Origin of the sequence: Novipirellula caenicola (genome assembly GCF_039545035.1) — a bacterium.
Classification (GTDB): domain Bacteria; phylum Planctomycetota; class Planctomycetia; order Pirellulales; family Pirellulaceae; genus Novipirellula; species Novipirellula caenicola.
The window spans coordinates 1-57,671 of the sequence record NZ_BAABRO010000021.1 but is presented as its reverse complement, the minus strand read 5'-3'; the positions used below and the strand labels follow the sequence as shown (position 1 = coordinate 57,671).

Genomic DNA, 57,671 nt, shown 5'->3' with positions numbered 1-57,671 from the left:
TCAAGTGCGACGCACCGCTGCCGAAGCGATCGGTCGCCTGGGGTTGCCCAAAAGTGTCAACGCGTTGCTTGGCGGAATTGATTCTGTCAAAGACGATCGCCATCTCGAACATTCGTTGATTTTCGCGATCATCGAAATCGCTCGCAGTAACGACGTCGACCTGCTAACCATTGCACAATCCGACGCTCAGCGTCGCGCTGTGTTGATGGTACTGGATCGCGTTGATCGCTGCGACGACATTCCGCTGTCGGTTTGGTCCACTGCATTTTGCAGCAATGCCCCTGGTCTTCGGCAAACCGCTGCGGAAATCATGGCCAAACATCCTCGGTGGGCACCGCAGGCAACCGAGTGGCTCGAGCAATCGTTCGCGAACATCGGCAGAGAGGCGCTTACACCGGAGCTGCTCGCCCGCGTGGTCGCAGGATGGAAACATCAGCAGGTCGTTCAAGATCAAATCACCCATTGGATCCGTGACGCAGCGGCATCCACCGTCGCACAGCAAACCTTTCTCGCCTCCCACTTGCACGAATTTACCTCGGCTGACATGCCGCACGCGTGGGTCGCCCCGCTGGCGGCTTGGCTCGCCGAGGCCTCTCCGGACGTGCAGCTCACTCTGGCCGATAGCCTGCGACAGACCAAGATTGATGCGGAGGATGCCGATGCACTTGCGAATGTTTTGCGAACAATTGCAGTTGCATCCCCAATGCCTCGGCATCGCTTCGACCTGCTTGCATCGCTACCGGTCAACAGCGTCTTAGACAACCCCGTGTTGGGACACGAGGTGGTCACGGCATTTCTGAGTGACAATGAAACGATTTCGCCAATTGCATCCAGGGTGCTACAGCGAGTAAAGCTTTCCGATCCAACTGCACTGGTCGATTCGCTTCCGGACGTTCCTGCTCAAAGATTGACGACCGCGATCGAAGCGGTGCACCGGTCTGGCATCGTGTCCGCCGAGTCGGCGATGTTAACACAGCTAGCGTCGCTTCGCGTCTCACGCACGTTACCCGCAGGATTTCTAACGAACCTGTATCGTCAATCATCCAAAGAGCTAAGAGCGTTGGCGATCGAAACCGAGGCGAAATTGCAGCATCCCACTGCAGAAATCCAAACTCAAATTGAAGCACGTCTATCGCAACTGAAACCCGGCGATCCCGTGCGAGGGCTGCAAGTGTTTCGCAGCAGCAAAGCGGCCTGCAGTGGTTGTCATCGCATCGGCTATGTCGGCGCGACGATCGGGCCCGAATTGACACGGATCGGATCGAGTCGCACGCCTGCCGCATTGATGGAAGCGGTGCTGTTTCCCAGCGCACGACAAGAGCAGAGCTACCAGGGGACTCGGGTGTTGACGGTCGATGGTCAAGTCTACAACGGTTTGGTGCGAGCCGAGACGGGCGAGGGTTTTGAGCTTCAACTTACCGCCGACCGAACCGTCAAACTCGAACATCGCGACGTCGAACTGAGCGAACCGAGTGACGTCTCGATCATGCCAGCGGGGCTGGCCGACCAGCTTACGAATCAAGAGCTGTCAGATTTGATGGCATTGCTTCGCTCTGCGAAATAGGTCCGATCAAGCGGCGTTGAAGACCGTAAAACACAGCGTTCCGTTAGATATCTGGCTTAAGCAGCTGCAACGACGCCACTGTTAATGTAGGAAAGCTGGGCTGTAGGTCCGGCTATGTCGATTATTCCCACAAGTCGGGTGGTACTAGCTCCGATACCTCTACCAGCGAGGGGAGTGTTAACCCGCTTGGCGGCAAATGCTGTTTCTCCCCCCCTCACCGGAAACTCATCCGGCTGGATTATGAAACACAGGAACTAGCGAAATGAAACGAAACTGGATTGGCACTCAAGCCGTACGTGCGTTGACAACTTTGGTCGCTGCACTTCCTCTCACTGCTGCGAACGCTCTTGATGGGGTCAGTCCCAGCTTTGCCAATCAGCTTGAGCGGGGGGCTGAGAGCCAATGGCAGGGACAATATGCAGGTGATCCCGATTACCTGCCACCCGAATACGAGGCTCCCGTGTACAACGGCCCTGCGTATGAAGGAGCTGATTTTGAGCCGCCGATTTACAACGAATCGAGCCATTCGCCGCACATGATGCCACGACAATCCGGGCACTGTGATTCCTGCGACGCGCCATCGGGTCACTGCGGATGCGAAAAGGACCACGGTGGGGGAATTCTTGAGAAACTTCACAAGATGAAACAAAAAAGCGATTGCAATGTCGCACCGTGGTGGGCACATCGCACCAGCTTGTTTGGCGAGTTCCTTTGGCTGCGACCGGGCAGCACCGATTTGATTTATGCGACCGAGCAAACCGATCCCGATCCCTCCGTCGCTTCGCCGACCGGCCCACTTGGGATCGTTGGTCTGGATGCCGAAGCGGGGTTTCGCGTCGGAGGCAGCATTGGGTTGTCACAGTGCAGCAGCATCCAATTGTCGTATGCACGTTGGGACGGCAGTTCACAAAGTGCAATCGAAGCCCAACAAAACTATGTACTCGCATCCAACGTGACTCACCCGAGCGTTGCAACATCGGGCAGCAGCAGTCTTGAAGCCTTTGCTTCGCAGGACATGAACTTTCAAACGCTTGATTTGAACTACCGTCATCTCTGGAAACAAACCAACTCGATCGCCGTGAATTGGTTGGCGGGTGTTCGCTATGGCAACATCGAACAACAACTCAGTGCCGACCAAACCGTCTCGGTAGCGACCGGTCTTACCAACGTCTCCACCGACATCGATTTCGATGGCTTTGGTATCAGCGGCGGATTGGACTTCGAAACCTACAGCTGCAACACCGGATTGATGCTGTATGGCAAGACGATGGCTAGCTTGATGGCTGGCGAATGGAATGCAACCTATGACCAACGCAATCAATTCGGTGGCGGTGTGATCTCGAACCGCTACGAAGACTTCCATGCCACGCCAACGCTTGACGCCGAACTTGGCGTTCGCTGGATGGGGCACAAGCGTCACTTGGTCCTCTCAAGTGGTTTCTTGATGAGTGCTTGGTACGAAGCGGTCACGACCCGCAGCTACATCGATTCGGTCCGCGACGGTCGCCTGACCGACGCCGGAGAAACAATGACCTTCAGCGGCCTGACCGCCCGCGCCGAATGGCGATTCTAATCACGCAAACACAGGGGGCTTATCTCCCCTGCCGATTCTCCAATGCCACGAGAGCCTTGGCGTCAAAATTTGACGTCAAGGTTTTTTTGCGTCCACTCCCACTGCTGCCGCACCTTTCACGACTTCAACGCCGACACGTTTTGCCCCTATCTCTGGTGGGCGAGCACAAAACTCCATTCCACCCGGGGGGGCATGGAAGTGGGTTCTGGGCGGCTCACTTTTTCGCCTAAAAAAATTGGCAAGACCGCACGCGAATCCGCGTCAATTTAGCGAAAAACAGCTGCATTCACATCGAAGCAGCCGAGTTCCATCAAATATGTGAAAAATTCGATTTTTTGCTGTCATCCTACCGACTTTTCCTATTTTGACGGTTACGGAAACGCTATGTTGAGTTCGTGCTAGGCTACAGCCACCCTTGGGAGGGGCCGCAATTTCTGAGTGGGTGTAGGCGGACAAGATTTACATCTCGGACTGGAGCTCATCATGTTTTTCAGAAATCGCGAAGCAAGAAAAAGTCGGCAATCCACCCACCAACGCGATTCAAAGCGTCATCGACTGACCTCGTTGTTGTCACGCAAACCACGCGTCGAGTCACTTGAAGATCGTCGGTTGCTTGCGCTGGACGTCATGAATCCAACGGCCTTCTTGCCCGTTGATACGGTGCTGACGACAAATCTCGGCAAAGATTTTTCGCATTCAAAACCGGTGAGTGAAAGTCAGGGATTCAATCAATTGATTGTCCAGTCGGAAGCCGAGCCTGCGAATGCGAACGGCCTCAATGATACCCAGGCAACCGCGGAGTTTATCTTCGGCTTTGGAACAGGCGACAGCGATGATTTCGAAGCCGACCTTGTTGGCAACTTCGAAAGCACGACGCAGATTCCATTCGTTCCGAACGCAGAAGATGACGGCAGTATTACGCTAGCGAGCGTCACGGGACTTACGTTGGGAACTTCGATCACAAGTAGCGGTGTGATCGGTGACGGACCGCATGGAAGCAGCGGAACGGGTTCGGGTGACTTTGATTTCTTCAGCGTTACGGCAGCGGCCGGTCAGCACATCATTGTTGACACCGATACCCCGGCTTCGTTCTTGGACTCGTTCGTCACGATTTACGACAGTGCAGGAAACGTCGTTGGATTTAACGACGACGATGGAACGTCATTTGATAGCCTACTAGATTTCACCGTTCTCAGTACCGACACCTACTACGTCTCGGTACATGCACTTGCAGGGATTCAGATTGATCCCTTTGACTCGTCCTCAGGACTTGGATCGACCAGCGAAGGCGCCTACGATGTGACGATCTCTTTGACGGCCGGTGATGTCGACTTTTACAGCTTCGACTTGATGCCCGGTGACATTATTGGATTTGCCGGTGATGCAACTGTATCGGAGGTCCAAATTTTGGATCCCTCAGGAATGCTCGTCCAAGGTTCGCAGGGAGATGCGAGCTTCATTCACCCTGCCATATCACCGTTGCCGGGAGGTTTAGGCGGGCCATCGGCATCTCATGTTGCAAGCACCGAGGGCACCTATGCGATTCGGCTTGCCGGATTCCCTGGACCTTACTTCGGACAACTACGAGTCTTTCGTCCAGCGATCCAAGCAGAACCTGTTCAGACACGCCAGGTCCTCTTTCTTGATTTCGATGGAGCGGACGTCGATCCCGCAGCATTCGGTGGACCATCAGGAATCACCTCACTATCGCCTCTGTCCACGTTTTTACCGGGCTGGGGGCTCAGCGGCGCCGATGAGGACGCTGTGATCGATGCAATTTTGGACACGGTGACGGAAAATCTAGCCGACGACCTCGGAGGAACTTCTGGTACTGGACTCAATGGCGAGTTCTTCGTCTCGGACATCCCGGGCGAATTTGCCGTCGAGATCTTGAACAGCCGTGACCACTCGGATCCGTTCGGTGTGTTTGACAATGTCAGCCGCCTGGTCATTGGCGGTTCGATCGGCGAATTGGGAATCGGCACGATTGGCATTGCATCCGCGATTGACGTTGGCAACTTCTCGCTAAACGATGATGCGATCATTTTATTGGATTTGTTGAGCGGTCCCGTTACGGATCCTAATTCGCTAAACCAGTTTCCACTTGCTCCTGGGGCATCGATGATCGATTTGATCGGCGTAGGCGTCGGCAATATTGCTGTCCACGAAGCCGGCCACTACCTGGGAAGTTGGCATCAGGACCAATTCAATGCAGTCGCCAGCATCATGGACCAGGGTGGCAATTTGAATAACACGGTCGGTGTAGGCCCCAATGGGGTTTTCGGCGACAGTGATGATGTTGATGTCGACTTTGCCAGCGACTTCTTTGTGTCAAACGAAGGTTTCACCGGTTTTGAAGACACGTTGAATACAACTGCGTTTGGGTTGTCCACCGGAATCGCAGCCGGAACCTACTTAGATTTCGTTAGCGGCACATTGTTTGTCGCAGGTACTACCGACGACGGCGTCGACGATAACATCCGCTTGGTGCGTAACGGCGCGGACTTGGAAGTCTTGGTCAATGGTGTCTCGCAGGGGGTCACCCCGTTTGCGTTGATCAACGATATCGAGGTGCGTGGTTCCGGCGACGATGATTCGTTGTCAGTCGACTACAGCGGTGGCAACCCAATCCCAGCCGGCGGCATCCGCTTCGATGGTCGAGGTCAGATTTCCGCTAACGGCGATTCGCTGAGCATCGAAGGGGCGACGTTTACCAATCAAACGCTCAATTACACCACAACCAGCGTCGACGGAAACGATGGCGACATTGATCTAGACGGTTCGATCATCACCTACACCGGGCTCGAACCGATCAATGCTGGGAACGCCGCCGACACGATTCTCAACCTGCCGATTGCATTTGCTAACAGTGCAACGTTGCAAGACAATGCCGCGGCAGGCTTCATTGAGATCATCGACAATGGTGCCACCTTCGAAGACACGATCATCCCCAATCCGACAAACTCGCTGACCGTCAACCTTGGCGACCAGGGTGACATACTGACGGTCACGACGCTCGACGCGAATTATTCCGCTTCCTTGATCATCAATGGGGGAACCGATCCGAATCTCATTGACGCAGTCCAGCTTGATAACGTGAACCTAGACACCGCAAATAACGGCCGCGGATTGTGGGTAACCGAAACTGAACTTTTGAACGTGACGGGCGGAACGATTTCGAACAACACCGCCCTGATTGGCGGCGGAGTCTTGATTGATAACGCCACCAGTTTTTCCGGAACCGTTGCAACCTTCGATGGTGTGACCATCACCGCCAACACCGCGAACGGCGGTTTCGCGCCGATTGAAGGGGGTGGCGGTATCTACAACCGTGGCGGTGCTCTCTTGCAAATCATCAACGGTTCGATGATCAGCAACAACGTTGCCACGACTGGCGATGGAAGTGGTGGGGGGATCTTTAACAGTGGTTTTCTGGTCGTGGATGACTCGATGATCAGCGGAAATAGTGCCAATCGCGCAGGTGGTGGCATCTACAACAACAGCGGCAGTGTTGCGAACATTCAGAACGGCTCAGTCATTGATGACAATACCGTTCTCGGATTCGCAGGCGGCGGAGTCTTCAATGATTTTGGTGCGACCTTAGACATCACCGGCGCCACCATCAGCAACAATAACAACATGGGCTTCTTTGCAGGCGGCGGAATTACAAACTTCGGCAGCCTCACCGTTCAAGGGGGTTCGCAAGTGGTTGGAAATACATCGCTCGGATCCGGAGGTGGCATTTTCCACGACGGCGGTTCCACTTTACTGGTCGATGACTCCTCGATCAGTGGCAACAGCGCCGCAGCGGAAGGTGGCGGCATCTTCAGTTTCAGCGAGACGATCATTCAGGGCGGGTCAACCATTGATGGAAACATCGCCACGCTCGGGGGAGGGATTTTCAGCCAAGCACCAGCCTCACTCACCGTTCAAGACGCATCCAGCGTGAGTGGCAATACCGCGACCTCGCAAGGCGGCGGAATCTGGACGGGTGGCGCTGCGACGATTCAAGGTGGAGCGGTGATCGATGGCAACAGTGCGACGGTTGAAGGGGGTGGGATCTTCAACGTCAACAATCTGACGCTACTTGACGCAACGCTTAGCAACAACACAGCGGGAGTCATCGGAGGTGGAGTCTCGAATCAATTTGCCACGGCCATCATTGACGGAGCAACGATCACAGGCAATACCGCAAGCGGTAACGATGCAGATCAAGGTGGCGGCGGCATTTTCAACTTAGGCAACATCACGATTGCGAACTCGCAAATCAACAGCAATTTGGCCAACGGTACTGCGGGTAGCGGCGGGGGAATCCTTACCGGAGGCTTTTTCTTTGCCTCGGCTAATATTAGCAACACGACCATCAGCAACAACATTGCCAATCGAGCAGGGGGCGGGATCGAAGCCGGAACGAATTCGTTTACGACGCTGAATAACGTCAACCTCGACAATAATAATGCTGGAGCCGCGCCGGCAGCCGCTGCTCCCGGTAACGGGGGCGGAATGCATATCACCGGCGATGGTTTCGTGGACATCATCGGCGGCACCGTCAATGGCAATCAAGCCGCCGCCGAGGGAGGCGGTTTGTGGAATGGAACCGGAACGATGACAATCGATGGCACCACCATTTCGGACAATACCGCAAGCGGTGATGCATCAGACCAAGGAGGAGGCGGGATCTTCAATAGCAGTGGCAACATCGGAATCACGAATGCACAAATCAGCAACAACAATGCCAGTGGCATTTTAGGTAGCGGAGGCGGCATCCTGAACGACGGCGCCGGTTCGATCACGATCGTGGACTCCGCTGTCATCGGCAATCAAGCCAATCGTGCCGGGGGAGGCATTGAAGCAACCTCCTTTACCAATACATCCTTGACAAACGTCACCTTGGATAACAACAACGCCGGCCTCGCCCCGGCCGTTGCGGCACCCGGTAACGGAGGCGGGTTGCATATCACCGGCTTTGGTAACGCAGTAATCTCGGGTGGATCGGTAAGCGGCAACCAAGCCGCTGCCGAGGGTGGCGGTTTATGGAATGGAACCGGTTCGCTCACCGTCTTCAGTGGCACCACGATCGCAAACAATACCGCTGGCGGCGGTTTATTTGATCAGGGCGGCGGTGGAATCTTTAATAACGCTGGCAATTTGTTCGTTGACGGGGTGATCATCGACAACAACCTGTCGATCAACACCCCCGGGGCAGGCGGAGGAATTCTTAGTGACGGCGGGTTCACGCGAGTGGTCAATTCAACGATCACAAACAACAACCAATATGGCATCCGTATCATCAACGGATCCGCCGACATCACCAACAATACCTTCGGCGGCAACGACACCGCAGATTTGTTGATTGATGGCACGAATACGAATGACACGTTCGACATCGCCCCCGATTTGATTCACTTCGGCGGCAATACGATCATCTATGATGGTACTGTTCCCGACCTGCACGTTCGTGGACTCGACGGCGACGATACGTTTAACGTCACGCCGAGCCTTGACACGCGGATATTTATCGACGGTGGAAATCCGGTTAGCCCCTCGGCGCCCGGCGACACTCTAAACCTGACGCTGCAAAACGAAGCAAATGTTTACAGCGACAAGGCTTCTCCGTCGGATATCTCGATTACCACGACCGTTGCCGGGCTGCCAACGCAAGAGGTCGATTTCGAATCAATCGAAACATTTGTTGTCTCCCCTGGAGCGACCAACCAAACCGTCAACTTCTTCGGTGACAACGACGGTGCTACACCGCAAACCGACAATTTGGTTCTCGTAGGTCGCGATGTCGACTCACATCTCGCTCCCATCCCTGGGGCCGCTCCTGAATTCCAACCGGATGCGGATGGCGCCAACGAGTTCCAGTGGAGCCTCAACGGCGGTCCCAACTACGGCTTCCGCAACGTAGCGTTTTTTAATTACGACAGCGGCGAAGAAATCGACACGCTGGAGATCACTCCTCATGCAGACGACACTCCGCGTGGCTGGGGCATCGATGTTGCCTTTGACGAAGGAGCGCCAAGTGGGGTTGATGGCGATCAGGCAGACCTGTTGATTCTGCACACTTCGTTACTAGGGGGGCAGGTCAGCGAAGACATTTTGATTCGGCCTGCGGGTCCGGATTCGGGTGAGGTCATCGTTACGAACAAGAGTGACGGTTCGCTGATTCTCGATATCGACTATGTCAACAACACCGACATCATCGTGATCGATGATGATGGATTTACGAACGACAACGACACGTTGACATTGCTCGGCACCAACCCCAACGGCGGCGGGACGAGTGGCAACGAAACGGTCATCGCCGATTTCACTGTTGCTGGCGGTGCCTTGACGCCTCAAATCAGTGTTCGTGACGGCGGCACCGTGCTCTACAACTTACGTAGTTTTGCTGGATTTAGTAGCGTTCAGTTCGATCTACTAGGCGGCGACGACTCGCTCATTCTGACTCCTGATTCCTCAAACGCCAACGGGTTGCAAGGAGTGACGATCAACTACGACGGTGGCGATCCCGTCGCGTCGGACACCTTGATCGTCAATGCGAATGCGAATGCACGGGTAACGCAAGGAGCTGAATCGACCAGCGGACTGGTGGATCAACTGGGCGCCGGTGTGGGCGATGTGAATTACACCAACATTGAATTGCTGAACGTGACATCAGCAACTGCGGCAAGCACATTAACGGTCCGTGCGACCCATGATGACGACACTGTCGCGCTGAGCCCCACGGCGACGGCGAACGAAGCACGCGTGTGGGTGAACGATGGAGCGGTCGTGACAGCGAACGCGGGTGGAGCCAACGCAAATATTGCTGAGGTGGTTCTACAAGGTCGGTTCGGTGACGATGCGTTTTCGATCACCCCAGTCGACGACGTCAATGTCACCGTCGAAGGGGGTGACCCCGCTGCAAGCGATACGGTCACGATCAACGGCACGTCGGCAGATGACACCGTCACGATTACCCCCACCGCCGCTGACGCGGCAACGGTCCAGGTCAATGCACTTGGTTTGGTGACTCTGGCCACCGTCGAAGGCTTGATCTTTGCCGGCTTGGGCGGCGACGACGCATTGACCGTGGTCGCAACCGCGGCGGCCGATACGATTGTCCACACACCCGGCGCTGCGGTGGACGAAGGAACCTTCCGTGTCAACAGCCTGCTGGGAATCCAGTACCAGAATCTCGGTGCCGCATCCCAATTGACGGTCGACGGCGGCGGCCAACCCGCAGGAACGCGTGACCGTTTGATTGTCAACGGCACCATTGGCAACGATGTCTTCGATGTCGCGGCCACGACCGGTACGGTGACGCTCCGTGATCCCGCATCCGCGCTGGTGCATCGGCCGATTACCCCGTCCGACGTCGAGGCGCTGACGCTCGAGGCTTTCGATGGCGACGATTCGTTCGTCATCAATACGCCTCAGCCCTACTCGCAAATCGCGATCGCGGGCGCCAGCCCAGGTGGTAGCGATCGGCTGAGCGTGATCGGCGCGGTCGGTGTGGCCGAAGCCTTCACCGTCTTTCCCGGGTTGGTCCCAGGCGAAGGACGTGTGGCGGTCGATGGATTGAACATCCCGTATCGAGGCATCGAGCACCTACTGCTAGGAGACCTATTTGGCATTGGCGCCGGTGATACTGATTCACTTGTCATCAACGACGACTTCAGCGACAACACCTGGAACGTCGGCGGCGGCCTTGTCGGCGACCTGGTGCAGATCGATGATCGAGAATCCATCGACATCAGTGGCTTCGATACCGTCGAACTTGTCAACCAATCGGGAGCGGATCGATTTCGGCTTGCTCCAACCAACATGACCTTCAGCTTCCAATCCTCCTTTACCGTGACTGGTGACGCTTCGACACCGACGGACGATGTACTGGAATTGGTAGGGACATCAGCGGCAGACATCATTTCGGCGACAACCAATGGCGTGACCGTGAATGGAGTCAGCATCACTGCGGGCACCGGTTTGGGCGAATTAGAGGTTCATGCTCTCGGCGCGGATGACGCCGTTGATTTGACCCGATTCACCTACGGCGGTGTCTCACTGCACGTCTCGATTTTCGGCGGCGATGGCAATGATACGATCCTAGGATCTGCCTTGGACGATCTAATCGACGGTGGTGCGGGCAATGACAACTTGTTCGGTGGCATCGGTGACGACGTGATTCATGGTGGCATCGGCAACGACCGAATCACCGGCGGCGTTGGCAGCGATTCGGTTTTTGGTGACGCGGATAGCGATCTACTCATTTGGAACCAGGGTGACGGTAGCGACCTCGTCGAAGGCGGCACGGGCAACGACGTCGTGCTGTTTAATGGTGCCGATGGCGCAACGGTCCCAGTGGAAGATTTCACTCTCAGCGCTGGCGCTCCATTCTTGACCCACCAACGGATTGAACTCCAGCGGATGCAAGGGGGCGTGCTGCTAGACATCGCGTCGGTAGAGCAAATCGATATCAGCGGCGATACGGGAGTCGAGAATTTTCAAGTCAACGACCTGCAGCACACCGATCTGCGAATCCTGAACCTCAGCACAGGCCCGGACGGAGACACCGAGTCGGTGACGGTCGAGGGACGTCCCGTGGACGACACCATCAATGTCAGCGGCCGAGAAGGAGGCTTGATCCTCGGCAACCAACCGGATGTCGTGTTCACGATTGATGTTTCCGGAAGCACGACATCCACGTTCGCAGGAACCGCTGTCGGCGACCTCAACAACGACGGAACCGCCGACACCATTCTGGATGCAGAGATTGCAGGATTCATTCGGCTGAATCAAGAACTGATCGACCGCGGCTTAGGAAACGTTGCTGACGTTGCTATCGTCGCCTTCGGTTCTTCTGCGACCAACATCGACATGGATCCTGTGGCGCCCGGGATTCAGATTTCCACAACGCCGAATGCAGATACAGACGCGAATGGAGTGTTGGATGTTGTGCAAGCTCTGCAATCGCTGGTGGATGGGGCTTCGACAAACTACGAAGCGTCGCTGGCTACCGCGATTGCGACCTTTGCCGCACTTGGAACCGCTTCCGCTAACGGCAATCTCATCTTCCTGTCAGATGGATTCCCGACAGCCGGAGGCGTCTTTACGGACGAGGTTGCGACCTTGACTGGCATGGGGATTAACCTGAGAGCCTTCGGGGTTGGCACGGGTTCGAGCTTGGTCGACTTGCAACTGATCGATCCCACGGCAGTTCAGTTTACAACCACCGACGAGTTGATCACCGCCTTTGGCGGACTTGGCCCCGGGGGTGCGGTTCAGTTGGTCGGTCCGATCAAGGTCGCAGGTTTGTCCTACGATATCAATCTAATGGGCACCAACATCAGTGACACCGACTTGTTGACCGTCAATGGCAACGAAGGCAACGACGTGATCAAAGCCGAACCGGGCGTTGAATCAATTGTCGGGATCGCCTTTAACGGCGGCAGCGGCGATGATTTCTTGTCGGCCGATGCGATTCTCAATGGCGGTGCTGGGAATGACACGCTGATTGGCGGACTTGGCGACGACACCATCAACGGCGGCGACGGTGACGATACAATCGACGCGCGTGGCGGTAACAATACAATCGATGGAGGAGCCGGCGCGGATACCATCTTGGTCAGTGGAACCTCCGCAGGCGAAACCATTTCCACCGTCCACGCTGGCGGTGCGTTCACGATTACGGGGGGGTTGTCCGCTGGGGTCAACACGATTGCGGGCATCGAGCAAGTTCGCATCGAAGCGGGCGACGGTCCCGATATTGTCAACGTGACAACCGATCCCGCCGGTGGACTCGACTACAACGTCTTCGGCGGCAACCCGATCGGCGTGCTGCAAGGAAACGGCGACACACTGAACGTCATTCTCGGCGGAGCTCCCTTTAGCCTCCAACCGGGTCCCGAAGGAGACTCGGGTGGCGTGCTCGTGCAACCGAACCAGACGATCAGCTTTGATGAATTCGAGCTACTGCAAGTAGACGGAATCACGTTGCTGTTGCCGGACGAATTCGAACCCAACGACACGCAGGCCACGGCAAAGGTGCTTGGCAGCGAACCGGCGATCACGGTGATGCGAGCGACGCTGCACGCGACCCAAATGCCATCGGGCGGCGCCGCGGGGGTTGTCAACGATGATTGGTATCAAGTCACCGCTCATGACACTGGAAAACTGATTGTCAACGCTCATTTCACCGCCGACTCAGTCCCATTGGATGGCGATGGCGGCGACGTCGTGATCAACTTGTTTGATTCGTCCGGGACGTTGATTGTCGCCGGTGCGGCGGTCACAGGCGGTCAGCAAATCGTGGTTCCTGTGGTGGCCCAACAAAAATACTATGTCCAAGTCTCCTCCGCCGATGGCGACCAGAACACGTACGACTTGGAGATCGAGAGTTTTGCGGCTCCGATTCCTGCCACTCCGTTCCTGAGTTCCACAAGCGATTCGGGGATGCTCAACAACGACAACGTCACCAGTGACAACACTCCGGCCATTGTCATCCAGGACGACTTGGCTGACTTTGCCGCCATGAGCATCCCCATCGACCAGGGTACCGCGGTCGCCGGTGCAGAAGTCATTCTCAGTTTTACCTCGACCACCACGGGGACGGTCACCACTGTCGAAGCGAACCTGGTCAATGCGGCGAACCCAACGCTATGGAGTGCGACCTCCACCGCTATGGCTGACGATGTTTACCTCGTGCAATCTTGGACACGCATCCAGGACGCAGCGGGCGTGGTTGGACGCAGCCCGCTCAGTGGTGCCTTCTTGTTTACCGTGGATACCACTGCTCCGGCCATTGCTGCGGCCCCAGATCTATTGAGCATCGCCGACACGGGGATGTTCGACAATGATGATGTCACGCACATTCAATCCGTAGCATTAGCCAATCCCGCCGGCACGACGGTCGAACCGAACACAAAAGTGCGAGTCTTCTCGGGAACCGAGTTGGTCGGCCAAGGCTTCGCGACCACCGAAGGCAACTGGGAAATTACCACCGAACCGCTCGACACCGGAACGCATTCGTTGACCGTCGTACTGGAGGACGTCGCGGGTAACATCAATGCGGCAAGCGAAGCCCTTGTAATCGATGTCGATGCGGTTGTGCCCAACACGCCGTACCTGGATTTGATCAACGATGACGGCCACAGCACCGATGACAACATCACCGGCCAAAACCTGCTGCAATTCGAGATGGTTGGCGATGACACCGTCAACGGCAATGGCAACCCACTGCCCAACGACGTTATCTACCGACTGTATTGGCGAGTCGGTGATGGAAACGGAGAAGTGTTGGTCTACGATTCGTTCGCCGAATTTGGAAACACGTTTACGACGCTGGGAACGTTGACGCGAACCGTGACGCAAGTGCTGAACGATCCTGCCGGCCCCCCATTCCCCGATGGTGTCCACAACTTCAAATTGGAAATCGAAGACCGCGCCGGAAACGTCAGCCCCGATTTCTTACTGCAGGTCAAGATCGACACGACGGTGCCAACCACGACGATCGACATCTTGGCATCGAGCGACAGCGGGATGTACGACGACGACAATGTCACCAACATTCAAGAGATCGCTTTCCAAGGTCGTGGCGAAACCAACGGCATCATCACTCTGTTCGCTCAGAAAGTGAACAGCAGCGGAGTGACTTTTGGTGAACTGTTAGTCATCGGCACCGGCAACGTTGGGTCGGACTTTACCGATGTCCAAGCCGGTATCCCCGGAGCGACCGACACCGATGGACTGGGGATTTGGGAGATCACTGCCGAGCCGCTTACTGATGGTGTCTACGACGTTTACGCATTGATCGAAGATTGGGCTGGCAACGAAGCCGTATCGGAAACGATCCGTTTGGAAGTCGACACGCTTGACCCGAATTTGCCGCTGTTGGATTTGGACGAAGCGAGCGATAGCGGTCGACACAATGATGACAACATCACCAATGACAACACACCGGCGGTCAGCGTGACCACCCACGATGCGAATGCCGATCTGCACGCCGTGGTTCCCGATTTGACCGTCGCCGGTGCGTTTCTGACGGATTATCTGAAGTATCGCATCTACAATCGCGCAGAAACCGGGGTCGTCGGTGGGCAAACGTTGGTGACCGAGACGCTGCTTTACGATTCCGCAGCGGACGCAACGGCCGATGCAAGCACATCGCTTCTCGGGCACAACGCGATGTTTACAAGTTTGCAACTGCTAAACAGTGGAAACGCCCAAACCATCTTGCCCGTGTTGGCTGATGGCATCCATAACTTGAAAATCGAAGTCGAAGACCGAGCGGGCAACATTAGCCACGACTTCCTGTTGAATCTGGTGATCGACACGACGGCCCCGGCTGCCCCCTCGATTTCGCTGGATCCGTCGGTGACCGATAGTGGCATCCCCAGCAACATCGGCAGTTCATCCGACCGCATCACCAACGTGCGAACCCCGGGATTTGTTGGCACGGCCGAAGCGAACGCTTTGGTGCGGCTGTATGCCGATGGTCAAGGCATCACCAATAACGTGATCGATGCCTCCGATGCCGCGATCGGATTGACCGTCGCGGTTCCAATGGATGGCGACGATGCCCTGCCCGGCGGTCAATACCGCGCGATTTCAACCGCCGATCTGAACGTCGGGTTTACCTTTGACGGCCAACGCCAAATCGGGGGTACCGCCGAAGATTTAGCCGGTAACGTGTCCAATCCGAGCTTCTTGAACATTTTGCTCGACACGACTCCGCCGACCGTTACCGGAGTCGACTATGCTGCAGGCGACACCGTGTTCGCCTCGAAACCGAACCTCAGCCCAACCGCCCCGGTCGATTCGCTGTTGATCACGTTTGCCGGCGGGCCGGCTGCAGCGGCAGGCCTCAGTTCGCCAGCGGTCGACCCTGGACTCGCAGCAGACGTCAGCAACTATCAATTGGTCGGAGATCACAGTGGACAAGTCTTGATCGAGAACGCGTTCATTGTCAGTTCATCGCCCGAACAAGTGGTGGTGCGTCTACAGTTCGCCGCTCTGTTAGCCGATGACCGTTACACATTGACGTTGGATGATTCGATTTCGGATGCCGCCGGTAACTCGCTGGACGGCGACTCATCGGCCCAGGCTCCGGGAACTCCGCTGGCTGTGCTGCCATCGGGCAACGGAATCAGCGGCGGTGACTTTGCTGCTCGCTTTACCGTCGACAGCCGCCCTGAATTCGGCACCATCAGCCAAGGCCTTGTCTACGTCGACATCAACGGAAACCATGTCTTTGACCCCGAGGGCCAAGACAACGATGCGACCAATCGCGACTTTGTCATGCAGTTCGGCCAATTGACCGACGCCTTATTCACCGGCAACTTTGCCGACAAGGACACCGGCATTGCGTCCGGATTTGACAAATTGGGAGCATACGGGCGTTTCAACGGCACCTATAGCTTCCTGATCGATACCAACGACGATGGCGTTGGCGATGTTGCATCGATCATGCCCGGGCAATACCAAATCAATGGAATCCCGGTTGCCGGTGACTTTAGTGCGGCACAGGATGGCGACGAAATTGGATTGTTTGATGGTCAAGCTTGGTACTTGGATACCAATGGGAACAATCAAATCGAGAGCAACGAAAGGATCGCGGCCAACTACAACGGGCTGCCGATCGTGGGTGATTTTAACGGCGATGGAAGCGATGATTTGGCCGTCTTTGTCAACGACACCAACCAGTTCATCTTTGACACCAACCGCGACGGTACCGGCGACTTTACCTGGGACGTCCGAGACGATTTTGAGCGATTCGGTGGTCTGAGTGGTTTTACCGATCGCCCGATCGTTGGCGATATCAACTTGGACGGCATCGATGACATTGGCATTTGGGTGAAAGGCCGCCAAGGCATCCTGCCCAAAGAACAAGGGGAAGTGTTCTTCTGGATCTCGGACCAAGTCGACAACAATCCCGCCAACGTGTTTGACGCTTATTCACCGGCTCCGCTGGGCAATGACACGTTTGCCCAGTACGGTGACGAGACCGCACTGCCCATCTTCGGCAACTTTGACCCGCCAATCACATCCGCTAATGCGCCGACCAATTTGACGGGGCTGACCAATGCGGTGAACCGTTACGATGTCAACAACGATGGCAAGGTAACCGCACTGGATGCGTTGACGGTGATCAATGCGATCAGCCGCGGATTGACCAATGCAGAAGCCAGTCAAGCACCACGATTGTTGGCTGCCGGAGGCAACTACTTGGATGTCGATTCCAACGAGGTCGTTACCGCGTTTGATGCGTTGTTGGTGATCAACGAAATGAATCGGCTCGGCCAACGCGGCAGTTCAGCGCAAAGTGAGTTGCCGATCCAAAGCAGTTCCAACGACCGCTACATCGAGGCGGTGGACGACGTTTTCAACCAGATTTCGCTGGATGATGACGACGACACCGATTGGATCCTCGCTGATTTGGAAAGTCGCCGGGGCGTGTTGTCCTAACCCGATCCGGGTTTGACGATCCAAAAACGTGGGATTCAAGCCGTAGCTACGTTCGCCAGAACGTGGTCCACCGTCTGGCGACGGCAGCTAGAGCAAATTTAAATGGCATTCGCCTACGTTCCGCGGCTCACCAAAGTTCAGAACTTTCCGAACAAAGAACTAATTAGGGCGTCGCAGCACGAAGATCTCGCACCGCGATTCGGTGCGCCGCGGCTTGGTCGGATTCGCCCTGATAATCCAACAACACCGCAATTTGCTCGTGCGCGACAACCAAATTCGGAGCAATGCGAAGAGCTTGGCGTAACGAGGCGATCGCCTCGTCAAGCTGCTCGGCGTTGATCTGGCACACCCCCAGCAGATAGTGGTCCCCGGCGACGCGTCGGTACTTCGTCAGTTCTTGATACCACTGCATCGCGGTCGCGTTATCTTGCTGGCGAAACGCAATTTGTGCCAGCACATCGATTGCGCTTATTTTTGCGTCAGACGCCGAGGGCTCATTTTCGACGATCATCGTCGCCAGCTGTTTTGCAGGTTCGAGCATTCCTGCGTCGAGATAATCTTTCGCCAGCGCTGCCCGAACTTCACGGTCATCCAATCCACCGCGATGCAAATCCAACAGCACCCGTTTGGCCCGTGCCAGTTCTTGCAAAATCGCATCATCGTGGCGATCGTTGAACACCAAATGGTGAACCGCCAACGCCCAGCGGCGATCCTGCTCTGCGGCCGAAAGCTGTCGATCGGGCGTGATCGGGTAAACAGCGGATCCGCCGTCACCGTCCCCGAGGTTGCTCGCGAAGTGGGCGTTCTCCGGCGGCGTTTGCTGGATGCGTTGATACGACTGACGATGAACGCCGATCGTGTGATGATGTAGCGCCGCATGAGTGACATTCGTCTCGCCCTTGGGCATGTGGCAATCGGAACAATCGTTTGCGTTGGTCCGTTGCCGTTGAATCTGGTCGATGCCGCAATTGGCGTCGCCATGACACTGCAAACATGCATCGCGGTACCGATCCCGCTGAACATCACCTTGGTTGTGCCGATGCGGATCGTGACAATCAATGCAGGTTAGTGTCGCCGAATTTTGATAACAGCGGCTGGCATGCAATTGTTCGGTGTGTCCGACAATACGCAAACCGTCGCCCTGGTTTGCCACTTTGAAATCGGTGCGGGTGTCGGACAATCGGTCGCCAGGACGGAAATCCCACACGTCTTTTCCCGCCGCGGTGACAAACAGAGCACCTTGCAGATGGCACTGCGAACAAACGGCCTCACTTTCGCGGCGAGCTAACCGTGCCGGGTTGACGATGTCATCGACGATCGCGGCGTTCTGATCGAGACTTTGATGCTTCTTGGCATGGGTTGCCCCCGCACCATGGCACCGCTCGCACCCGATCGCAGGTTCACGCACAATGAATTGGTTTGGATTCTGATTCACCACATCGATGCTGCCGACATGGCAATAGACGCAGCCGGTGGTGACCACTCGGCTAAACATGATTGGCGATCTCGGTTCGTAACCAGGCGACAAATCCCAATCACACGTTTTGGCGTACCACGTCAACGGTGATTCGCAGACGAACGCCCCGTCACGAAACAGATAGGTGTGGGCGGTGGTACCCGAGCCAAACTCGTATGTTAAATCGGCTTCTTGCATCCAGCGAACCAGCGTATTCGTTCCTGGCACCGTTTCTCGGTGTGTCATCGTCGACGATGTGCCGTTGACCTCGTAAATGCGTCCCGATTGTGGATGCTTCCATTCGGCTTCCGCCTGCAACGTTGAATTGGCAATCTCGCGAGCCGAACGAGCGTGCGAGGATTCAAGATAACTTTCGTATTGCGAGGGATGACACGCTGCACACGTTTGTGTCCCAACCGTGCCCTTCGGCAATTGCTGAATCGCGACGGATGCGGCAGATTCGGCAATCGGAGACGCCGTCGACGTCGCGTTCGCTGGGGCACTGACACGAACCAGTTGCTCGGTCGTCTGCCAATCAGCAGCGCCGGGAAAGCTTGTCGCAGTGGTAGTGGGTTCCGAGGACGAGCAACCGCATAAAGCGACCAACAGGCCCCAGCGAGCGGTGCGGTTGGAACGTCGCATCGCTGTGCAGACGAAATCATGCAATCCATTGCCCATTAATCTACTCGCCTTCATCAACATCGGCGGGCTGTCCTTGCACAATCAGAACTCGCTGGTTGACCGCCAACGATGACAGACGGTCGCTTGTACCATCAGGCCACTCGACGGATAGTTGTTTGATCTGTTGGGAAGCCCCCAAGCCAAAGAATACAATCCGTTCATCGCTGCAACTATAGCCGTCGCCCGAATCGAGCCATTGTTTCAACGTGCCAAGCTCGGTTTGCAGCGTGATCACGGCGCCGATGGCGGTACGTTCACAATCAGTCCCAACCAGCTCGCACTGCAGCCAATTTCCCGAATTGGCCGTTTGGTTTTCGAGCAGTTCGGCCGGCTGGTCCAGGTGTGTCGCCAACAGATCGACTCGCCCATCCCGATTCCAATCGGTCCGAATCAACACGCGTCCAAGTGCGGGTGTATCGAAATAGTTCGTGGCATCTGTGGAGATCGCGGTGGCCGCTTGTAACTGAAATCGACCGCCACGCTTGGCAAACATTTGTGGCTTCATCTTGAACGGTGCATCACGAAACCTCAGATCTTCAATATGCCCATTCAACACCGCAAGATCGGCATTTCCATCGTTTTCAAAATCAATTGCCGTGGTCCCAAATCCTAAAACGGGCATCGAATCGTTGTACAGATTGACGGCGATCACCGAATCAACAAACGTGTTGTTCGTGCCTTGTTGATAGAAATGCACCGGTTCGTTGTAAAAATTGGTGACATGCAGGTCAAGGTGACCGTTGTGATCGAAATCGGCTGCGGCGATCCCCATCGAAGCGCCACTTCCGCCGCGACTTGAATAAGCGCATCCGCGTAGCTTGGCTACATCGTTCCAGCGATCGTGTTCGCTGACCCACAAATTGTTTGGACGTGTGTCGTTGGCGACAAAACATTCATTGCCCGCCGCCGAATCGAAATTGGCGATCACCACGCCTAGCCCCGGCGCGGCCGATGACTCCGATGTCATCGAAGTTGCGTCCCATGTTTGGTCCGACTTCTGAAATAGCATCCGATCAACCGCTGGCCGATAGGATTCAGGTCCGCGGAACACCGTGTAGCGACCGTGTTCATCCCGCTTGGGAACCTCGAATACCAAAGGATCATCTAAATAATTCACTTCCATCACATCGGGGACCGCGTCGCCATTCATATCCGCGATCGCCACCGCCGACGTCCATGTGTCGCTCTGCCAGACGCGTCCAGCGGCCGCTCGCTTGAAGGTCCCGTCGCCTTGATTTAGTAACACCGTGTTGCGACCAAAGTTGCACACGACCAAATCGTCAAAACCGTCTTGGTTCAGATCGCCGACGCCAACGCCCAACCCATAACCACGATCATCCACAGCGGCCGATTCAGTGACATCACAGAATCGCTCGTCGAGTTGCGAATACAGAACGTTCGGCCTCGCACCATTGGACTCCAAAGGTGTCCCCGCACTTTGGACAAAGTAGTAGTCGATGTGTCCGTTGCGGTCGTAATCCAACGCAGCGACGGCACCACCAAACTGTTCATAAATTTGCAGATCACGTTCCTTTCGCGGGTTCGCATTGTGATACTCAAACGACAATCCAATGTCCGAAGCACGACGGGTAAAACGAGGCGGGCTCGGTGGATGATCGTCGTCGTTTTCCGCCCAGCCCTTTGCCACTTCAAGTGACGTTATCGCGTCTTCGCTCAAGGAAGCAGATTCGCGGAGAATCGAGCGTCGAAGTGCTGCAGCATTGGGGTCCCGCGCGAATTGCCCCAGCACAAACGCATCGCTGGCAAACGCGTCGCCCGCATCCAACCTTTGCCGACGCTGTTGTCGTAGATCTGCAAGAATGTGGGGGTCTTTATTGGCGCGACGATATTGCTGAATCATTCGCCACGCGTTGGCTTCCAACGGACGCCCCAGCGTATCGAGAGTCGCAGCCATACGCTCTATCGCCTCGACATCACCCTCATTGACCGCATTGATTGCCAAAATCGACCGTTTGATCGCCAGCGAACGCAGCCGAAACGTCTGCTCGGCTTCGGATCGCCCCAACTGATTCATGCAGTTTTCTAATAATCCGAATGCGATCCAATCGGTTGGATCGCGAAGCACCGTTTCGCACAACAGTGCGGCGACCGTCTCAGCCGATACTTGCTGTTGCATCGCCAATCGAGCCAGTGCGTACCAATGATCGGCAAACTCGATTTGTGATTCGTCGACGAGCTTTCGCCAAAGGGAAGTCGCTTCGGCGTTGCCATGATCCAACGCCAATCGCCCCAATAGCGCGATCGCCGTCAGGTCAATACGGCGGGCCGCCGATGGCTCGGGTCCGCGTGTTGCGTTCTCGTCTGTGGCACGGCCCGCTGTGGTTGCGAGCGTCAAAACCTCGATCGCATCGTCGAATTCCCCTCGGGCTGCTAAATCCCGTGCTTTGCCCACCGGGCCCAACCACGCTTCGTCGAGCCGAACGTCGGCAGTGTTTTCGTCCGATGATGTGACGGTGATGGACGGGTCGGACCGCGAGATAAGCGACGCCAATTCGGCCTGAGTGATGTCACCGTGCAAACAGAGTGCGCGAAGATGTCGTGTGGCGAGCTGGCGTCGCCCCAGCCGGTTTAGTAGTGACGCCAAGTGACGATGGGCGATCGTGATCGTTGCGTCATGCTGGACGATGCGAGAATAACGTGCAATCGCCTCGTCATAGCGACCAAGTTTGACCAGCCAATCAGCCGACGTCCCCAGCGTCATCAATCCGTAGTTCGGATCATCCGCAGGGATGCTCGACAGAATCTCGATCGCTTCCGCCGTTTGCCCGGTGGCGTGTTCGATTCGTGCTAGCCACAGCAAGCCTTCGACATCGTCGGGATTGGCGACCAACAAATCAGTCAAGCAGCGTTCAGCCAGATCAAACTGGCCGCGGTCATACCACTGGGGAATCAACTGAAGCGTTCGCTGACGATTCTGGTCCGCTAGAGTGTCCGGCGGCGGGAGTTCTGCTGACTTGGGTGCCGGTGCCACCGCTGCGGACGAGGCCGGACGATGGACGCCGTCCGAATCGTCGGCCCGCAGTATCCTTTCCTCGGTGGTCGCAGACGACCGTGAGTCATCCAACCGATTGCAACCACACAACGGCCATACAAAAAGCCAAACGACCGCTCCCAAACGGAGAGCGGTCGCTGACGAGAAAGGACAACTAAGCCGTAGCCGTGATTCGCTAATCATTGCAAACCATGTCGTATTAAAACCAGCTGTGTGCTTATTGAGCTTGGTTCATTTTTGCGTATTCATCGGGGTGCTGTTCCGCCGCTTCGGCACTCACGTCTTGTGGTTCTTGTTCAGCAGGAGTTTCGACAACCGCCGAACCCGATCCGCCGCAACCGACCAAGCAAAATGGAGTTAACAGAAGCGCGAACATACAGAGTAAAAGAGTCTTCATGAGATTTCCTAGGGTGGGATAAAGTAGGTAAGAGTGAAAATGGGTGGGGAACGATAATCTCGACCGAATGATCGAGGAGTCGCTGGCGAATCTACGGTCGCCGAGGAAGGCAGCCGTAGGATCCGTCGTTTTACTGAGAAACCATCATTAGAACGGGTCCTCGATCACTTCACGATTGGCCCGCGTACCGAGTGCGCCCCAGACACCATACTTGCTGGCAGCACCAGCAACCGGAGGTCCTGAGCGTTGGTCACCAGCTTCGATCGAATCGGTAACGAATTTAACCGCACCATCGCCCATCAGCACATGAACGCCGCCCTGATGGCGACTGCTGGCGGAGATCGAACCGCCATTTTCGGCCCAGCGGTCGCCACAGTACTCGGAATTTGGCGGCGTGTTGGTCTGAAACGCGGTCAATGACACTCGGGCCCATGCCCAATTCATCCCGCGGTTTTCCGAGCTGTTGGCTCCATGAAATGAACTACCCGCATCGCCTGGGGCTGGTGTTGGACAATTCGTCCCGTCACACCAAAATCCAGGGCGTTTGGGATCAATGTGACCAGCGTCTTCACAAACTTTGACGTGGTTTCCGCTGCTGCTAAACGTCTTGGTGCGATTGACGCGAGTCCGTTTGTCGCTGTCGCCAAGGTCGGTGGTGATCTCGCCCATCATGATCGTATTGGCGAGTCCGTCCAAGACGTCACGGAATGCCATGTCGGTTCGGAACACGAACATGCCGCGTGCCCATTGTCGCTGCATTTGTTTACCACCCGAGGTGACGTCAAATGGACTTCCCCCTGAATTGCTCCAGCGAATCGGGTTCTGGTAGTGCCCTAACCAACCATCGCCGATGCAAACGGCATAGTTGGTGCGTCCCAGTGCGGGTAGCCCGCGTCCTGGATCGGATGGGCATCGCAGCGATGCAACGTCAGTCGCCCAGGGAATGTACTGGCTTCGGTTAGGACCGGGCCCCATCGCAGGCCAAGGATTGGTCGGCGTGCCGATTGAGGCCGATGTATTGCCGTCAACCCGTGACGGATTGGGGTTGCTGATCGATTCCCACAACGCTTGTTGTTCGATAAAGGGGGTCAACCCCACCAATGCACTGAGTGCGCCCGAGTTGTTAGTATCCCAGGTACTCCATGCATCATTCGCGTCCGCCTTCCAAGTTCCCGTGCAATGCTTGGGAAGTTGGTTGTACGCGGCATGGTAATTGTGAATCGCCAAGCCAATTTGCTTGAAATTGTTGCTACAGCTCATCCGCCGCGCTGCTTCACGCGCCGCCTGGACCGCAGGCAACAACAGCCCGACCAACACGCCGATGATGGCGATCACCACCAAGAGTTCAACCAGCGTGAACCCCTTTCTTTTCCTTAGCTGCATAACACCGTCCCGTCATCAAGTAAAGAATAATTGCGGCCCAGTAGGGATGGCCGACGGCTCTATAGAGTAATGGGACAGCGCGCTATAGTCAACTTATCCATCCGTGTCGCCGCCTAAAGGCTGCTGCACCCACATTGCGAGACTGCCGGGGGGTCAGGCCTCCTTTCTGCAACTGTGCTTTTAGCCCGTGTTTTGCCGAGCCAAATGCGTCTCGACGGGATCGGAAACGCATTTAGAAAATGCACAGAAACTATGCGCAATGACCATCCGTTCACTTGCCGATGCGCACATTTTTTCATTTTTTTTCCCGACTTCCTGCACTTGATGCGCCGGTGTGAGGCACTTGATACGCCCGCGTGAGCAAACCGAGCAGCACGGCATGACGATTCCCAGCGTGGTCCGCATCGGCTGCGTTCCACGCAAAGTGGGCGTTTCATCAAGGCATGCCAATGGCGCAGCTAGCCATGGCGGAAAATGCAAATCAATGAAACGGCGGTGGAGACAGACGCCGTGATTCGGGTCGTTCCACGATCGAATAAGACCGCACAACCAAGCGCGGCCTCGTTCGATCTCATGAATACTTAGTCGATCACCTGGGCGGCAAGGTTATGAACGAAACCTGTGCCCGACACGGCCTACAAGCTTGCGGCTGCGGCTTCGTCGACATAGAAAGTCAGATCGGCCGCCTCGACGTGAGAGGCGGGGAAATTGGCGAAATCCCCCTCTTTCTTGATCACTTGTGCCAACACCTCTGCCTTGTCGCCACCGGTGATGAGAAACGCGACCTTCTTTGCGCGGTTCAGCACAGGCCCCGTTAACGTGATTCGCTTTTGGGCCGATTCAGGGTGGATCGCGACTTCGCAAACCTGAGGCGATTTCAAAAATTGACTTTGATGGGGAAAAATCGAAGCGGTGTGACCATCGGTTCCCATTCCCAACAAAATCAGGTCGAACTGCGGAACGGCGTTCTCGTCGATATCGACATGTCCATAGATTTCATTCTCGTAGCGCAATCGCTCTTCATCGGGATCCGCTTCGCCAAGAACGCGGTGCACGTTTTCCGCCGGGATCTGCACCTTGTCCAAAAATAGCGTCTTTGCCACCCCATAGTTACTGTCGCTGTCATCGGGCGCGACACAGCGTTCGTCCCCCCAAAAGAAGTGAATGCGTGACCAATCAATCTTGTCGGCGTATTCCTTCCCCCAAATCTCAAACAGCATCTTGGGTGTGCTGCCACCCGAAAGTGCGATCGTGACCTTGTCTTGGGTTTGCGTTGCAAACCACGCGGCGAAATCGGCGGCGAAACCGGCAGCAACGCCAGCGGGATCCGCGAACTTTTTCGTTTCAGTACTCATGTTTTAAACTCGTGATTGATCGTTTTTGAAGGTTGATGGATTCGATGCTTTTGATGAATTGCCGCAGCGAGTGGACTTCGACACTTTGCAAGCGGCAAGCTATGCGAGATAGGCCGCTTGAACGGACTCGGCAATCCGTGTGGATATTCAGGGATGAAGCCGTGATATCGGGACTGTCATTAGACCAACTTTGCCCCGTCTGAGCAGGGGATCCGATAAACCAGTGGCGTTGATCTCGTTATTCGCGTCACGCCAATTACGCGTTTTGTCACCGGTTTGCCCATGTTCACCAGCGGGGTAGACCATCGAAGCGAGATAAGGGGATTCACCGCCGGCAGCGGTTATTGCAGCCAACACCGCAGTAGCAATCGAATTCAGCGGTAGCGATCTTCGCTTACGACGACTACAATAAGCCCTCCCCGCCGCCCCCTGCTTTCCCCAGTGATCCAGCCCGTTTTGTCATCCAGTTTCCGCCCGCGGTACTGGATCCCCTGCCCCTCACCTCGCTCGCTGGTCGATTATGACTGCCCGCTATCTCTTGTGGATGTTGCTGATCGCAACCGCGTCTTGCGGTTGCAACAGCAGAAATGAAGCCAAGGTCGAAGCTAAACCAAAGTCACTCGAGACGCTTGACGTCGAAGTGATCGAGGTGGAACTGTCTTCCTGGCCGCAAGTCGTTCGAAGTCAAGGCAGTTTGTATGCCGACGAGCAAACCGTTGTCGGTGCGAAAGTTGCCGGACGTGTCGCCCAGGTGCATGGTGATGTCGGCGACCTGCTGAAGTTCAATGATCCGCTAGTGACACTGGATCAAGAGGACTTTTTGTTACAAGTCGAACAGGCGGAGGCCCAACTATTGCAGGCCCGTTCGTCCGTTGGATTACTCGAAGGCGATCCTGTCGAGAAGCTTGATCCCACCAACGCGCCTCCGGTACGGCAGGAACGAGCGCTATGGCAAGAGTCCCAAAGCAGTCTCGAGCGAATCGCATCACTCCGCGATCAAAACGCGATATCGCAAGGTGAATACGATGTCGCCGCCGCCGAAGAGCGTGTTGCCGAAGCTCGCTATGCATCGGCAGTGAACGGAGTTCGCGAAAAGATAGCGTTGATTCAAGTACGACAAGTCGAATTGGCGGTTGCACGCGAACGATTGAAAGACGCCATCATTCGAGTTCCGATGGATGGCTTTGTACTGAACCGGCTCGTGGCGCCCGGAACGTTCGTGGCCGTTGGCCAACCGGTTGCAACGATCGTTCGCACGAACCCATTGCGGTTCCGCGGCAAGATCCCTGAACGCTATTCCCAATCGATCGCGGTCGGACAAAGTCTAAGCGTCAAAATCGAATCGGTCACCGAGCCTCGCGATGCAACGATCACTCGCGTCAGTCCGGCGCTTGACCAACAGAGTCGGGCGTTGACCTTTGAAGCGTTAATTGAAAATGAAAACCAAGTACTCCGTGCGGGGCTGTTCGCCCAAGCCGAGGTCGTTACGGATCCCGACGCCGTTGCGCTGGTAGTCCCGGAATCAGCGATCAGCGAATTTGCCGGTGCTACGAAAGCATGGAAAGTGGTCGACGTCGTGACACAGGAGCAAGAGGTGCGGATCGGCGAACGCCGTGGCAACGCGGTACAAGTCGTCCAGGGATTGTCCGCAGGCGACTTGATCCTGCGAGACGCCGAACAAGGAAGAGTGGGCAAAGTCAATTCCGCGATCGCTCCTCAGGCTTCCCTGCCGTCCGATGCACCGATTGCCGCGATGTAAACGACGAAATCGGATCGATTTGTAATTCGTCGCACAGCGCTACTCGAAGCAGACTCTCGAAGCGAAATCGTTTGGCCAGGAAGGGATGCTGATGACAGGTTGGAAACCGATCCAATAACGACAGGCTAGAAGCCTATCCCACGACTCACCAGGAATGTTTGATCTGTGTATTGGCTTGCTGAAGTTTGCGTTAAACGCCCCGTCTTTGCTTTGATGTTGATCACCGCGTTGGTCGTTGCGGGCGTGGTGGCGTTTCCTCAATTGGGTGTGGATCGGTTCCCGAATCTCGATCTGCCTCAAATTTTTATTCGCACCACCTACGTCGGCGCCGCGGCCGAAGAGGTGGAATCGGAGGTCAGTTCGATCTTGGAAGACGCGGTAGCGACCGTGGCCGGGATCGACGAACTGCGTTCCATCTCGGCGGATGGACGCTCGTTTGTGATCATTACGGTCCAGCTGGATCGTGACATTGATGCCGCGATCCAAGACGTTCGCGACGCGGTGGCCAGCGTGGTGAATCGATTGCCTCCGGGGATCGACCCTCCGATCATACAAAAACAGGACCTTGATTCGTCACCGATCATGACGTTGGCCGTCTCGGGCCCACGGTCGCCTCGCGAGTTGTTTGTGTTAGCCGACCGTTACGTCAAAAACGTGATCGAATCGTCGCGGGGGGTCGGACAAGTTCAAATCGCAGGTGCCGCCGACCGCGCGATCCAAGTGGAAATCGACGCTGACCGGTTGGCGGCCTACGGGATCTCGATCCTGCAAGTCCGCGACGCCTTGGCCCGACAAAACGCCGAAATACCGGGCGGCCGAATGGACGAGGGACAACGTGAGCGCTCGCTGAGAACGCTCGGGCGGATCTCTCAGTCCAGCGCGTTTTCGGATTTGGTGGTTGCTACCGTCGGTGACACGGCGATACGGCTTAGTGACCTCGGTCAAGCCAACGATGCAACCAAGGAAGTCCGTACACTAGCCCGCTTAAACGGCACTCCGGCGGTCGTGCTGCAGGTGCAACGGCAAAGTGGACAAAACACGGTTGCGGTGATCGATGGCATCAAGGAATTGTTGCCGCGATGCGACGCCTTGCTGCCCGACGATGTGCATGTCGAAGTCATTCAAGACCAATCACGTTACATCGTCGAGGCATTGCATGAAATTGAGCGACACCTTGTCTCTGGCAGCATATTGGCCTGTTTGACGGTCCTGTTGTTCATGCGGTCGTGGCGATCGACGATCATCGCATCGGTGGCGATCCCGGCATCGATCATTGCCACCTTTGCGTTTATGAAGTGGTTCGGATTTACGCTCAACAACGTCACCATGTTGGCGTTGGTATTGATGGTCGGAGTGGTGATTGACGATGCCATTGTGGTGCTCGAGAACGTATTCCACTGCATCGAAGAAAAGGGGATGGACCCGACCGAGGCGGCCGTCAAGGGAACCAAGGAAATCGGCTTGGCGGTGCTGGCGACGACCCTTTCGTTGGTGATTGTCTTTCTGCCGGTCTCGTTCCTTTCGAGTGTGACGGGGCGACTGCTGTTTGAATTCGGAGTGACGGCGACCGTTGCGATTTTGATTTCGATGCTGGTCAGTTTTTCGTTGACGCCGATGATGTGCAGCAAAATACTTCGCCCCGCTCCGAAGGATGGTTCGGCCAAAGGCGATGCGGCTCCCAAATCACGGCGAGGTCTGTATCTACTCGTGGAAAACGCCTACTTGTGGTTATTGGCGGTCGCACTGCGTTTTCGCTGGGCCGTGTTGGTCGTCGTCGTGCTTGTGATCGCGTCGAACATTCCGCTCAGCCAATGGGTTCGTCGTGATTACGTCCCGCTAAACGTGGACGAGTCTGAATTCGAAGTTCGTGCCGAAGCGCGGCCGGGAGCAAGTTTGACCGCGATGCGAGAAACGATCGATCGCGCCGAAGCAATCCTAAACAGCGTCGAAGGGGTCGAAACGGTACTGGCATCCGTCGGAACAGGCGGCTATGGCGATGTGAACCGCGCGCAAATCTATATTCGATTGATTGACAGTCAATATCGCACGTTTTCGATGGGCCGTTTGTGGCAGGGACTGCTGGCGGGCGATCCCGGAGCGGCGTTTCGCGGCAATTTTAGCCAGCGAGACAAGATGGGCGAGATTCGCAAAAAGCTGGGAAGCCTTGATGACGTGCGAGTGTCGGTCCGAAATTTGACGTCGTTACGCCAGGGAGCTCCGGTCGATATCGATTTCGCAATTACGGGTCCCGATGCCCAACAATTGCTCGAGTTCAGCGAAAAGCTGAGGAAAAAAGCGGAGACGATTCCGGGAATTGTGGACGTCTATTCGACGTTACAAATCGACAATCCTGAGCTATTGGCATCGATCGACCGCGAGCGTGCTGCCGCCTTGGGAGTCGAGGTGCGAGAGATCGCCGAAACTCTGCAAGTGGCGGTCGGTGGTGATGATCGCGTCTCACGCTATCTCGATCGATCTGCTGGTGACGCGTACGACGTCGAGTTGCGTTTGGTGGGGATGGACCGCAACGACGTTCCGTCGATTTCGCAACTGTATGTACGCACCAATCCAACTGCCCGCACCGATACGACGGATACGTCCACGGTCACGACCGAAGACGCGGGCGGACCGTCGCTAACTCGGATCGACAATGTGGTCAATTTCCAATTTAGCAAAGCGGCATCGCGAATCGATCGACTCAGCCGTTCACGCATGGTTTCCGTGCGAGCCAACATTGCCGCCGGCTACGCATTGGCGGACCGAACCGAAGCGATCCGCCAAGCCGCCCAAGAGATCGGAATGCCCACCGGGTTCAGCGGCCAAGCATTGGGTGGGGGGCGAGAACTCGAGCGGACCATCACCGATTTTGGATGGACGTTTCTGATGTCGTTTGTGTTCATGTACATCGTGTTGGCGGCCCAGTACGAAAACATGATCTACCCGCTGATCATCCTGCTATCGTTGCCGTTGGCAGTGCCGTTCGGATTGCTCAGTCTTTATTGGGGTGGCGAGACGCTAAACCTTTACTCGGCTCTCGGAATCCTGGTGTTATTTGGCGTGGTCAAAAAGGCTGCTATTTTGCAAGTCGATCATACCAATGCATTGCGATCCGAAGGGCTTGAACGTCACGAAGCAATCATGCGAGCGAATCGAGACCGGTTGCGTCCGATTCTGATGACGACGATGTCGTTCGTCGCGGGGTTGTTGCCGCTGCTGATCGCGACCGGGCCCGGTGCCGAGGAACGTCGATCGATCGCGGTATTGGCCGCAGGCGGACAGACACTCTCGCTCGTGCTGACCCTGATCGCCATTCCTGTGCTCTATACGTTCTTTGACGACCTCGCCGCACTTCCGAAACGACTCGCCAAAAAAGGGGGTTAACCCTCTCGTTTCTTGTTATGCTGTGAAGCATTCAAAGGCGGCAGCTACGAACCGCAGCTACGATGAAGAATGACTCACCGCGTTGCGATGATTGGCGGGTTGCATCCTCCCTTGTCAGCGACGAATCGGATCGTACATTTGCATCCTCGCTGCCGAGTCACTCACTAGGCGATCCAATGAGCCCCTCGCAATTTAAGACACTCACACTCGGAATCCTGGCCACCGTGTTGATGACTGGAAACCTCAACGGACAGAACACTGCCGAAGTGACGGTGCATCGCGACCTTGTGTTTGCCAATGTCGATGGCACGCCGCTGAAATTGGATCTCTACCTGCCGGCGGTCCAAGGCAACGCCCCGCTTGTGATTTGGATCCATGGAGGCGGATGGCGTGGGGGATCGAAACAAAAGCCACCAATCCGAAAAGTCACCGAACACGGCTATGCACTGGCGAGCATCAGCTATCGGTTCACAGACACCGCAATCTTTCCCGCTCAAATTCATGATTGCAAAGCCGCAGTCCGCTGGCTTCGTGCCAATGCCGATTCATTCGGGTACAACGCCGACTGGATCGCGGTTGCGGGCGGTTCGGCTGGCGGGTACTTGGCATTGATGCTTGGCGTCACCGATCAAATCGCAGAATTTAACGGCTCGCTCGGCGATCACCCTGAACAATCGTCGTCGGTCCAAGCCGTAATCGATTACTTTGGTCCTTCCGACTTTTTGTTGCGAGGCAAAACGCAACCCGAGCGAGCCTATACCGAGAAATCAGGCAGCTTCGCGTTACTCGGTGGACTTCGCGACGGTAAACTCACCCCCGAAATCGAGCGGCGTGCCAGTCCGGCGACCTATGTCACTGCCGATGATCCTCCGCTGCTCGTTTTTCACGGCACCGATGACGAGGTCGTTCGGTTGGATCAGAGCGAGCACATCGTGAAACTCTATTCCGAGCTCGGGTTATCCGCCAAGCTGGTCGTTGTCGAGTCCGCAGGCCACGGCGGCGTCCGCTTCTTTCGCGATCCACACTTCGCAACCTTGCTGAAATTCTTGGATCAACATCGGCCGCGATGACCCGCGACCACTTCGGCGGCGGCCCCTGTTTCCGCCCTCCTGCCGAACTTCCCCCATCCCCACGTCTTCCTGCCCCACGCTTCCCTTCCAATGGACGCCCCAAAAATGAGCCGCCACTATTACGCGATCTTGCTAGTCGTCGCTGCGATTGTTTTCGCCCCTGCTGTCAATGCTGGCGAGGTCAACGAGGTCCGTTACTTGAGTTCCGCGGACGATTCGCAGCAGCCTGCGATGTTCTACAACCCCAACGCAAGCGACGCGGTCCCACTAGTGGTTGCCTTGCACACATGGTCGGGTGACTACAAACAAGATAACCATAAAGACATCCAGCAGTGGTGCATCGACCACGGCTGGGCCTACATCCATCCTAATTTCCGCGGCCCGAATGTTCGTCCGCAAGCAACCGGATCCGAGCTGGTTGTCAAAGACATTGTCAGCGCGGTTGATTACGCGAAACAGGCAGCGAACATTGACCCAAACGCGATCTACCTCGTCGGCACATCGGGCGGAGGCTACACGTCGCTGGTGATGGCCGGCCGTCATCCTGAAATTTGGGCCGGCGTCTCGGCGTGGGTGCCCATCTCCGACCTGACCGCTTGGTACCAGCAGTGCAAACAAACCAATCGCAACTATTACAAGAACATCGCCGCGTCATGTGGCGGAGTACCAGGCAGCAGTCCCGAGGTGGATGAAGAATACCGAAAGAGATCTCCGCTCACTTATCTGGCAAACGCCAAAGACGTAAAACTTCATCTGCACGCGGGTATCCGCGACGGGCACGACGGCAGCGTCCCGATTAGCCATTCTCTATTGGCGTTCAACGAAGTCGCAGCCGCCGAAGATCGCTTGTCCGCGGACGAGATCGCCTACTTTGACAAAGAAATTGAAGTGCCCGAATCGCTGAACCAATCGCTTTCCGATCCAAGCTACGGAAGCAAGCAACCGCTTTTCCGCCGCACCTCCGGCAACGCCACCGTCACGATCTTTGACGGACGCCACGAATTGATCCCGACCGCCGCAATCGCGTGGATCGAGAGCGTGCACGAGAGTCGACGCGGCACTGCCAAGTAACTTCAAGTCGCCATCGTCGAGATAGCAACTGGCATTTAGAGACTCGAATCGGAAATCTCGGCTCCATGCTTTCGCAGCACCGCTGCGACCGATTTATTCCCGTTATCGACTGCCTCATCAAGCGGAGTTCGCTGTTTTTCGGTACGTCGATGGATATCAGCACCATGGGCAATCAAGATCTCAGCGGTTCGCTTGTACGCCTGCGGATCGCGTTTTCCTTGAGATGCACCTCCCATCGCGACGGCGTGAAGTGCTGTCGTCCCCACGATGGCATCTTGGTTGACATCGGCGCCGTTGCTGAGCAGCAGTTCGACTGATTCGGTGGCAGCGGCATCGGCCCCCCAGGCAAGCGGAGTCCGCCACCACTGCCCCGCAGCGTCGTTCACATCTGCACCGAGTTCGATCAGCCTTTGGCAAAGTTCCGTCGCATTGTGGTGTGCAGCCCAGTGCAGCGGCGTGGCGCCGCAAAGCTGTCCGGATCGATCTGTCCGCTGCGTTGCCAATGCCGGAGACGCATTGAGCATCGCCAATGCATCCTCGTGTCGGCTCGCACGAATCAGTTCAATCAGGGTGTCGACGTCCTGCATGTTATCTACTACGTCGTTTCAAGATAGTAAGTCGCGATCGGCGTTTGCCGCCTTAAATATTACTTGGAGTCGATGTCTCGATTGCTTCTTCTGACAACGAGCTGACGCAACCGGCAAAGGGTGTGTCAGCCTCCGCCGTGAAAACAATAGGATTGCTAACAGCAGTCGCGGATGATGTGGTGCCTGCGGGGCCGGCCAGCTTGTCTTTTATTAGCGTAGCCGAAACTGACACTAAACACCGTGAACCCTACGGTTCTTTGTTGGACATCTGCAGCATCGCATCGGCGAACGCATCCCCCATCATGGCGAACGTTTTCGCGCAGCCGAGGTAGTGATAGCCGGCGTTGGATGCGCCTCGTTTTCGCAATGCGACTTCCTCGGGACTGATCAGCTCGGCTTCAAATTTTTTCAAAAACTCGCGTTGCTCTTCTTCGCTCATCGAACCGTCTGCGTTGGCATGGTTCTTGTTTTTAGTTCGCAACAGGTAGCCCATCTGACGCACCGATTCGAATTTCTCTTGGATCGCCGCCAACGGTTCGTCCCAGAATGGCGACGTTGGCACTGCAGAGACGTTGCCGCGAAATTCGGGTAGCGAGGCGGGGGCGGCCATCGCTTCACGGAACATCAAATTGTCAGCGTTCGCTTGTTCACCGCCGACTCCCATCACACCAATCACGAACGGCATTTTTGGTGCGGTGAGGTCGCTGCGAACATCGCGAATGAAATCGGCCATCCATTCGCTGTACTTGGCAAAGCGATTCTCGGTACTGTCCGCTGGCAACCGTGGATAGACGTCGCGGTTGACCATGTCGTTGAACCCTTGGAACCAAACGAAACCCGCAATTTCGTAGCCTTGATTCTTATCGTACTCGGGGCAAACTCGACCGATGTCGCTGAGCACCTGTTTGACGTGCTGGATCATCAAGCGGTAATAGTGGCCTGATCCGCTCTCGGGATTGCGGTCTCGCGCGATGTCTTGTTCGGTTCGCGAATAGACTCCCGCGCTTGGCGGACGGTAATCATAGAACAACGACTTGCCGCCCCAAGCAGTCTTAATAATCAAGACCGGTTCGTCGTGGACCTCGTCCATCTTCAAACCAAATGTGAACTCGGGGCCGATCTTGCCTCCGTTTTCACTTGGGTTGGATCGCGATCCGTAACCCGCGGTAAGCTTGCCGTAGCCTTCGCCGTTGTTGTCGCCTCGCCCGGTCAGATAAGAGATCCATGCCCCTTCGCAGACACGCGGATTGCCGTCATCGTCTCGCATTTTTTCCAGTAGCGGCTTCGTCGCAGGATCGTCTCCGATGTAGTCAAACGTCTCGACCTTGGCGTGCCCTTCCATATTGGATTGCCCCGCCAAGATAAACACCTTGATCGGCGGCTTTGCCGGGTTTGCCGCCAGAGTCGGCGATACCGAAAGCAAACTGAACGCGGTAAACAAGAACAATTTTCTCATGGGAAGCTTTCGATGTAGGATAGGCATCTTGCCTGTCTTGCGGCGCAACGTTGATGTCCTTTCAACGGCGAGATTATTCCGTAGCGAAACTCGCCAAGAGTTTCGGAGTGGGTGGTGTTTGATGACAGGCTGGAAGCAGATCCCACATTGCCGAAAGTCTTGACGGGCTGTTGATTTAATGAAGTTTCCTGCGGCAAGGGGTGTAGGATGGACTTCCTAGTCCGTCAATGGTGGATTCGACGGACTAGGAAGTCCATCGTACGACTAAAACAACAAGCCGCCCGCGACTTTCGATACGTTTGAAAGGACGGACGACAACAGGCTGGCAGCCTGTGCTACGTTACGACTTTAGTTTCCAGAGCAGGTAGTCGGTCGTCGTTTCGTGATCGACGTTCTCGGCCCCAGGATACACCAATTCACATTTCACGCCTGTCGCTTCGCAGTGTTCTTTCAACTTCACGCCAAAATTGGACGTGTGTGTGGGATCCTTTTGGTTCTGACCGAGGGCTGGAGGTGCTGAGTAGCTCAGATACACCGGTGGATCATCCGAACTGACCAAGGCGTAAGGCGAATATTCGGCAATCCAGGGCAAGATCGTATCGCGTTTGGCAAGGAATTGATCAAACCCCGACAACTTCATTGCGGCGTCGCCATGGAACCCAAACGCATGTCCACCGTAGCGACTGTTCGGCGTCCACTCTTTCATCTGTTTCGGATCCAGCGTCGTTTGAGCGCCGGTCACAGCGGCACACCACAATCGCGTCGACTCGCGTGCCACGGGATCATCGCTCTGGGGATCCGCCATCTCGGGATGAAACGTCAACCACAGACTCGAGCACGCACCGGCGGATCCACCGGAGGCACCGATTCGTTGTTTATCAAGATTCCATTCTTCGGCCTTGCTACGCACAAATTGTAGCGCCCGCGCCGCATCGCTGAGTGGTCCTTTGACCGGCGGCGAGACACCTTCAGCCGTCGCTTCGGCGACAAAACGATACTCGACCGAGACCACCGAAATGCCCTCGGATAACATTCTCGGCAACATGTTCACCAACCCACTTAGCCGACCGCCACTACCCCATCCTCCGCCATGAATGAAGAACAGCACCGGAGTTGGCTTGTCCGATTTGGCCTGCCAAAAATGGAGCACCTGTTTCGGGTGCGGTCCGTAGGCCACGTCGTATTGGGTCGGATCCGGAAGAGGGCGAAATGCCGCCAAGATTCGCTTGCTCTCTTGCTCGCCGATCTCACGAACAAAGAGGTTACGCCAGCGGATCTCGCCGCCGTGGGTTTGCAACATGATCGGCCCTTTCGCGGGCAACGGCTGCGATCGGTCCCAATAATTCTCCATCACCGCACCTTCGACCACCAAACGTTTGTTGAGCCAAACCCAGGTGCGATCACCGACTTGTCGGATTCGCAATTGGTTCCATTGGCCAAACGGCTTATCGGCTCGCATGATGGGATCACGCCCCAACGTTCCGGGCGTATTGTTGAACAGGCCACCCGATCCTTGACGCGGTTTGCGATCAGGTTTCTTTGGATTGAACGCTTGGTTCCAGTCCCAAATCTGAACTTGCGGCGTCCCACGTAAATAGACACCGCTGTCCGCACCGGGAACCGTCTTGTACTCGATCAGCAGGTCGATGTTTCCGAACTCCTGTTCGGTCGTCGCGTAAGGCCCATGGCCATCGTTGACAAGTTCGCCATTTTCTACGGACCAGTGCTCGGGAAATTCAGCCCGCTGCTCACGTAGGTTGGCCTCTTTTTTTTCACCCGAAAGTTTAGCGGACGCGTGTGGATTCCATCCGTACCATCCCGAAAGATCGTTGCCGTTGAAGATCGCTCGATAACCATCGGGCGGCTCCGGCGATGCGGCATCGCAAGACGATGCAAGCGACAAACAAGCAAAGACAACAATGAAAATCGCGAGAAACCGAACAAGATAGTGCATGGTGAACCTTCCAGGTGGGGTGGGCATTGAATGGGGGATAGGCTTCCAGTTTGTCATGCAGCTTCCCTTTGATTCCACTGCAACGAGGCCGCGATCATCATGGTAACGAAACTCGCCAACGGCTTGTTGATTTAGTTCAAATGCGAATCGCAACGGTGGCCGTGGGCTCTAAGGCACCGGGGACTGCGTGAAACCCAGCCGCTTACGCGTCACGGCTCGATAAATCAACAAACCCCCAACAGTATTACTCAGGTCCGCGGCAGTCCAAAATCATCGCGAGAATTGTTACACGCAGGCGCTCTCACTTCGACTTGGCCTGTTCTAACATTTTTTGAACTCGTTCTTGTTCTTTGGCGAGTGCCCCCGCGGGGACCGGCATCGGTTTGAATTCCGCCGATGCTTTCAGCTCTTCTGCCGGCGGAATCTCTCGCCAACGCAAATTGCGAAACCAGACGGGTTGCCCATGATCTTGTAGCCACAGTTCGCCACCGCGTCCGGTTAAGTCACCGCCGCGAATCGTCAACAATTTGACCATGTCGGCCCATTTGGGATCGGTGTAGTCGAAATCCAAGACCTTTTCGCCATTGAGCCAATGCTGGATCACACTTCCTTTGCAAACGACGCGAGCCGTATTCCACTGGCCCACCGGGCGAGTCGCGTCTTTGGACGGCGCCATACAGAAAAACAGCGACGCTGCGGCTTGTCGTGGGTTCTCGCCATAAGGGCTGCCGATGTTATCGAGCACTTGATACTCGACTTGTCCTGGTCGGTAATAAACGCCGCTGTTGCACCCTTTGGACACTTTCCATTCAAAACGGAGCTCGAAATCGTCGGGGACCTTTTTGCGTTTGTACGTCAGCGATCCTCCCTTAGCCGCACGGAAGAACGCGCCATCTTCGATTCGCCAGTTACCGTCTTGCTGCCATCCGTCAAACGTCTTGCCATCGAACAGTTCGACAAAGCCTTGCCGACTTTCAGCCTCGCTCATCTTGGCAATCTTTTTTGCCATCGGCTTGCTGATCAACATGCGGAGCTTGCCTCGCTCGCTGACAAGCTTTTTCGCCAACACGTCTTCTTCGCTAAATCGGGCCATCAAGATCTCACCATCGGTTGCCCGATTGCGGTCATAAGATATGTAGATCGTGCCGTCGGGCGACTGTAAACCATCGGGATAGCTGATCCCTTTTCGATCGTCCAGCACCAAACCACCGGACCAAGTTTTGCCCTCATCGTCCGAAAGCCACGCACTTAGTTGAACGCGTCCTTGATGGGAATCAATTTTGTCCCCGTGCTTGATCAGCAGAATGCGGCCTGATGCCAACCGGCGAACGAAGAACCGTGCATTGGGGTGCCGAATGACCTCATGCTCCGTCGGCGTTTGCCAAGTGCGACCACGGTCGTTGGACGTGGTCTGCATCATCCCTCTGGCCGTACGAGCAAGCATCCAAAGCGTTCCGTCGGTTCGCTCGATGATCATGTGCTCGTGCCAATCGGGGTTCGGGAACGTTGCCGCACCACGACGTTGCCAGGTCGCCCCTTGGTCGATTGACACATGAACGCTCGCGCCACGCAGCGGATCCAGCTCGGAGAAACAACCGCGGAACGGACCAAAACCAGGACGCTGGTCAAGCGAAATCGGCAGCATCCATTCGCCGCTGGACAACACCGTTGGCTTGTTCAGCATCACACCGTCAGCGATACGACGGGGTGTCGTCCAGACAGGATCGTCGGCATCGGGGTTGTCACAGCGAGTGGCCCAGACGCCGGCGCGACCGTCAAACATGTCCATCGACTGATCAAAAAACAGCCACAAACGTCCGAGTGGGTCGGTCCACAAGTTGCCAACCAGGACACTGCGAGGACGCGGCAGATCGTTGTTATGCGTATCGACCACCAACCGAGGCGGTGACCAGGTTTCGCCGTCATCGTCGCTGGTCGCCAAAACGAAGAACGCCTCGGGGCTGTCGCCGCCGGCGACCCAGCATGCCCATAGCCGCCCACCGGGGGTCCGTTCGATTCCAATCGTCATGCCGTAATCGAGTTTGTCATAATCGTATTCGGGCAGCGGCGATGTATTTAGCACCGGGGTTTCAAGAGCATGTTCGGCGATCTTTTCCATCTTTTCAATTCTCTCGGCCGCTTGCTCTGGCGTCTCCTGCGGCGCCGCACGTCCCTTGGTCACTCGCGAGGTGATCTCGGTCGCTTCGCCCAAGACCAAGAACGCCAGCTTATCAAACCGCAATCGATCCCCAGGGTTCAGCGATTTGCGGTAAGCAAACACACGATTGATTTCACCGGGAAAAAGCTGAAACTCAGGCGTGTCGGCTTTGGTAAAGCCCTGTTTCAGCAGCGACACGCTTTGGTTCGCCGGATGCGATTTGCTAAGCGTCATCACGAAGACTTCCCCCGGCTTCACACACTCGATCTCGTGACCTTCGATACTGGTCCGCACAAACTTGCGTCCCATCAAGAAATCTGGCGCTTCGGTCAGCGTGTAATCGCGGTTGGTGAACAGTTTGACGCCCGGTTTCAACACAGCAGCCTGCTCTGCGGACGCAGCAATCGGAGTGCGATTCTTGCCGGTTTGGGATTCGAACTCGCCAACGGATTCGAGTTTTCCGAACATGACCCGTTCCTTCCGGCTCGGCGACGAGTCACCTTGCGTCACGCTCAACCAAATCGCCCCGTTGTGTTCATGAAACGCGGGGTACTGGAACGATTTCGTGGTTTCGAAGCGATACTTTCGCTGCCATGATTTGCCGTCTTGCGAAATATCGATATTGAAAACGCTCCGGCTGACGCCCTGAATCCTCGTTGCTTCCTGCCAACCGAGATAATAAGTGTCGCCAAATTTGTCGAACGTCGGCTTCGAATTTGCGCCATTGGGAATCGAAGACAACTCGCGTCCCGGCGTCCATGATTTCCCGTCCACGCTGGTGGTGACGTGGTAGTTGCCTCCATCGTTGCGACAGATCGCCATCCATGTTCCATCGGGCAATTGGTTGGCGGCCGATTCACTCAGGCTTGCCGATTGTGGCTCGTTAAAGTGCCCCACCACTTCGAAGGTGGCAAAGTCGTCATGCGCGATCGCCAGGGCATTCTGTTTGCCAGGGAAGTTGTTCAACGCAACATACGTCTTGCCGTCGAAGACTTTGAACGAATCAAACAAATACATCCCATAATCTTTAGCCTGCTTCTTCACCCCATGGGCGACCGCGTCAGCGTGCAAGTAACGCGGCTGCATGTCAAACGTGCCCGCAGCCGTTTTGAGTTTTGCTTTGTGGATGGTGTCCAGAAACTGCTGTGACCGCAGATCAAAATCGCGATACCAAATTTGCGACTGCCGCACCCCAGGTTGCTCGCTGGCAAAGTAGCAACGCAGAGTGGCGTCGCTGATTTGCCGAATCCGCGGCACGAAACAAGCACCAATCGGAAGCGCCACATTGGCGAAAACTTGCTCGGTGCGAGCCAGCGGCACGATCGCTTTGACATCCAGCGTTTTCAAATCGACGATGGACATCGCACAGTAGACCTCGGGCCAAGCCGGACTTTCGCCTGCGCGCTGATCGCTCAGTTCGGCAACGACATAGGCTTGGTCGCCGACGACCACAAATTCCGAATCGTGAGCCCCTTTGACTTCGGGACCGGTCACGCGGACGAGTCGCTGCATCACCTGGTCACCCGCCAACGCGGGATCCCAGTCATCAGGGATAATCGATGCGTTAGAAACGTCGCGGCCGGAAACCAACGTGTCGGCTGCCGGGACGGAATTAGTAACAAGCAGGATGGCCGTGATGACAAACGGCACCAATACAGAGCGAAAGGAAAGCATGTGTGGTGAGACTAAGCGTGATTGGGGGGAGGGCGGGAGCGGAGGGAACTCTATATAATCGATCCAGGCACTCAGCCGAGGACACGATTGCCTAACCAATATAGTCCGCCCCGCGACGCGAAAACACCACCAACCGCCGATTCCATCAGCTTGCCAAAAACAATAGCCATGCGATCATCCACGCTCTAGCGAGCGTAGCCACGGCGTGCAGAGGCGGTTATTCCTGCCAAGCAGATGGCAGTATTTCGCAATCACCGATTCAGATGGCTGTCATCAAATGTGATCGATTCAAGCAGATCCAGCTCTGCGCTCAAGTCGACTGAAATTGCGTCGGGGCGACCTAGTTGGGTGAACCAGTCGTCATTTGCCTCGACCTGTTTCGGTGGAGAGTTTTCTGAAACCGCAAACGGATGGATCCGCGATCGATGTTGCTGATCCCCACCGAAACGATCCAGCTCATTGAAGACAATCTCGCTACGGAAACGTTGGGCTGAAGGATGAAAATCGAACGCGGTAGGTAGTGTTTCCGGTTGCAATTCCACTTCCAATTGCGATGCCCATTCCCCATCGTGCTGAGTGGCCGATGATGGTGCGATTCGCCCAAGCTGATTGATCACTTGCAACGCATCGAGCGGTGTCGCAAATCCGTCTGCGTTGACATCGTAATAGGAGGGCGGCAGTTCGATCGATCGTGAATTAGGCAACCGACCATCGACATCAATCACCGATCGTCGACTTAATTCGTTGATAACCAGCAAGGCATCCAGAGCGGTCACGCCATCGCGGTCGTCGACATCAAAACGGTCCAACGGGTTTGTCCAGGGGCCGCCAGCAACAAGCGTGGTCGCATCGGGCATCGCGCCAAGTGGCTCGCGTCGCCGCACCGCATCCATTGCCATGCTGTAGAACGAATAAGTAGAACCGATGTTGCCGTGGAAAATTGCCGACGTTGTGGTGGTTCCGCTCATCCACAGCGAAGGTTCGCTACCGTCGGTGGAAACATAGATGTCATAACCAACCACTCCCGCGCCGTCGCCGTCATCGCCGGACCAGGAAACTTCAAATCGAGTCAACGACTTTTCCGGAAGGTTGGCAACGGAGCTGACCGGGGCGTCACGATCAATCGCGTTGAGCGTGCTGTTGGTAATGATTGGTTCATTGACGTCAAAGACAATCTCGGCCGCTCCGCTGTACTGGGTTCCTGTTGCATCGCCGCTATAACCTGAAACGCGGTAGCTGACATGTCCTTCGCCACGGCCCGTTTCGTCGTTAAGTGGTAGGAAGCCAGCTTCGAAAAGGTTTGTCAGCACCCCAGTGGCTGGATCGAGCGACGCAAAGGTCCAGCTAACCGTGCGAGTGATAAAATCCAATTCGGCTTCGATCGACAGATCGATTGGGTAGCCGTCGACGACGATGGGTTCGGTGGTTGTCCAGTAACTGCGACCTTCGGGAACTTTAAACACGCGGTCTCCCACAACCATATCGCCCAGTGCGAAGGTGGACAGATCCAAATCCTCGTCTAACACCTCGGTGACGAACACCTCCTGCGCTGGCAAACTGCCACGTTCCGGATCATTTTCGAAAAAGATTTGGAAGTTCATGTTGCGGGCGTCGGCCAAAAATCCTCGGCTGCCCGCGCCCGCCGGCCCCACTTTTTCATTGGGGTCAAATGAACGCCCACGTTCACCGCGGATCTTGTCTCCGGGACCGCGGTCTTTTTGTTCTTCACTGGTTTGGTTCGTCAGACTGTCTTTGTCTTTGCCGCCATCCCCTCCATCTTCGCCGCCTTCTTCACCGCCTCCGCCACCTTTCTTCGGATCGACGTTGTCAAACGAGATGGAGGTTTCGCTGGTATCCAATTCGGGGAAGGCGGCTGAACCTAGGTTGCGTTTGAGTGATTCGAACTCACGCAATCGCTCGAATTCATCGAAGCTGGCTTGCTGCGCCGGTTCAAGGTCTTCAAATTTCTTTTCAGATCGCGGATAGTCGCCGCGATCGAGCTCGCCATTGCCATTGACATCAGGCACGGTTGTATCGGAGCGACCATCAAGGTCCGTATCAAAGGCGAAATAGTCATATTTGCCATCGCCGTCTAAATCGATTGGCGATGATAAAAATAAGTCATTGAACTCCTGACGCACTTGCGCTGGCGTCTTGTTGGGATCACTGGCGATGCCATTGGGACGCAACAATTGATTGACTTTCATTAGCATCTTTTGCTGTTCGGGAGATGCATATCGGATCCCCGCCGCAAACATTTGATCCGAGGCGGTTTCCAAGGATGTCAGCAGATTGCCGCTGGGGTTTTTGACCAACAGCGGAACGAGGTGTCGGCTGAGCGATGCCTCATCTTGGACATTCCTCGATGCATCGGCCCCGGCAATCGTGGTGATATTGGCTGAGGTGATCTCGGATGCGACAGCACCCGATCTGCATGAATCAAACAGAGCGATCGTCTTGGTCTTGCCGGCCAATGCTGAATCAAGCTGACTTCCCGATAGTCTGGTACCTTTACTAAGAAGGATGTCTCCGCCAACAATGGAATTACCTTGCTTGTTGAGGCGACACTCTGAGTGACCTGCATAGATGACAACCAGCAAATCATCTTCGTCGGCCTTGGCCTTGGTCGCTTCGATGTTGCTGAGGAATTCGTCCGCGGTGGTGCCGCGTGTTTGCACGATAATATCGTTTTCAGCCGTGTTTCCTGTGTCAAGGTTCAGCGTTTTGGAGAAAAAGCTCGACCAAGATTCGGCGTCCAGCTCTGCACCGGGGAGTGTTTTATCGGGATTGCCTACCACGACGGCATAGACGTCTTGGCGTGAGTCGCCACCGCCTGTCTCTTCGCCTTGGCCCCGCGGATTGTTTCCGATCGCCAACGCAAATTGCTCAGCGAGCGAATCCGATTCGTCAAAGATGCCACGAATTGCGTTGTTCGCCGGATCCGACGCTGGCAAATCAAATTGCCATTGCCCGTTAACAAACACGCTGCGAATGAATCCTTTGGCATCGAGGTCGTTGGCTTGAGCCGAAAGAAACGCGTAGAAGTCTGCGAACGTTTCACCGTAGCGTGCCCGCTCGCGGGCGACAAAAGCGTTCCAGGACGCTTCGCTGTTGCCGTCCGGACGCAATCCATTTGCGACCCGGTCCCAATCCAGCGGAGTGGAGGCAAAATCAGTATCATTGACCGAGTTGACCCAGGCGGTGATCGTGAACTCACCTTCATCCAGCGGAGCTTGGTAATAGATCGGTAGCGAAACAAATCCACCAGCCGGAATCACGCTGGCACCAGGGATCACATTCCCCGGGAACAAAAACAATTCCTCAGCGGAATGAACCGAATCATATGCCACTTGCAACTCGCCACCGCCATCGACGCGCGCGGTGATGAATGGCATCGGGACGTCGACGTTGGATTCGTTGGTGACGTGAACCTCGTACGACAACGTTCGGCCCGAACGGACTCGGGTGGATCCGCGGACTTGCGTGATCAAGCGGTCCGGCTTGGTAGGTTCGACGGTGACCGCATTAGCAAGCGTAAACAGGTCGACATTTCCATCGCTTGCCACCACCGCGTAGTCGCCCGGATGCAAGCCACCGAGTTCAAAGGTGGCGGTCGCCGATGTGCGATCGATCGCGTGCGTTCGGACCGCAGTGCGGCGATTGCCGTCGGCATCGATAAGCTGATAGGTGAGGTTCTTCGAAAGCCGTGCGCCACGGATCTGCAAGGTTGCTTCGCCGGAATGGCCAACGTTCGACGGGGCGACGTTGTTGATCCGTAGCGGCAACACGTTGGCGACGAGTTCGAATTCCGCGGCGGCCGAGTCGAATGATCCTGGCAGTGCCGCGATGTACCATACCTGGTCCTGTTCGCCACCGGTCAATGTCATTAGCGAATCTTTTTGCCCAGATTGTTGGTGGCGCGCAACGAAGTTGACACGATTGGGAATGTAGTCGGGCGCGGCGTAAAGCTCTGTGACGGTCATTCCGGCGGCCGGAATCGTTAACATCACATCGACCTCCGCCTCGGCCGGCACGACGATTTGATACCACAGTGGATGATCTTCGCGAGGGAACGTCGCGGCAATTGGGGTTCCGTCATTTCGCAACTCTGGGACCTCCAATCGAACGACGGACTCGCTCGTACCGGAATTGTTGCCGCGTCCACCAACTTCGATCAAATCGCCACGTCGGTTTGGATCAACGATCCATCGATACGATCCAGGCAAGACGCCGGGGACATCGACCGTCAACGAAAACGAATGCGATTGCCCCGGCGCGATGGTGATCCCCTCGGCGACGTTGCCGCCGCCGACGATCAACTCTTGGTAAACGACTGGATCGATGTCGTCCTCACCGTTGCTGGCCTCGGACGCAATTAATCGGACCTCGTCATACCAAGGGCCCGTCGCGACGTCGTTGCCTAGGTTAACCACTTGGTAGGTGAGGGTCGCTTGGCCATTGGCGACCGCCACGGTTGGCCCATCGACGGCGGTCGCAACCAAGTCAATCACGGGGGCTCGATCCGCAAACGCAACCACCCGCGTCGTTTCACTTACGACTTCGAATCCGCCTGCGTAAACATCATCAAACGCGCCGGCATCGCGTCCGGCGTACTGCAGGACCGGGTACGGGTCGGTCGCCTCGGACACAAAGGGCTGGTCAAATCGCAACTGAAGCGTGCCGCCAAGTGTCGCATTGCCATCAATAATGATCTCGCTGAATCGATCGGCATGGGGACGACCGCCTACCGCCAAGTCCAACCATCCCGTGTTGGTAAAGTCACCGGCAACGATGACATCCACATCCGACGATAGCTCGAGTGATCCAAATGTTCCGACCGCAGGAACGCCAAGCAGAAATAATTCGCCGGATTCCGTGCTGACCCACGTTTGACCGGTCTCGTCATCGTGCGTAATGTCCGACAAACCGATGGTTGCCCCCGCAGCGAATTGAATTTCAATCTCGTAGACAAGTTCGCCGGTCGCGGACAACACATGCACTCGACCGCTGTCGCCAACGACCCACAGGTTGCCGGTATCCGCATCAACTTCGATGCCTCCCCATGTCACAGCAGACAGCGTGCTGCCGGTTGGACGTGCTGAAAACTCGTTTTGAATTTGGCCGCTGGCCGAGGCGATTTCGCGTATCTGGGAATCGCCACCTAGCAGAAACAGCGTTCCGCGGCCGGGATGTTCGGCGATCCCACGCTGGCCGCTTGGAAGACCCGGGATCTCGACGGTCGCCAACACTTGGCCACTGGCGATCTCGATCGCGAACACGGTCGGTGTTTCCAGGTCGCTATGGATAAACAGCAGCGTTCCCGCCGGAACGGTGGTGTTACCGATTGCCATGGGCTGCGTGGTGATGTCGATTCCAGCTCGATCCACTGCACCGCCCGGCTGAATGATCACGTCGCCGGCTGGTTGAGATCGGTCATTGAGAACGCGAAAAACCGGTTCGCCATTGACGCGTTCATTGCGAGTATGCGTGATCAGCAAACCCGATGACGGATCGACCGCAATCCCCACGGTTCGGATGTTCAAGGTGGCGCCGCGGTGAAGGATGGCCGCCGAGGATCGTGGCATTCCGTTGATAAAGTCGGCGTCGGCGCGAAGCGATTCACCATTTCGCAGCACCAAGCGGCCACCGTTTCGCTGCACCGTCCGGATCGCGGGGAAGGAGGCTGCCGCACCTTCGAGCGAAACCGCCGCTTCGTTAGTCGATAGCGGGATGGTTTGCCCATCACGATCGACGATGTCCAACGACGCGTCGGATTGAACAATCCATCGGCCCCCAAACAGACGACCCTGATTCGCGTCGACGTTGGCGACAATGTCACCTTGAAGCCGTAAATCACCTCCTTGGATTTCCACCAACCCATTGTTGTGGAAACGTGATTGATTTCCCGCAGAGACAAAACGTGACTGTGCGTCACCGGTTTTGGTCAGCGAACCGAAATTAAAGAAACTGGCGGCCAGACCGTCGAATTGGTGAAAATCCAACACGGTATCGTCTTGGATTTCCCAATTGCCACGGTTGATGGTGGTCGAAAAATTGCGAAGCTGAAGTTGCGTTCCAGACGTTTGAAGGATCGTACCTTCATTGACCAAGGTGGCAATGATTTGGATCGATTCCTGCGGATTTTCAAACGTGACATGCCCTTCATTGATAATCCAGCCACTTGATTGGGCCTGGTCGGTGGTGGACCAGTAAAAAAAGTCTGCGGGGAAATCGAGCACCATGTCACGCGAGGACGACTGCAGTCTTGCTTCCATCACGACCTTGCCGCCGCCATCGCCGGCGTAGCGCCCGGTTGTCTTCCAAGACCCCTGCATGCGGAGGGTGGAACCATCGGCGACGGAAAAGACCCCGCCTTCACTGAGATAGCTGGAGTGATGTGCCGCGACTACATCCCCTGCGTCGATTTGAATGGTTCCGCCGAGATGAACGATGCTCACCCCGCCGTCAACAATTCCAGCGGTGCCGGCCCCCGTTTTTAGCAACAGCCCCTCATTATAAAAGACCGCGTCATGAAAGGTTTGACCGCCCAATTGAGCTGTCCCCATCATCTCCCACACGCCATCGGATGCGTTGCTGATACCAGCCGAACTCGAGTTGAATTGGCTGCCGCTGAGCATCGTGACGCGGCCGTGATTCTGCAGTCCTCCGAAGGGACGTTTTTCCGTTGGCTCATCGATCGTGATGCTGCCAAGATTAGTCCATGATCCGTAGGTGTCACCACCAATCCAATGAAACACATCCTCGGAAAAGTCCAAAGTCACCCCTTCGTCGCGGGCGTGGATTAGACCATCGGCAAACTCGATGCGTCCGTCACCGTCGCCGCTAAAGCGTCCGCTCCAGTAGGCCTGGACTGGTTGAAGCACCACCTTCGCATTCTCGGCGACGGTGATGTTGACTCCGGTAGATGGATTGGTCGATGTACCTGAACGACCAAGTGCCAATGTGCCCTCGTGGACGACCAATTGACTGCCGTCACGGTGGTCCAAGCGGTGGGCATCGAGGAACGCGGTCGTATTTTCGCCGACCTTTTCGATCGTGCCCTCGTTGCTGAACACGATGCTACGCGAAGTGTCACTCATGAAGGGACCATCCATTTGCCACATTCCCAACGGTCCGTTGTCCAGCGTCGTGTTATTGAGTGGAAAGTGGAGTGCGGAGTGTTGAAACACACTGCCGCGATTGATGAGTGTTCCTGAGAACTGCTTGGTTTCCGCGCCGCTGATTTGTAGGGAAGCGTCCGACTCAATGCTGACATTGTCAGTCCTCAACCATCCGCTCGTCCACTGGACCGCTCCCGCCAAAAACTGCGCGTGACCGTCAACATGCATGCCGGCTGACAAAATAATCGACTCGGACGTTTGCAGGCTTTCAATGCGAATATCGCTCGTAATCGTGATGACGGGATTGGCATCACCACGATCAATGGTCACCGTGTCATTGACGCCAGGCACGCCGACGCCGCCACTCCAGTTGCTGGGATCATGCCAAGAACCGCTTTGGTCAGTATTCCAAATGAAGGCGGCCAGGAGCGTACGGTGTTCCAAACGTTCAACGTGAAGACGACGTTGACGCCGTTTAGCAAATGTTTTCTTGCAGAACGATCTCATGGATGTAAACCAAAGCAAGCAGAGGCAAACGTCGAGGCATAGACGCCCCACCTTGAAGAAGGATTATTATCGTTGCCAATGATTGATTTTCAATGGAGCCAGAGCCCAATGAAAATCCGAGGCGGAACAGGGTGCCAGACCGACGCTATAGACTCAAACGATGACGCCATTTGCGTGTTCCGAGACGCAGCCGAGGGAGTCTTGTGCCCGTCACCCTTGTCAAGGCGATCTTCGCATCAACCGCATCCGTCTGTTTCACTCGCTGGACTGTTCATGCTTACACTCATTTTGCATCACCTGTTCGCGTCCTGGTAGACTAACGAGCTGGTAGACAGCAAATCGGGTAGATTGTGGCCAACGTCGCCAAGGTGAATCCGTCCTTAAGCGGCCAATCAACTGTATGGATTACGAACGCCCCGTAGTATGAATACAAGCTCGATCGACAACCGGTCATTGCGTTGGGATTACGGCAAACTCCGCTCCAGTCACGCCTGGGTCGCGTGGGTGACATTAGCCACGGGAATCTTTGCACTGCCGTTGGCTTGGCTGCTGCGTGATTCGCTGGAGGTCGCTGGAACTCCGTTGCCTCCCTGGACCGTGCTCCTGATTGGCTCGCTGCTGGCTATCGCTGGACTAGTCGTGTCGGTCACGCTGCTTCGCGCCAAATCACGTCCCCCAAAGTCGATCACGATTTCCGATGGCAACATCACGATTCCAGGAGGCCTATTGCTGGGGGCCGGTTGGTCGATGCCGTTGACCGATATCAACGTCCGCACGACCGACCTGGGGTTCGTCAAGCACTTGCAGTTATCGGGACGACGTAAACGAACAACGCTATCGTCCGCCTTATTTGCTGACGACGCTGACTTCGATCGCCTTGCCAACACGCTGCAAAACGCATCAGGAAAAAATGCCACTTGAATCGTGCGTAAGCATGATGTCACCCAAACAAAGGGGTCAAACCTCTTTGTTTCCTCGGGAGCAGGTGGATAGGCTATCGAGATGCCTTGATCACCGCGAACCGTCGAAGCAAGTCGTAGCAAGCGGGCCTCTCGGCAAGGCTCCGGCTGACGAACTGAAGCAATAACCAATCACGTGTTGCCGGCCGCACGGAACCTGCGTGCATTTGCCTGGCGTAGCTACGCTCGCCAGAGCGTGGTTTTCCACCGCGAACCCGGGCGCAGCGACGCCGCAACCCCATAAGTTCTTTTCGTACTTCTCGCTGCTTGTCAATTTTCGATCGTGGCAGTGAAGGTTCCTCGCAGTAAACTTTTGTTCGCATCGGGCAAGCACAGGTAGATTTTGCCAGGCAGTTTGCCGTCGGCCGATTGGCCGAATTCAAGCCGCATTGCGTATTCGCTCATAAAGATCTCCGTTTCCAAGCCGTCATCGGCCGTGCTATAGCGGAAATGCACATGAGGCGACGAGAAGCCTGATTTTGCGTTGACGTCAAATGTCTTACCATCGGGTTTCTCGTCCTCGTCCAAGAACAAAAAGATGATCCATGAATGAACGTCCTGGTTGCCATCACGGTGCGTCAGATGGAGGATCCCATCGCGGATCCTCGAGTCGTTGATCGTGGTGGGCATCCCGGCGGCGACCCCGGAAGCCGTCGTGGAGGGAATTTCCAATCCAGCGAGATCCAAGCTCCAGCCCTCCGGCGCCGGACCTGATGGGACCTTCTTTGCACCTGCGGGTGCACTGGAGCTCTCCATCGACTCGGAGATCTCGAATTGGATGCTGTCTTCGCCGCTGAAACCAAACTCCATTTCGGGACCTGCCCCGTCGCCGGCATTTCCGGCTCCGAAATTTAGCATCGTTGCCGCTTTTGTGACTGCCTGGTCAAATTCCTGTTGCGACTCGGCCGCCAGTAGTGAATCCAATACCGTGCTCGCCATCCCGGTAAACATACCGACCATCATCGCAGCTCCCTGCATGCTCTCAGCACTATCCGCCTTTGCCTGCTCCATCGATTGTTTCAGTTCCCCCGATTCGAGCTTGGATTTCAATTCTTTCCATTGGCTGAACTGCGTCTCGGTGACCCAGCGGTTCGAGACACGAACCAGCTTGGCCTCACGCGATGTGAACTCAAAGTTAAAGTCACTCGCCGGTTGTTGACCTTCCGTCTGGGGAACTCGCACGATGGCGTGGTCATCATCGATCTGCTCGATCGTCAACGAGTCGAGGAATCCGTCGATTGCCCCCGGCGGAGCTAGCTGGAACAAGGGTTTCAGGTGACCGCCGAGACGCGGGCCGTGGTAGTTGATCGCTTGCGAAAGGGTACGCTCCCCTGTCATATCAAATGAAAAAGCGAAATCAACCAGCTCGTACAGGACGCCGACGGCGGGATCGTAAGCCTGTTCGATTTGCGGCATGACCTCTGTCGAGACCTGGTCCAACAAGGGCGAGCCAAGCACAAACGGTTTCTTGGTGACCAAGACTTCGATCGCTTTGAAGACAACCGGTTCGACTTGGGACTGCAGAGCGGTGCTCTGATCGACGAACGGACTAACCTCGCTGCGGAAACGGTTGTCATCAAATGTGGCACGCATTTCTTCGGGCAACGCATGCCACAATACTTCGGGATGCCCCGCCAGGAATTGTTGTTTGGCAAAGTTGATCGTTTCACGCACCGACAAGTTGTCGGGGAACGGCGGCATCGGATCGACCGGAGGCGGCGTGGGCGGTTCAAAATCCAACGCTCGGTTGACAGTGGGTGCTACTGCAGACTCCGGTTCCGACGATGACTGTGCAGGTTGCTTGAGCTCGCTTCGCATTTGCTCATAGGCGTTGCGAGCCTGATCACGACTCTCCCGGCTGAGCTTCGCGATCGGGACGCTGATTTTGGCACCATTGTCCTTGAGCAAAACGATGCTCTTGCCCTCAACACCGATGAACTTTGCATCGATCGAGAATTTGCCGGTTGCGTCGGTCCACGTTTCCGCTTGCGCCGAAACGCTAAATGAAGTGCCAAGCACGGTGATGCATCCGAGCAAGCAGAAGCGTCCGATCCAAGGTCGCACATAACAGGATCTTGGAAAAGCGTTTTTAAGAAACATAGGAACCTATCGAGTGAGCGAAGCAAGTTGAAAAGGCCAACAGCGAATTCAAGCCAGCCTAATCGATGGGCTCGAAGGGAATGAGAGCCGGGGCGCAAAAATATCAAACAGGCCGCAAAAAATTAACTTACTGTTAATTCTCCGCAGCCGTTTGCAGCGAATTGCGGGCAACGATTTCCCCACCTGCTAATGAGCCGTCCCACCTGTATTCCTGTTGTCCAAGAACACTACTTTTTCTGCGACTTCTTTTTCGCCGCCGCTGCGGTGGCCGGATCGGGCCAATCGGGATGCGGCGTGCGGGCTTCGTTCATCGTTGCCACCGCTTTGCTAACCAGTTCGGGGTGGGATTGGGCCAAGTCGGTTGTTTCGCCCAGATCATTGGCGAGATCATACAGTTCAATGTCAGCCCCCGGGGCGGGGCGAACTGCTTTCCAATCACCCCAGCGGATTGCCTGGATTGGTCCCGGTCGGTTCTCATGCAATTCCCAATAAAAATAATCCCGTTGAGGTGCCGGTCCACCTTCGAGGAAATTGACTAACGAGTAACCGTCAGGTTGAAAGTCCTGAGGGATTTCGGCTTGTCCCAGCTCGGCAAACGTGGGCAGCAAATCCCAGAACGCCCACGGTTCGTCCGTCACGCGGCCGGCGGGAACCGTGCCAGGCCACCACGCGAACGCCGCCTGACGCAGCGCTCCTTCATACATCCCCCTTTTGAATCCACGCAGCTTGCCGTCCATCGTCTGATTGAAACGTTTGCCGATTGCCGTGTTTGGATTAAACGACGAGCCATTGTCACCGGAGAAGACGATCAGCGTGTTTTTGTCGATCCCTTTCGCCTTGAGCAGCTCGACAAGTTCGCCCATGTCCGAGTCAATCCGTGTCACCATGGCCGCGTAGTTCTTTTCTGTCTCAGTCCATGGTTTGTCTTTATACATTCCCTGATCGTCGATTTCGAAACGTCCGTGAGGAAGCGTGATCGCATAGAACAGGAAAAACGGATCACTGGAATTCGCATCGATCCACTTCAGCACATCCTGCTGGATCAATTCCTGTGCGTAAACTTGTTTCTTGCCGCCTTGATTTCCAGGGATTTCAAAACGCTGGTCATCGTTATACAGATAGCTTGGGAAATAGCTGTGGGCATGTCGCTGGCAGTTGTAGCCAAAGAAGTGGTCCACGCCGTTGTTGAACGGGCTGCCCGACGTATCGAACATGCCCATGCCCCATTTGCCCATCGTCGCGGTTTTGTACCCCGCGGTTTTCAGTATTTTCGCAATCGTGACCGTATCGGCCGGAAGCGGGCGTTGCCCTTCTGGTTGGATCTCGCGGTTGGCCCGCGTCGGACAGTGCCCCATATGCAATCCGGTAAAGAACGAACTACGTGCCGGTGCACAAACGCTGGTACCTGTATAGGCAGACAGGTACCGCGTTCCCTCGTTGCAGAGTCGGTCTAGATTCGGTGTCTGAATCAGTTTCTGGCCGTAGGCCCCGAGGTCACCCTGCGCAATATCGTCGGACAACACGAAGATGAGGTTTGGCTTGTCTGATGCTGCCGCAAACAGAGGCATGAACGCAAACACGAACGCAATTGCCGTCAAAAGTTGTTTCATCATTGTTTTCCATTCGTTCTCAGGAGAGCTTATTTTTAACGGTCGAACGATTCTGGCGGAGAGCGACATTGTCGAGTGTCCGTTTTCGTGTTCCCCAAAATACCATAGACAACCCAAGAGACAACAATACGGGCATGTTTTCTTTCCCGTCTCCAAAACGGCCGTAACCGATTCCCGCGGCGAGTGGTTTCCTACTCGGGTGTCGCCGGAGTCACACTCGTGGCTCCGGGTGAAATCAAATGGGTCAGAAATCAAATGGGTCAAGAAATCAAATGGGTCAAACCTCTTTATTTCAGCGGGAACAGGTGCCAGGTTATTGAAATGTCTCGATCACCACGAGTCGTCGAAGCAAGCGGGCTTTATCATGCTTTGAACCATAGCAAGTTGCGGAGACGATGTTTCGCAAGCAAGACGAATTCGTCGGATCTAAGACAGGACGGCAAAATGATTCCCAGGCTCGAGATGCTTTGAATTTTAATCATTTTGTCCCTTAATCGCTTTACCAATTTCCAACGCAGGTCTCCAGCACCCACGGGCTCTCGCCGATGGTGTTCAATTTCACAGCCGCGCGGCGTATGATGGTGCTGGTCGGCTCAGCAGCATCCCCCACGGAGCGACGGAGATCTCCTCGGGTGAAAATTGGAACGGGACTTCCGCGTTGCCCGCCTCGCTGGGCAGCTCTGATTTGCTGGCCGCTTTCACGTTCCAGTACGACGCGGACAATCGCTTGACGCAGAAGATCGAGAACATCTACGTTGCCTTTGACAATCGCGCCGGCAAACGACTGGACAGCGACGGGGATGGCGATTTTGATCGTGACGAAGCGTTTGTCTGGACGGAAGGACAGACGGTCCTGCGTGCTGTCGACTCTGACGGAGAGGCGACGAGCGAGACGTTCACACTGTCTAGTCGCTACCTGTACGGCGAGATGGTGGACCAGTTGCTGGCCGACGAGCAGTATGCCGATGGAGCAGGCCCGGAGATCTCAACGACGACCGCGGCTGCAACGTCCGGTGAGACTTACTGGGCGCTGACTGATCACCTGGGCAGCGTACGTGACTTGGTGGACAACAACGGCGAGATCCGCCAGCACGTCGCCTACGACAGCTTCGGCAATCGAATCGTCGAGCAGGATTACGACGCTTCAGGAACCGCGATCTCCAGCAGCCATCCCGATGCGATCGACGCGCTGTTCGGCTACACGGGCCGCGACTGGGACGCCGACGCGGGTCTACAAAACAACCGAGCTCGTTGGTACGACCCGGCCACAGGCCGTTGGCTCAGCAAAGACCCGATTGGGTTCGCAGCAGGCGATGCGAACTTGTATCGGTACGTGGGGAATCAAGCGACTACTGAGACCGACCCGAGTGGCCTCGCAAATTTCATACTTCCTTCAGCAATCCCCGGTTCGGGAATTACACCTCAACAAGATTTGGAAAATCAGCGTGTTGATAGCTATGCAGCTGTCAACGGTGTGTCGCGTGCCGCGGGAAGCCTTTTCTCTCTTGGGTTCAAAACAGACTACGACATCGTAACACCGCCGATCGAGGTTAGAGAGGCCCGTCAATATGACCTAGCAGTCAGTGGCTATCAGTGTGTGACAGAATTTGGAACCGGTTTTGGTATCGGGAAGGCTGCGACCGCACCGGGTCGCGTTGGGAAAGCGTTGTTCGTATTCGACACCACGCAGAATCTTTCGATGACGGGCCAAGGCGTTTACAACGGTAATCCGTTGCAGGCAGGATTGGGGACCCTTGGCCTCTCAGGCAATGCTGCTGGTGTCATGAGTGCTGAGCGTGTTTTGATCACGCGAGGCGTTAGCGGATCGAATCACGGAAGCCGCTTGGCACGACAAGGAATCGCAAAGCCCAATAGACCGTGGTGGCAGTATCTCCGTGAAGACACTGCTACGCCTCTTGACCACAATGCGAAGTCAGGAGCCACACTCAGGTCCATCTTTACTTCGTGGACAACCGACTGCCGTGTTTCACGGAATTTTGCATCCGGAAGACTAGGTCAAGAAAGCGGGACAGTCATTACCGCGGCGGTACATCCGTGGCGCATCGTGCCGAGTCCCGATACAAAAAATATGCTGATTTGGGGTACGCATCCAGGCGTGTGGGTCCGTGAATCAGAAGTTTTGGTGATCGGAACCGTGAAGGGAACGCCTGCTCCAACGAAACCTTTGGTGAAATAGAAATGTCGCGTTTTTCATACTTGAATGAAGGGCAATTTGCATTGGTCGCCCTCGACCCGAATACCGGCATTGTGTTGGACCAAAAATCGTTTGGATATTCACAGCTTAGCCGCAACAGCGCAACCACAGTTGACACTTTGAGCGAGGCGGAGACTGTTGCGCAGGAAATATTGAAATCAGGTGATATATTGGTCTTGGTTTTCAATAAAGGCGGAGAACAAGTTCTTAGTTTCATGAACGACGCACAAGGTGATAAACGTGGCGACGTGGACACAATGCCGGGTTAATGCTAACGGCTCGCAGAAACCTGAAACGATCGCTCCGCAACCGCGCTCACGCGCGCGGAGGAGGAAAAGGTGTCGGACACCGAAATGCCTAATTAGGCAAGCAGAAGGTGGTATTCTTCTTGGCGAAAGTTGGCTGATGCCAACCACCATTCGATTGCGATCAACTTTAGCCGTGAATTCGACAATCGAGGCAACCGCATTGAACTGGGGGCCAATTTCGGGGGAACGCTTTTAGGCGGCGTGATCTCCGGTGGCGTGGACGACTTCGAAAATGGCTATGAATACGATTACCTGAATCGGTTGACGTCGATCGTTCAGCAATCGCAGTCCGGCGGGCATGCTGTTGCTCCCAAACTGGCCGAATTCGACTACAACCGCGCGTCTCAATTGACGGACTTGCACCAAACACTCTGGAAAAGTGATTTTGTGTCAATTCAGCTGGATTGTCTAAGCGGCACTGCCAGCATTTTGTCGGCACCCAAAAAAACGAATGTGGTTTATCGGATGCCTGCCTTAGTTTTCAAGACCTAGCTTCGCAGAGTGTCCCCCTCCAGGAAGAAAGGTAATTTGTGCACGATATGTGCACGTTTCCCAGGGGAAACAGGCACATATCGTGCACTTCCTGAGAAAGGCTGCGCCGGGAAAGGCTGCGCCGGGGTCACCGGGAAAGGCTGCGCCGGGGTCAGGCCTTGTGGGGGTCACCGGGAAAGGCTGCGCCGGGGTCAGGCCTTGTGTTCGGTGTTCGAGAGGTGTAGCTTGGCGGTTGCTGCTTTTCATACCGGAGGTTTGCCATGCCTAGACCGCCCCGGATCCAGTTTCCTGGCGCCAACTACCACATCGTCACCCGCGGGGACGGGCGGCGCAAACTGTTTCACGATCAAGGACACTACGATCGCCTCACGCAGGGACTTCACGACGAGGTCCAGCGAAGCGGGTGGATCGTGCTGGCCTATTGCTGGATGCCCAATCATGTTCATGCCCTGATCCAAACCCCTGAGCCCAATTTGGCTCGCGGCATGCAGCATTGGCTTTCCGGTTACGCAAACTGGTATGCCAAACGGAATCAGCGGACCGGGCATCTCTACCAGGGCCGCTACAAGGCCTTCTTGGTCGAAGATGCGGGCTATTACTGGACGCTCAGCCGTTACATCCACTTAAATCCTTGCAGCGGCACTCGCCCGCTGGTCGCGGATCCAGAGTCTTGGCCCCATAGCAGTTTTGCGGGCTACGCGCGGAAGTCAAAACGGGCCGACTGGATTGCCTACGACCAGTTACATACCTACTGGAATGCGGCGGTGGGAGGCAAGGACCCTGCAGCTGCGTATCGCCGCTATGTCAAAGCCGGCTTAGAGGTCCCTGACGACCCTTTCAAGACCGAGCTACGCGAGTGGGTTTTCGGAAGCGAAGACTTTCTGCGCCGTATGATCCAGCTGGCTGACCGAGACGACGTGGTTCGCCAGCAGAGCACATCCAGGCGACTGGGAAGTGTCGGAGCCGATGAGATCATTGCGGCAGCGGCTGCCTACCACGGAGTGGAGCCGGCGGACTACGCGGTGTTCCGAAGCACTGCGGCGGGCCGCGACATGGCGGCGTGGCTTTGCCGACGATGGTCGCCGGCCACGCTGCGAGAGTTGGGACCGCGATTTGGTCTGTCGGGCGTGGACAGCGTATCAAACCTGGTCCGTCGGGCGGTAAAACGACACAAGGAGTCCTCACGGTGGCGTCAAGACGCTACAAACATTGAACGGAAACTCAACCTGAACACCGAAAACAAGGCCTGACCCCACCGAAGCCCATCCACCGAAGCCCATCCACCGAAGCCCATCCACCGAAGCCCATCCACCGAAGCCCATCCACCGAAGCCCATCCACCGAAGCCCATCCACCGAAGCCCATCCACCGAAGCCCATC

The 57,671-nt window shown here is 55.8% G+C and carries 24 protein-coding genes (1 of these 24 running past the window's edge); 12 read left to right on the top strand and 12 right to left on the bottom strand.

Features of this window, described 5'->3' with window-relative positions:
• The 3 genes from ABEA92_RS26835 to ABEA92_RS26825 form a co-directional block, all read left to right on the top strand.
• Positions 1-1,564, top strand: the final stretch of a protein-coding gene (locus ABEA92_RS26835) for a DUF7133 domain-containing protein (RefSeq protein ID WP_345688128.1). Its footprint begins 1,577 nt before the window's first position; 1,564 of the gene's 3,141 nt are visible here — the last part of the coding sequence; its start codon lies off the left edge, out of view; it ends in the stop codon at positions 1,562-1,564.
• Between the two features lie 262 nt (positions 1,565-1,826).
• Positions 1,827-3,137, top strand: a complete 1,311-nt coding sequence (locus ABEA92_RS26830) for an Lpg1974 family pore-forming outer membrane protein (protein WP_345688126.1) — start codon at positions 1,827-1,829, stop codon at positions 3,135-3,137.
• Between the two features lie 483 nt (positions 3,138-3,620).
• The gene (locus tag ABEA92_RS26825) at positions 3,621-17,585 is read left to right on the top strand and encodes an Ig-like domain-containing protein (RefSeq protein ID WP_345688124.1); all 13,965 of its coding nucleotides are present in this window, start codon (positions 3,621-3,623) and stop codon (positions 17,583-17,585) included.
• Between the two features lie 163 nt (positions 17,586-17,748).
• On the opposite strand, the gene ABEA92_RS26820 is transcribed toward ABEA92_RS26825, so the two are convergent.
• The 5 genes from ABEA92_RS26820 to pgl all read right to left on the bottom strand — a co-directional run bounded on the left by ABEA92_RS26820 (position 17,749) and on the right by pgl (position 25,870).
• Positions 17,749-19,683 (bottom strand): cytochrome c3 family protein, encoded by a 1,935-nt coding sequence (locus ABEA92_RS26820; RefSeq protein ID WP_345688122.1) that lies wholly within the window; start codon positions 19,681-19,683, stop codon positions 17,749-17,751.
• A 40-nt stretch (positions 19,684-19,723) separates the two neighbouring features.
• On the bottom strand, positions 19,724-22,807 hold the full coding sequence (locus tag ABEA92_RS26815; protein ID WP_345688120.1) for a CRTAC1 family protein: 3,084 nt from the start codon (positions 22,805-22,807) through the stop codon (positions 19,724-19,726).
• Between the two features lie 145 nt (positions 22,808-22,952).
• Entirely contained in the window at positions 22,953-23,132 is a 180-nt protein-coding gene (locus ABEA92_RS26810; RefSeq protein ID WP_345688118.1) for a hypothetical protein, read from the bottom strand.
• Between the two features lie 147 nt (positions 23,133-23,279).
• Positions 23,280-24,515, bottom strand: coding sequence for a DUF1559 family PulG-like putative transporter (locus ABEA92_RS26805; RefSeq protein WP_345688116.1), 1,236 nt, complete (start codon positions 24,513-24,515; stop codon positions 23,280-23,282).
• A 635-nt stretch (positions 24,516-25,150) separates the two neighbouring features.
• A complete protein-coding gene (gene pgl / locus ABEA92_RS26800) occupies positions 25,151-25,870 on the bottom strand; it encodes a 6-phosphogluconolactonase (RefSeq protein WP_345688114.1) in 720 nt (239 codons plus the stop codon).
• A 520-nt stretch (positions 25,871-26,390) separates the two neighbouring features.
• Here pgl and ABEA92_RS26795 point away from each other — a divergent pair.
• The 4 genes from ABEA92_RS26795 to ABEA92_RS26780 all read left to right on the top strand — a co-directional run bounded on the left by ABEA92_RS26795 (position 26,391) and on the right by ABEA92_RS26780 (position 33,151).
• The gene (locus tag ABEA92_RS26795) at positions 26,391-27,629 is read left to right on the top strand and encodes an efflux RND transporter periplasmic adaptor subunit (protein WP_345688112.1); all 1,239 of its coding nucleotides are present in this window, start codon (positions 26,391-26,393) and stop codon (positions 27,627-27,629) included.
• A 165-nt stretch (positions 27,630-27,794) separates the two neighbouring features.
• Positions 27,795-31,010, top strand: a complete 3,216-nt coding sequence (locus tag ABEA92_RS26790; protein ID WP_345688110.1) for an efflux RND transporter permease subunit — start codon at positions 27,795-27,797, stop codon at positions 31,008-31,010.
• A 62-nt stretch (positions 31,011-31,072) separates the two neighbouring features.
• Complete coding sequence (locus ABEA92_RS26785; protein ID WP_345688108.1) at positions 31,073-32,080, top strand: alpha/beta hydrolase fold domain-containing protein; 1,008 nt, start codon at positions 31,073-31,075, stop codon at positions 32,078-32,080.
• Positions 32,081-32,185: 105 nt separating this feature from the next.
• Positions 32,186-33,151: an alpha/beta hydrolase family protein gene (locus ABEA92_RS26780; protein WP_345688106.1), complete on the top strand. Its 966-nt coding sequence runs from the start codon at positions 32,186-32,188 to the stop codon at positions 33,149-33,151.
• 35 nt (positions 33,152-33,186) lie between these two features.
• Here the strand turns inward: ABEA92_RS26780 and ABEA92_RS26775 are convergent, their stop codons facing one another.
• The 5 genes from ABEA92_RS26775 to ABEA92_RS26755 all read right to left on the bottom strand — a co-directional run bounded on the left by ABEA92_RS26775 (position 33,187) and on the right by ABEA92_RS26755 (position 48,608).
• Positions 33,187-33,738: an ankyrin repeat domain-containing protein gene (locus ABEA92_RS26775; protein ID WP_345688104.1), complete on the bottom strand. Its 552-nt coding sequence runs from the start codon at positions 33,736-33,738 to the stop codon at positions 33,187-33,189.
• 247 nt (positions 33,739-33,985) lie between these two features.
• On the bottom strand, positions 33,986-35,194 hold the full coding sequence (locus ABEA92_RS26770; RefSeq protein ID WP_345688102.1) for a sialate O-acetylesterase: 1,209 nt from the start codon (positions 35,192-35,194) through the stop codon (positions 33,986-33,988).
• Positions 35,195-35,534: 340 nt separating this feature from the next.
• The gene (locus tag ABEA92_RS26765; protein WP_345688100.1) at positions 35,535-37,148 is read right to left on the bottom strand and encodes a 3-keto-alpha-glucoside-1,2-lyase-like domain-containing protein; all 1,614 of its coding nucleotides are present in this window, start codon (positions 37,146-37,148) and stop codon (positions 35,535-35,537) included.
• Positions 37,149-37,449: 301 nt separating this feature from the next.
• On the bottom strand, positions 37,450-40,980 hold the full coding sequence (locus ABEA92_RS26760; protein WP_345688098.1) for a 3-keto-alpha-glucoside-1,2-lyase-like domain-containing protein: 3,531 nt from the start codon (positions 40,978-40,980) through the stop codon (positions 37,450-37,452).
• 251 nt (positions 40,981-41,231) lie between these two features.
• On the bottom strand, positions 41,232-48,608 hold the full coding sequence (locus ABEA92_RS26755) for a DUF7619 domain-containing protein (RefSeq protein ID WP_345688096.1): 7,377 nt from the start codon (positions 48,606-48,608) through the stop codon (positions 41,232-41,234).
• 423 nt (positions 48,609-49,031) lie between these two features.
• On the opposite strand from ABEA92_RS26755, the gene ABEA92_RS26750 reads away from it, so the two are divergent.
• On the top strand, positions 49,032-49,529 hold the full coding sequence (locus tag ABEA92_RS26750; protein ID WP_345688094.1) for a hypothetical protein: 498 nt from the start codon (positions 49,032-49,034) through the stop codon (positions 49,527-49,529).
• A gap of 308 nt (positions 49,530-49,837) precedes the next feature.
• Here ABEA92_RS26750 and ABEA92_RS26745 read toward each other — a convergent pair whose 3' ends face one another.
• Both ABEA92_RS26745 and ABEA92_RS26740 read right to left on the bottom strand, forming a co-directional pair.
• On the bottom strand, positions 49,838-51,631 hold the full coding sequence (locus ABEA92_RS26745; RefSeq protein ID WP_345688092.1) for an SHD1 domain-containing protein: 1,794 nt from the start codon (positions 51,629-51,631) through the stop codon (positions 49,838-49,840).
• 263 nt (positions 51,632-51,894) lie between these two features.
• Positions 51,895-53,280, bottom strand: a complete 1,386-nt coding sequence (locus ABEA92_RS26740) for an arylsulfatase (RefSeq protein WP_345688090.1) — start codon at positions 53,278-53,280, stop codon at positions 51,895-51,897.
• Between the two features lie 655 nt (positions 53,281-53,935).
• Between ABEA92_RS26740 and ABEA92_RS26735 the strand changes: the two genes are divergently transcribed.
• The 4 genes from ABEA92_RS26735 to ABEA92_RS26720 all read left to right on the top strand — a co-directional run bounded on the left by ABEA92_RS26735 (position 53,936) and on the right by ABEA92_RS26720 (position 57,542).
• Positions 53,936-55,474 carry an RHS repeat-associated core domain-containing protein gene (locus tag ABEA92_RS26735; RefSeq protein ID WP_345688088.1) on the top strand — a complete coding sequence of 513 codons (1,539 nt, stop codon included), beginning with the start codon at positions 53,936-53,938 and terminating at the stop codon, positions 55,472-55,474.
• Between the two features lie 2 nt (positions 55,475-55,476).
• Entirely contained in the window at positions 55,477-55,761 is a 285-nt protein-coding gene (locus tag ABEA92_RS26730; RefSeq protein WP_345688086.1) for a hypothetical protein, read from the top strand.
• 129 nt (positions 55,762-55,890) lie between these two features.
• Entirely contained in the window at positions 55,891-56,292 is a 402-nt protein-coding gene (locus tag ABEA92_RS26725; RefSeq protein WP_345688084.1) for a hypothetical protein, read from the top strand.
• A gap of 260 nt (positions 56,293-56,552) precedes the next feature.
• Positions 56,553-57,542, top strand: a complete 990-nt coding sequence (locus tag ABEA92_RS26720) for a transposase (RefSeq protein WP_345688082.1) — start codon at positions 56,553-56,555, stop codon at positions 57,540-57,542.
• Positions 57,543-57,671 lie beyond the last annotated feature (129 nt).

What these genes read in the sequence shown, in the direction of transcription:
- ABEA92_RS26830 (WP_345688126.1), top strand. Translation starts at nt 1,827, where the DNA reads ATGAAACGAAACTGGATTGGCACTCAAGCCGTACGTGCGTTGACAACT.
- ABEA92_RS26825 (WP_345688124.1), top strand. Translation starts at nt 3,621, where the DNA reads ATGTTTTTCAGAAATCGCGAAGCAAGAAAAAGTCGGCAATCCACCCAC.
- ABEA92_RS26820 (WP_345688122.1), bottom strand. Translation starts at nt 19,683, where the DNA reads ATGCGACGTTCCAACCGCACCGCTCGCTGGGGCCTGTTGGTCGCTTTA.
- ABEA92_RS26810 (WP_345688118.1), bottom strand. Translation starts at nt 23,132, where the DNA reads ATGAAGACTCTTTTACTCTGTATGTTCGCGCTTCTGTTAACTCCATTT.
- ABEA92_RS26805 (WP_345688116.1), bottom strand. Translation starts at nt 24,515, where the DNA reads ATGCAGCTAAGGAAAAGAAAGGGGTTCACGCTGGTTGAACTCTTGGTG.
- pgl (WP_345688114.1), bottom strand. Translation starts at nt 25,870, where the DNA reads ATGAGTACTGAAACGAAAAAGTTCGCGGATCCCGCTGGCGTTGCTGCC.
- ABEA92_RS26795 (WP_345688112.1), top strand. Translation starts at nt 26,391, where the DNA reads ATGACTGCCCGCTATCTCTTGTGGATGTTGCTGATCGCAACCGCGTCT.
- ABEA92_RS26785 (WP_345688108.1), top strand. Translation starts at nt 31,073, where the DNA reads ATGAAGAATGACTCACCGCGTTGCGATGATTGGCGGGTTGCATCCTCC.
- ABEA92_RS26780 (WP_345688106.1), top strand. Translation starts at nt 32,186, where the DNA reads ATGAGCCGCCACTATTACGCGATCTTGCTAGTCGTCGCTGCGATTGTT.
- ABEA92_RS26775 (WP_345688104.1), bottom strand. Translation starts at nt 33,738, where the DNA reads ATGCAGGACGTCGACACCCTGATTGAACTGATTCGTGCGAGCCGACAC.
- ABEA92_RS26770 (WP_345688102.1), bottom strand. Translation starts at nt 35,194, where the DNA reads ATGAGAAAATTGTTCTTGTTTACCGCGTTCAGTTTGCTTTCGGTATCG.
- ABEA92_RS26765 (WP_345688100.1), bottom strand. Translation starts at nt 37,148, where the DNA reads ATGCACTATCTTGTTCGGTTTCTCGCGATTTTCATTGTTGTCTTTGCT.
- ABEA92_RS26760 (WP_345688098.1), bottom strand. Translation starts at nt 40,980, where the DNA reads ATGCTTTCCTTTCGCTCTGTATTGGTGCCGTTTGTCATCACGGCCATC.
- ABEA92_RS26755 (WP_345688096.1), bottom strand. Translation starts at nt 48,608, where the DNA reads ATGAGATCGTTCTGCAAGAAAACATTTGCTAAACGGCGTCAACGTCGT.
- ABEA92_RS26750 (WP_345688094.1), top strand. Translation starts at nt 49,032, where the DNA reads ATGAATACAAGCTCGATCGACAACCGGTCATTGCGTTGGGATTACGGC.
- ABEA92_RS26740 (WP_345688090.1), bottom strand. Translation starts at nt 53,280, where the DNA reads ATGATGAAACAACTTTTGACGGCAATTGCGTTCGTGTTTGCGTTCATG.
- ABEA92_RS26730 (WP_345688086.1), top strand. Translation starts at nt 55,477, where the DNA reads ATGTCGCGTTTTTCATACTTGAATGAAGGGCAATTTGCATTGGTCGCC.
- ABEA92_RS26720 (WP_345688082.1), top strand. Translation starts at nt 56,553, where the DNA reads ATGCCTAGACCGCCCCGGATCCAGTTTCCTGGCGCCAACTACCACATC.